The organism is Micromonospora sp. NPDC051006 (genome assembly GCF_044456245.1).
Taxonomy (GTDB): Bacteria; Actinomycetota; Actinomycetes; order Mycobacteriales; family Micromonosporaceae; genus Micromonospora.
In genome coordinates this window covers 1-57,671 of sequence record NZ_JBITFP010000030.1, presented here as the reverse complement: position 1 = coordinate 57,671, position 57,671 = coordinate 1, and the positions used below count along the sequence as shown (strand labels likewise).

At 68.6% G+C, this 57,671-nt stretch carries 40 protein-coding genes and 2 pseudogenes (1 of these 42 running past the window's edge); 29 read left to right on the top strand and 13 right to left on the bottom strand.

The genetic code is table 11. From position 1 onward, the window contains the following. From ACIBBA_RS30410 to ACIBBA_RS30330, 17 genes are all read left to right on the top strand, one after another. Positions 1 to 2,320, top strand: the 3' portion of a protein-coding gene (locus ACIBBA_RS30410) for a tetratricopeptide repeat protein (protein ID WP_396701857.1). Its footprint begins 452 nt before the window's first position; only the last 2,320 of its 2,772 coding nucleotides appear in the window; its start codon lies off the left edge, out of view; its stop codon occupies positions 2,318 to 2,320. Then, positions 2,317 to 2,889, top strand: a complete 573-nt coding sequence (locus tag ACIBBA_RS30405; RefSeq protein WP_396701855.1) for a hypothetical protein — start codon at positions 2,317 to 2,319, stop codon at positions 2,887 to 2,889. Before ACIBBA_RS30410 ends, ACIBBA_RS30405 begins: the two co-directional genes overlap by 4 nt. A 231-nt stretch (positions 2,890 to 3,120) precedes the next feature. Next, positions 3,121 to 4,119, top strand: a complete 999-nt coding sequence (locus tag ACIBBA_RS30400; RefSeq protein WP_396701853.1) for an ATP-binding protein — start codon at positions 3,121 to 3,123, stop codon at positions 4,117 to 4,119. Between the two features lie 72 nt (positions 4,120 to 4,191). Further along, complete coding sequence (locus ACIBBA_RS30395) at positions 4,192 to 5,355, top strand: tetratricopeptide repeat protein (protein ID WP_396701851.1); 1,164 nt, start codon at positions 4,192 to 4,194, stop codon at positions 5,353 to 5,355. 131 nt (positions 5,356 to 5,486) lie between these two features. Continuing rightward, positions 5,487 to 6,515, top strand: coding sequence for an HIRAN domain-containing protein (locus ACIBBA_RS30390; protein WP_396701849.1), 1,029 nt, complete (start codon positions 5,487 to 5,489; stop codon positions 6,513 to 6,515). A 351-nt stretch (positions 6,516 to 6,866) separates the two neighbouring features. Continuing rightward, positions 6,867 to 7,655 (top strand): hypothetical protein, encoded by a 789-nt coding sequence (locus ACIBBA_RS30385; protein WP_396701847.1) that lies wholly within the window; start codon positions 6,867 to 6,869, stop codon positions 7,653 to 7,655. A 39-nt stretch (positions 7,656 to 7,694) separates the two neighbouring features. Further along, positions 7,695 to 8,801 carry a hypothetical protein gene (locus ACIBBA_RS30380; RefSeq protein WP_396701845.1) on the top strand — a complete coding sequence of 369 codons (1,107 nt, stop codon included), beginning with the start codon at positions 7,695 to 7,697 and terminating at the stop codon, positions 8,799 to 8,801. Continuing rightward, complete coding sequence (locus tag ACIBBA_RS30375; protein WP_396701843.1) at positions 8,798 to 10,282, top strand: hypothetical protein; 1,485 nt, start codon at positions 8,798 to 8,800, stop codon at positions 10,280 to 10,282. Before ACIBBA_RS30380 ends, ACIBBA_RS30375 begins: the two co-directional genes overlap by 4 nt. Beyond that, positions 10,273 to 11,589 (top strand): AAA domain-containing protein, encoded by a 1,317-nt coding sequence (locus tag ACIBBA_RS30370; RefSeq protein ID WP_396701841.1) that lies wholly within the window; start codon positions 10,273 to 10,275, stop codon positions 11,587 to 11,589. The genes ACIBBA_RS30375 and ACIBBA_RS30370 overlap by 10 nt, the downstream gene beginning before the upstream one ends. Before the next feature lie 22 nt (positions 11,590 to 11,611). Next, entirely contained in the window at positions 11,612 to 12,766 is a 1,155-nt protein-coding gene (locus ACIBBA_RS30365) for an exonuclease SbcCD subunit D (protein ID WP_396701839.1), read from the top strand. Positions 12,767 to 12,785: 19 nt separating this feature from the next. Then, the gene (locus ACIBBA_RS30360; RefSeq protein ID WP_396701837.1) at positions 12,786 to 16,085 is read left to right on the top strand and encodes an AAA family ATPase; all 3,300 of its coding nucleotides are present in this window, start codon (positions 12,786 to 12,788) and stop codon (positions 16,083 to 16,085) included. Between the two features lie 223 nt (positions 16,086 to 16,308). Next, positions 16,309 to 17,880 carry a DUF2397 family protein gene (locus ACIBBA_RS30355; RefSeq protein ID WP_396701836.1) on the top strand — a complete coding sequence of 524 codons (1,572 nt, stop codon included), beginning with the start codon at positions 16,309 to 16,311 and terminating at the stop codon, positions 17,878 to 17,880. Next, positions 17,877 to 19,151: a DUF2398 family protein gene (locus tag ACIBBA_RS30350; RefSeq protein ID WP_396701834.1), complete on the top strand. Its 1,275-nt coding sequence runs from the start codon at positions 17,877 to 17,879 to the stop codon at positions 19,149 to 19,151. The genes ACIBBA_RS30355 and ACIBBA_RS30350 overlap by 4 nt, the downstream gene beginning before the upstream one ends. A 39-nt stretch (positions 19,152 to 19,190) precedes the next feature. Beyond that, positions 19,191 to 23,438, top strand: coding sequence for an SbcC/MukB-like Walker B domain-containing protein (locus ACIBBA_RS30345; protein ID WP_396701832.1), 4,248 nt, complete (start codon positions 19,191 to 19,193; stop codon positions 23,436 to 23,438). Positions 23,439 to 23,530: 92 nt separating this feature from the next. Then, on the top strand, positions 23,531 to 24,793 hold the full coding sequence (locus tag ACIBBA_RS30340) for a DUF2399 domain-containing protein (protein WP_396701830.1): 1,263 nt from the start codon (positions 23,531 to 23,533) through the stop codon (positions 24,791 to 24,793). 488 nt (positions 24,794 to 25,281) lie between these two features. Next, positions 25,282 to 26,382: an IS630 family transposase gene (locus tag ACIBBA_RS30335; protein WP_396701828.1), complete on the top strand. Its 1,101-nt coding sequence runs from the start codon at positions 25,282 to 25,284 to the stop codon at positions 26,380 to 26,382. Beyond that, positions 26,379 to 26,567, top strand: a complete 189-nt coding sequence (locus tag ACIBBA_RS30330; RefSeq protein WP_201749618.1) for a hypothetical protein — start codon at positions 26,379 to 26,381, stop codon at positions 26,565 to 26,567. The genes ACIBBA_RS30335 and ACIBBA_RS30330 overlap by 4 nt, the downstream gene beginning before the upstream one ends. A gap of 508 nt (positions 26,568 to 27,075) precedes the next feature. On the opposite strand, the gene ACIBBA_RS30325 is transcribed toward ACIBBA_RS30330, so the two are convergent. After that, the gene (locus ACIBBA_RS30325; RefSeq protein WP_396701825.1) at positions 27,076 to 28,377 is read right to left on the bottom strand and encodes a J domain-containing protein; all 1,302 of its coding nucleotides are present in this window, start codon (positions 28,375 to 28,377) and stop codon (positions 27,076 to 27,078) included. A 351-nt stretch (positions 28,378 to 28,728) separates the two neighbouring features. Here ACIBBA_RS30325 and ACIBBA_RS30320 point away from each other — a divergent pair, with 351 nt between their 5' ends. The 3 genes from ACIBBA_RS30320 to ACIBBA_RS30310 all read left to right on the top strand — a co-directional run bounded on the left by ACIBBA_RS30320 (position 28,729) and on the right by ACIBBA_RS30310 (position 32,008). After that, positions 28,729 to 28,998 (top strand): hypothetical protein, encoded by a 270-nt coding sequence (locus tag ACIBBA_RS30320; protein ID WP_396701823.1) that lies wholly within the window; start codon positions 28,729 to 28,731, stop codon positions 28,996 to 28,998. A gap of 242 nt (positions 28,999 to 29,240) precedes the next feature. Next, positions 29,241 to 29,678, top strand: coding sequence for a hypothetical protein (locus ACIBBA_RS30315; RefSeq protein WP_396701821.1), 438 nt, complete (start codon positions 29,241 to 29,243; stop codon positions 29,676 to 29,678). Beyond that, positions 29,648 to 32,008 (top strand): lipase family alpha/beta hydrolase, encoded by a 2,361-nt coding sequence (locus ACIBBA_RS30310; protein ID WP_396701820.1) that lies wholly within the window; start codon positions 29,648 to 29,650, stop codon positions 32,006 to 32,008. Before ACIBBA_RS30315 ends, ACIBBA_RS30310 begins: the two co-directional genes overlap by 31 nt. 667 nt (positions 32,009 to 32,675) lie before the next feature. Here the strand turns inward: ACIBBA_RS30310 and ACIBBA_RS30305 are convergent. After that, complete coding sequence (locus tag ACIBBA_RS30305; RefSeq protein WP_396701818.1) at positions 32,676 to 33,173, bottom strand: hypothetical protein; 498 nt, start codon at positions 33,171 to 33,173, stop codon at positions 32,676 to 32,678. A 2,334-nt stretch (positions 33,174 to 35,507) separates the two neighbouring features. Here ACIBBA_RS30305 and ACIBBA_RS30300 point away from each other — a divergent pair. From ACIBBA_RS30300 to ACIBBA_RS30280, 5 genes are all read left to right on the top strand, one after another. Next, positions 35,508 to 35,975, top strand: a complete 468-nt coding sequence (locus ACIBBA_RS30300) for a hypothetical protein (RefSeq protein ID WP_396701816.1) — start codon at positions 35,508 to 35,510, stop codon at positions 35,973 to 35,975. After that, positions 35,968 to 36,876 carry an alpha/beta fold hydrolase gene (locus ACIBBA_RS30295; protein WP_396701814.1) on the top strand — a complete coding sequence of 303 codons (909 nt, stop codon included), beginning with the start codon at positions 35,968 to 35,970 and terminating at the stop codon, positions 36,874 to 36,876. The genes ACIBBA_RS30300 and ACIBBA_RS30295 overlap by 8 nt, the downstream gene beginning before the upstream one ends. A gap of 762 nt (positions 36,877 to 37,638) precedes the next feature. Beyond that, positions 37,639 to 38,460 carry an NAD(P)H-binding protein gene (locus ACIBBA_RS30290; protein WP_396701812.1) on the top strand — a complete coding sequence of 274 codons (822 nt, stop codon included), beginning with the start codon at positions 37,639 to 37,641 and terminating at the stop codon, positions 38,458 to 38,460. A gap of 541 nt (positions 38,461 to 39,001) precedes the next feature. Further along, a complete protein-coding gene (locus tag ACIBBA_RS30285; RefSeq protein ID WP_396701810.1) occupies positions 39,002 to 39,763 on the top strand; it encodes a cyclase family protein in 762 nt (253 codons plus the stop codon). A gap of 13 nt (positions 39,764 to 39,776) precedes the next feature. Continuing rightward, positions 39,777 to 41,435 (top strand): thiamine pyrophosphate-binding protein, encoded by a 1,659-nt coding sequence (locus ACIBBA_RS30280; protein WP_396701808.1) that lies wholly within the window; start codon positions 39,777 to 39,779, stop codon positions 41,433 to 41,435. Between the two features lie 748 nt (positions 41,436 to 42,183). Here ACIBBA_RS30280 and ACIBBA_RS30275 read toward each other — a convergent pair. From ACIBBA_RS30275 to ACIBBA_RS30250, 6 genes are all read right to left on the bottom strand, one after another. Then, a complete protein-coding gene (locus ACIBBA_RS30275) occupies positions 42,184 to 43,032 on the bottom strand; it encodes an alpha/beta fold hydrolase (RefSeq protein WP_396701806.1) in 849 nt (282 codons plus the stop codon). Positions 43,033 to 43,079: 47 nt separating this feature from the next. Then, entirely contained in the window at positions 43,080 to 43,760 is a 681-nt protein-coding gene (locus ACIBBA_RS30270; RefSeq protein WP_396701804.1) for an alpha/beta fold hydrolase, read from the bottom strand. A gap of 100 nt (positions 43,761 to 43,860) precedes the next feature. Beyond that, positions 43,861 to 46,122 (bottom strand): helix-turn-helix domain-containing protein, encoded by a 2,262-nt coding sequence (locus tag ACIBBA_RS30265; RefSeq protein WP_396701802.1) that lies wholly within the window; start codon positions 46,120 to 46,122, stop codon positions 43,861 to 43,863. Between the two features lie 17 nt (positions 46,123 to 46,139). Next, positions 46,140 to 46,829, bottom strand: a complete 690-nt coding sequence (locus tag ACIBBA_RS30260) for an alpha/beta fold hydrolase (protein WP_396701800.1) — start codon at positions 46,827 to 46,829, stop codon at positions 46,140 to 46,142. A gap of 87 nt (positions 46,830 to 46,916) precedes the next feature. Further along, complete coding sequence (locus tag ACIBBA_RS30255; RefSeq protein ID WP_396701798.1) at positions 46,917 to 49,700, bottom strand: ATP-binding protein; 2,784 nt, start codon at positions 49,698 to 49,700, stop codon at positions 46,917 to 46,919. Next, the gene (locus ACIBBA_RS30250) at positions 49,697 to 51,016 is read right to left on the bottom strand and encodes an AMP-binding protein (RefSeq protein WP_396701796.1); all 1,320 of its coding nucleotides are present in this window, start codon (positions 51,014 to 51,016) and stop codon (positions 49,697 to 49,699) included. Before ACIBBA_RS30250 ends, ACIBBA_RS30255 begins: the two co-directional genes overlap by 4 nt. 310 nt (positions 51,017 to 51,326) lie before the next feature. Here ACIBBA_RS30250 and ACIBBA_RS30245 point away from each other — a divergent pair, with 310 nt between their 5' ends. Then, positions 51,327 to 52,049, top strand: coding sequence for an alpha/beta fold hydrolase (locus ACIBBA_RS30245; RefSeq protein ID WP_396701794.1), 723 nt, complete (start codon positions 51,327 to 51,329; stop codon positions 52,047 to 52,049). Here the strand turns inward: ACIBBA_RS30245 and ACIBBA_RS30240 are convergent. Further along, entirely contained in the window at positions 52,046 to 52,639 is a 594-nt protein-coding gene (locus ACIBBA_RS30240; protein WP_396701792.1) for a class I SAM-dependent methyltransferase, read from the bottom strand. The two genes, ACIBBA_RS30245 and ACIBBA_RS30240, sit on opposite strands and share 4 nt — an antisense overlap. Positions 52,640 to 52,643: 4 nt before the next feature. Further along, positions 52,644 to 53,048, bottom strand: coding sequence for a nuclear transport factor 2 family protein (locus tag ACIBBA_RS30235; RefSeq protein ID WP_396701790.1), 405 nt, complete (start codon positions 53,046 to 53,048; stop codon positions 52,644 to 52,646). Positions 53,049 to 53,194: 146 nt separating this feature from the next. Here ACIBBA_RS30235 and ACIBBA_RS30230 point away from each other — a divergent pair, with 146 nt between their 5' ends. Together ACIBBA_RS30230 and ACIBBA_RS30225 are read left to right on the top strand one after the other, a co-directional pair. Then, positions 53,195 to 54,124 (top strand): helix-turn-helix domain-containing protein, encoded by a 930-nt coding sequence (locus ACIBBA_RS30230; RefSeq protein WP_396701788.1) that lies wholly within the window; start codon positions 53,195 to 53,197, stop codon positions 54,122 to 54,124. Between the two features lie 293 nt (positions 54,125 to 54,417). Beyond that, positions 54,418 to 54,591: pseudogene (locus ACIBBA_RS30225) on the top strand (type I restriction endonuclease subunit M); the annotation flags it as partial. A gap of 5 nt (positions 54,592 to 54,596) precedes the next feature. On the opposite strand, the gene ACIBBA_RS30220 reads toward ACIBBA_RS30225, so the two are convergent. The 3 genes from ACIBBA_RS30220 to ACIBBA_RS30210 form a co-directional block, all read right to left on the bottom strand. Next, positions 54,597 to 55,082, bottom strand: a complete 486-nt coding sequence (locus tag ACIBBA_RS30220; RefSeq protein ID WP_396701786.1) for a hypothetical protein — start codon at positions 55,080 to 55,082, stop codon at positions 54,597 to 54,599. Positions 55,083 to 55,333: 251 nt separating this feature from the next. Next, entirely contained in the window at positions 55,334 to 55,879 is a 546-nt protein-coding gene (locus ACIBBA_RS30215; protein WP_396701784.1) for a GNAT family N-acetyltransferase, read from the bottom strand. A gap of 39 nt (positions 55,880 to 55,918) precedes the next feature. Next, the gene (locus ACIBBA_RS30210) at positions 55,919 to 56,161 is read right to left on the bottom strand and encodes a hypothetical protein (RefSeq protein WP_396701782.1); all 243 of its coding nucleotides are present in this window, start codon (positions 56,159 to 56,161) and stop codon (positions 55,919 to 55,921) included. Between the two features lie 1,246 nt (positions 56,162 to 57,407). On the opposite strand from ACIBBA_RS30210, the pseudogene ACIBBA_RS30205 reads away from it, so the two are divergent. Then, positions 57,408 to 57,671, top strand: a pseudogene (locus tag ACIBBA_RS30205) (hypothetical protein); the annotation flags it as partial.

Here is a 57,671-nt window from a genome sequence, read left to right as displayed (position 1 = left end):
CACCGACGACCTCTGGCCGGCGCTAAACGTGCAGTTAGGCGAACACGGCACGCAGTGCGCCCGGCTGAGACTGGCGCCGGTCCCGACTGAGAAGGGTCGGCGGCAGGCGATGGCGGAGACCGCCCGCCGCTGCTTCGCCGAGGTATACGGCGTCGAGGACGCCGACATCGCCCTGCCACGACTGGACGGCGACGCCGCCGAACTGGCTCTCACGCTCACCCTGCACATGGCCGCCTTGGTCGCCGTGGACGCACACGTCACAGGCAAGCGGCCACCGGCGGACCTGGCCGGGCTGAGTGTCTATCTGCTCGACCGTGAGCACCGCCACTGGGCGCTGCTGCACGAGCAGGCAGCAGTCATGACCCCGGCCGCAGTGATGAACCGGGTGGTGTTCACCGCGTCGATGACCGGCGCGATGCCCCGGTCGACCGCTTCCGGCCTACTCGGCCGCCTCGACGTCGCCGACCCGGCGCTGGACGACCACGGCCGCTGCTACCCCGCAACCACCATCACCCTCGACGCCCTCGAACCGCTGTACCCGGATCGGCTGGCCGAGGACTTTCTCGCGCTCACCCTGCCTGGACATGATGCCGACTACCCGGCTCAGGATTGGGCCCTGCCCACCGCCGAAGGGCTCCTCGGCGCCGACATCGCCGCCGCCTCTCCGGCCCGGCGGCGTGCCCTCACCTTCCTGATCGCGGCGGCCGCGCGGTGGCCACATCTGCGCGAGGCGTACCTCTATCCGATCCTGCTGAGCGAACCGCAACTCGCCCTCGATGCCGGCAGCGGCGCGCTCGTCGCGCTCGCCGCTGTACCTGGCCTCTCTCCCAAGGTGATGCTCACACTGGAGGGGATGTTCCCCGAGGACAGCCATGTGGACCTCAACACGGGTATCGCCGCGATCACCGAGGTTCTCACTGTATGGCGGGACGAGGTCCACACGGATCCCGTGGTTCGCGCCGACGCACACGTGCGGTGCGGGTACCGCCTTGCCAATGGCGGCCGGCACGATGACGCGGTCGCGCACAATGAACGCGCAGTGGAGCTGTGCCGCGGCGCGGACCCAGACCGGGACGGCCGCCTCGCAGTCCTCGGAGACGCACTCGCCAACCTCGCAGTATCGCTGAGAGATGTAGGCCGCCGCGATGAGGCCTTGGCACGGGCCGAGGAGGCCATCGCGGTACGACGTGAACTGGCGCGCGACGGCGAAGCGGACTCCCTCGCCGACCTTGCCGGCGCGCTCGGCAACCTGGCGGTGAACCTGGGCCGGGTAAACCGGCGCGACGAGGCGGTGACCGCGGCCCGCGAGGCGGTCACGATCCAGACGCGGCTCGCCAAGGTCGACCCGGCTCATCTGCCGCAGCTGGCCATCGTGGAGCTGAACCTGTCCCGGGCGCTCGCCGACGTTAACCGGTGGAACGACGCGCTGGCACACGGGCTGGAAAGCAACCGGATCCGGGCCGAACTGGCCGAAGCACAACCACGGACGTACCGGCCCCAGTACGCCAAGACGCTGGCGAACGTGGCCGAGCAGCTCACCAACCTCCATCGCCACGGGGAGGCCCTGCCGTACATAGAGGAGTCGGTCGCCATCCGGCGCGAGCTCGCGGACGCCGACGAGATGTATCTCCCGGAGCTGTCAGCCGCCCTCGACACCTTCAGCCGGTGCCTGTCCGGTCTCGGCCGGGCCGGCGCCGCCGTCGCCGTGGCCCAAGAGGCGTTGGTGATCGACCAACGGCTCGCCGCTACCCGGCCCGCCGCCTTCCTCCCAGACGTCGCCCGCGCCCAGAGTGAGCTGTGCAACCGGCTGGCCGAAGCAGGCCGTAACGCCGAGGCGCTGGACGCCGCCCGTGAGGCTGTGGCGATCCGGCGCCGGCTCGCCGAGGCGAACCCCCCGGCGTTCCTGCCGGACCTGGCCGCCTCGCTGCACGAGTTCGCCCGTCGGCTGTCCGCCGACGGCGAGACCGACGAGGCGGTCCGTATCCTTCGCGAGGTCATCGCCCTGCGACGTGCGCTGCTGAAGCAGATGGCACCCGGTGACGCCCGATTCCACGAGCCGGAGCTAGCGCTCTCGTTGAACAACCTTGCCACCTGTCTGGCCGATCTAGTCTGGCGGGAGAACCCGCTCGGACGACCCCGGATCCGGCCGTCCCGGCGCAAGCAGGAGCTCACGCTACTCACCGAGGCGGTGGCCGCCATCGAAGAGTCCGATACCCTCCTCTCCCGGCATGTGGGGAGCTGGCCGGAACTGGAATCTGCGCTGGCATCGGTGTCCGAGTTCCGACGTGCCCTGCACGCCAAAATCGGCTGGTATGCATGACCGGCAGCCGGCAGATCATCACGGCCAGCGGTGGATTCGCGTACGGCGTCATCGACGGTGACCTGTACACGGTGGGCCCGCCTCGGAATCGCTACCTGCTCGCGCCGTGGCGCCCGCCGGCATTCCATCCGCTTGCACCCAGTCTGCCGCCCGTCGATTACGGCGACCTGACCACCTGGCGGAATCGTCCCGCGAATCTGGCCCTGCGCTGGTTGTACGGCGGCAGGGAGGCGCGCTCGGCGATGCGGAATGCGTTCGCAGCGTCCTGCCACGTGGATCGGTGGCAGGTGGTGGAGGTGTCCCGGATCGGCCCGGGCGACCCGACACCGGCGGTCGAGCCGATCCCCGACGATGCCGTTCCCGCTGGCATCCTGCTCCTCGTCCACGAGGCCGGCAGCTGGCCGCTAAGGGAACTCACATGGCTGCTCAGTAACGCGATGTTCCATCAACCGCACCGTCCGGCCCGCGTCCTGTTCGAAGCTGACACCCTCGATGCCTGGCCCGCGCTGCGCGCGTCGCTGGCGCACCTCCAGGCCCGCGACTCGGCGCAGCGCGCACCGTCTCGGTGATCCGACTTCTCACGCAACCCTCCGCGAAAGGCAGCCCCCTTGGTTCGAGCTCCCCGGCAGAATGTCACGGTAACCAGCGGATTCGGATACGGAGTAGATGGCGCCGACCTGCATGCCTTCGAGGACGGCAGTCCGGTGTACCGGTTGCAGCGGTGGCGGCCCGCGCTCGACCCGGATCCGGGGTGGCTCCGCGAACTACCGAGTCGGATGCTAAACGCGCAATTCTAGGTCGTGGATTTCACTGGCCGCGCTGACGAGCTTGCGTCCCTGCACGCATGGCGCCACGGCGGGCCACGGCTCGGCGTCCGCTGGTTGTACGGCCCCGGCGGGCAGGGCAAGAGCCGCCTGGCCGGCCGGCTCGCCCGGGACGCCGAGGCTGACGGCTGGCAGGTGATCACCGCCGCGTACGGTGCAGGGTCGGTCATCGCCTCCGGCGCAGAAGATTTGCGTCTCGACCGGACCGCCGGCCTGCTACTGATCGTTGACTACGCCGACCGCTGGCCACTGTCACACCTGGCCCTGCTGCTCGACAACAGTCTGCTGTTCCATGTCGCGGTCAGCACCCGCGTACTGCTGCTGGGCCGCAGCGCCGACCCCTGGCCTGCCATACGCCAGAGCCTCAAGGCACACCAAGCCGGCGGATCGGTGCAGCCGCTGTTGCCGATCCCGCACGGGAGCCCGGACCGGGCGGAGATGTTCGACGCGGCGCGACGCGGTTTCGCGCGACGTTATGGACTCTCCGCGTCGGACCAGCTGCCAGTGCCCGCCGCGATCGACCGGGTTGAGTTCGGGCTGCCCCTGACGTTGCACATGTTCGCCCTTGTCAGCGTGGACGCCGCCGTGTCCGGCCGGCGGGTGCCGGAGACGATGTCGGACCTGACCGTCTACCTGCTCGACCGGGAGAGCCGGCACTGGGCGGTTCTCTACGAGGAACAACCAACCGGCAGCGCGGGTCGCGCGTACCGGACGGAGCCGGAAACGATGCGCCGCGTCGTATTCACGGCGGCGCTCACCGGGTCGGTCCCGCAGACGGTCGGTGCGAGCGTACTGAGCGGATTTGCCGCGTCCGGCGATGTTCCTCAGCTGCTGCAGGCCCACCGTTGGTGCTACCCGCCGGTGGCCGCCGACGGCGACATGGTACTGACGCCGCTGTATCCGGATCGGCTCGCCGAAGACTTCATAGCGCTGACTACTCCAGGACACGACATCGTGTACCCGGCGTACACCTGAGCGGCGCAGGAAACAGCGGATCTTCTCACTCTGGGCGACGAGGCGGTACGGCCAGCGCACGCCGCCCGCACCATGATCTTTCTGTCCAGTTCCGCGCAACGATGGCCGCATCTGGGAACGACCGGTCTCTTCCCGCTGCTGCGCGCAGAACCGGGTCTCATCCAGGTCGGCGGGTCCGCAGCGCTGATCGCCTTGGCGAACGCTCCCAGCGCCGACGCGTCGCTCCTCGCGGCGATCATGGGCGCGCTGCCGGCCAGACCGGACCCTGACCTGGATCCGGGGATCGCGGTGCTGGCCGTCCGGCACACCGAGCAGCGCCTCGTCGCCGACGAAGCCCCCTCGAACCAGGCGGCACTGCACGCGGCACTCGCCTGGCGGCTGTCGAACGCTGGCCGTTACGAGGAACCCCTCACCCGATGGGAACGCACTGTCGAGATCCTGCGGGTGCTGGCCGGTGACGATCCCGCCTTCCGCCCGCGACTGGCCCACGCCATCGCCGGCCAGGCCTCCGCACTGACCGACCTGGGCCGGCACGTCGCCGCGCTGGAAATCAGCGAGGAGGCCGTCGCGCTACGCCGCGAACTGGTCCGAGCAGATTGCGGACCACATCTCCAGCACCTCGGGGAGTCGCTCAACAACCACAGCAACGTCCTCTCCGATCTGCACCGCCACGAGGAGGCGATGGCCGCGGCGCGGGAAGCGGTCGAGATCTACGAGGAACTCGCAACCCTCTCACCGGCCGCTCTGACCGCACTGGCCGTGACCCTCTCCACCGCGGGTAACCGCTACAGCGACCTCGGCCGACACGCCGAGGCGCTGGCTCACCATGAGCGGTCGCTGTCCATCCGGTGTGACCAGCTGGGGAAACACGCCGCCGGAGACCACGACACCGCGCTGTCGCTGGCCAACCTCGCAGTCGCGCTTCGCCCAGATGGTCAGCGAACATGGTGGAGTCGAGGCCGCACGGCGACTGCTGCAGGGACCGGGCACCTCCGAAGGTTTCCTCACGCTCTACCAGCACAAGAAGCTCGGCATGAGCGTCGAAGCGTGGGTGCTTCGGCCGGAGTACGAGCCGCTATTCACCGAGCACGAGCGGAGCATCGCCCGCCGGCGGCTCATCGACCACCACTTCGACGTCGAGCGCTACCTCCGATCGCTGACCGCATCCTGACACGCCTCGACCAAGCCCTCTCGGATTCGCTGGCACGCCAGCTGATACGTCGGCGTCGAAGCTGAAAGCGAGCACATTGGTGACGACTCGGGTGGCACCGACCGGTCCTCCGAAGCCTTTGCTGCTGTATGGATGGCTGGGCATCCTGTCCTTTCGGGGTAGCCATGTCAGAAGTGGTTGCGGCTAGGTTCTGTGCATGTCGATCCCATTTGACTTGTGGGGACAGCGGGGGTGGGCCAGCGTCGAGGTTGCTGGCGAGTCCCACTACGCCGCCCAGATCCGGGAGCTGTTCGGGAAAGACTTCAAGCCGTCGGGCAGCGAGATTGTCGTGACGGCTCAGTTGGTGCCCGAGCCGCAGAACCGGCACGACCGCAACGCCATCGGCGTCTGGGTGGGAAACAGGCAGCTCGGTCATCTTCCGCGGGAGGAAGCAGCCCGGTACATGCCCGTACTGGCCGGCCTCACGGCACAGGGGTGGCTGCCCCAGGTGTCCGCCCGGGTCTGGGGCACGGAGTGGTCCGACTACGACGATCGCAGTGCCAGTTTCCGCGGATCAGTCACGCTCGACTTGGCGGAGCCGCACATGCTCGTGCCGGTGAACCTGCCGCCGCACGGGCAGCATCGGCTGCTCCCGACAGGAGCGGCAATCCAGGTGACGGGCGAGGAGAATCACCTCGATGTGCTCGCGCCGCTGAGTGGTTCCGCAGGGGAGCGCTGGGCCTATGTCAGCCTCCATGAGCTGGTCGAGCAGACCGCACGAACCTCTCGAACGGTGGTGGAGGTCCGTGTGGACGGCAGCCGGGTCGGGCAGCTCACGCCGAAGATGAGCGGCGAGTTGCTTCCCGCGATCCACCACCTATCGGAACAGGGCGTGACCACCGCGGCCAGGGCCATCGTCAAGGGAAACCGGATCAAGACTGAGGTCGTCCTCTACGTCGCCAGGGCCCACGAACTTCCCGACACCTGGCTCGGCCCGGCCGCTCATCCCGCATTGCCCTTGCAAGCACAAGCGGTCACTGAGGCTTCTAGCGCGCAGGCACCCTCGCCGTCCGGGGCGCAGGTCCATGGTCCCATCCCACCGGCGCCCACAGGCATCAGATTCGCCGTGCCGGTGAACTGGCCCCAACCACCGGCCGGTTGGACCCCTCCGCCCGGGTGGAGACCGGATCCGGGTTGGCCCGTCGCGCCTGAAGGCTGGCAGTGGTGGGTTCCTGTCTGGGAATGAGACGCCTTTTAACGGCCAGATCTCTTGCCTCGGCACAACACACCTACTCGATCGACTCGAGGCGGGTGAGGCTGCAGCCGGTCGGAGGCTGCTGCGGCAAGGCAGGTGGGCGTCCTCGCCGGCGAGCACGGCTCGCAGCTGATCGTCGCCAGCGTGGGTGCCGAGGATGACCTCGACGAGCCGATTGGCTGCATTCGTGCCGGCCAGCCGGTCGAATACGAAGTCCAAGAGTGCCTTATCCCTGGTCATCTGCCTCTCCGGGCCCGCCGAAGGTGGTGGGTGTCCCCGCAAGCACCGACGCCGGGAAACTGGGCTTTGCTGGAATATGCTGGAGTGCAGTAGGCTGTTCCCGTGACCTCCTCTGCCGAAGCCCTCGAACGCCGCATCGACGAGCTGCGCGCCGCCATCCGCAAGGCGGTGACCGTCGGAGAACGCGAACGCGCCAAGGTACTGCGCGGTGAGCTGCGCAAGGCCGAGCGGCAGTGGGAGGAGGCGCTCGACGAGCTCGCCGAACAACCCGTCGCGCCGGTCCGCCGGCATGCCGGCCCGCTGCTGCCGCTGCGTGAGCAGGTCCACCAGGCGCTGACCCTGCTAGGTGCGCCCGCCGCACCGAAGCTGATCATCGCCGTGCACGAGGCGTTCCACGTCGGCGAGATGATCCCGGCCCGGCTCACCAGCCTGCGCCGCGACGAGGAACGATCCTTCCGCTCGGCGCCGCATTCCCGGCCGTACTATCTCTGCGCTGCCCTGACCGCCGACCTGCTCGCGCCGGCCCGCGGCCTGCTGGCCGTCTCCACCTGGCCGATGGCCGCCCGCGTGATCGGGTCGCTGAGCCCGCGCGTAGATTTCCTCACCTCGGCTATCCGTCTGGCCGAACACCTGGACCGGATCCCCGATCCCGGTCCGCAAGCCCGGCGGCTGCTGTGGCGGTTCGCCGCCAACATCCCTGGCGCCGCCGCCAGCGGCGACGCGATGACTGCCGCGACCGTCGCCGAGGCGGCCGAGGCCGAGCTCGAGATCCACCGGGACGCCGACCGGTCGCACCGCGAAGCGGCCGCGAAGCGGGCCCGCAAACAGCTCGACGACGTCGAGCAGCTCTTCGGCAGCCGGCTGCGGAGTATCTCCGCGGCCGGCTCCTGACTCCCTGGTAGCACTTCGTCTTCCGCGAAGGACGATTCGATGGACAACGACACCCAGGACCGGCTGCGCCGTATCCGCGGCACCGGCACCGCGAAACGCCACAATGCCCGCACGGTCGCCGCGCTGACCGGCAACCCCGGATGCGCACGCCGCGCCGTGCTCGACGCCGCCGGCGTCGACAAGGACGCCGTTGCGCGCCACGTCGGATTCCCGGCGAAGTTCGGCCAGTCCCAGTTCGCGATCACCCGCGGCAACGCCTTCGAGGCTCAAGTTAAGGCGAACGGATACGCCGAACTACTCCGCCTGCTGCGCGAGACCTTGGACCTCGAGATCCGGGAAGTCGGAAGCACCGACCTGGAGGACGTCGGTGGCAACACCGGGCAGGAGGTCCGGCACGCACGGTCGCGACAGAAGCTCACCAGCGCCGCGGCCGACCCGAATGCTGCCGCCACCTTTTACGACCACCCACTCCTACTCCTCGATGTCGGCGGGAACGACGTCTACCTCGAGCCTGACCTGGTCGCCTTCCACCACGACGGTGTTTTTCACGTGGTCGAGATCAAGTCCTTCTCCGTAATTGACGATCAGGCCGATGCACGGAAGGTCGCGGCCGCGGCCACGCAGTCCGCCGTCTACGTGCTCGCCCTTCGGCGGCTGCTCGGCGACGACAAGGTCGCCGACGAGGTCGTGTTGGTTTGCCCGAAGGACTTCTCGAACCAGCCGGTGGCCACCAAGGTCGACGTCCGAAAGCAGCTCATCGTGCTGAACCATCAGCTGTCCCGGCTCACGCGCATCGAGAGCCTGGTCGCGGCGTTGCCGCCGACCCTGACGCTCGACCTTGCGCTGAACGACGACGGCAAACCGAGCCGGCCTGCCGCCGACGTGATAGCCGCACTCGGCGAGATCGATGCGCGGTACGCACCCGACTGCCTCGCCAAATGCGAGATGGCCTTCTTCTGCCGGCGCGAGGCTACTGGCTGCACCGCGGCTCTGGGACTTAGCGTGCGCGAGGAACTCGGCGGTGTGGAGACCGTCGCCGAGGCGCTCGGCCTGGCCGACGGCACCCTGGTGGCGAGCGACGACCGGGCCGAGGCGGCGGCGATGCTCCGCACGACCGCCAAGATCTTCGGCTCGGTGGCGGCATGAGCGCCATCTCCTCGTACGCCAAAGCGCTGGCCGTGGCCGCTGGCAGGGCCGTTCCGATCGCGACACGTCGCCATGTCCACCTGTCGGACCGGCCGTTGGTGTTAGTCCCGCTGGCGCTGGCGGGCGAGGCAAATGCGCCGCTGGCCGCGATGATCGGCACTGAGCAGCAGGATCCGGCCCTGTTGCTGGTGTCCCAGCCGAGGAACCGCGACCTCCGCTTCGACTTCGCTGCTTCGTTGGCGGACGTCGTGTTGGCCTATGTGCGCTCCTGCACTGCGCGGTTCGAGGTGGTCGGCTCAAATAAGGTGTTCCTCGACGCTCCCCAATTGCTGGTTCCGAACGTGGCCGGCCTCGGTTTCGTCAAGCTGCTCGGCCGATCCACCCGCTTCCGGCGCACCAACGGGCCGTTCCCGGTAGCGCACGGGGTGCCGCTACTCGGCCGGTGGCTGACCTACCTGGGCGAGCGATCCGAGCACCCGGGCTCCTCGGCCATGCTCGCGATGGCTCAGGCCCTGAACCTGCATTGGGCCAGCGGGCAGAGCGCTGTGGAGGACGCGAACCTGGCCGCACTGCTCGGCTGGATCGACCCGCCCGAGGGAGTCTCCGGGCCTGAGGCCGCGCTTACGGCCGAGGATCCGCTCGTCTGGCCACCAGCCGGCCCGTCAACCGACCCCGCCTTCGACAACGAGGTGCTGGCGCCTGCCATCCGGGCGTATGAGAGCGCTGCGCCCGACAGTCCGAAACGGCTGCGTGCGGTGGAAACCCTCGAGCGTGAGCTCCGTGGCCAGTTGGAGCCAACCTGGCGGTTGATGTGGCGCGCGATTGAGGTTCTTCGGAAGCTGCCGGCCGCAGAAACGGTCGAGATCCGCTGGACGGCGGATCGCCGGGATTTCAGCCGCTACCACGACTACCTCACCACCGATGGCCGTCCGCAGGCCCGTCGGGACGGTGCGGTGGCCGCGGCTCGTCGACTCCAGTCCCTCGAGCGGGAGCAGACGACCTACGACGCCAGCCGGGCCCTGGACGATCCGCTCGTCATGGCGAGCTACCGGGTCAACGGCGAGGCGTTCCAGGGGACCGTCGTTTCGGTCGACCGTGATCGACGCATCCGGAGTGAGAAGGGTCGCCGGGTCACCCGGCCGCTGATCGTGGTCAGCACCGGCGATCCTGTACATCTGCCGGTCGGCAAGGCGTTGCGGGCGCCGGAGCGCATGAAACAAAACGCCCGGATCACCGAAATCGCGCGATCGACCGACGGTGTGCTGGTCAGCCTCGAGCTCGACGGAGGCATGGGCCGGGCGGCGGCTCCCGCGCCGGGCAGCGTGCCCGAGGTCGGCGACGAGATCACCTACACCAGCGTCTACCCGGACGCGATCCGCACGCCCGACCTGCCGCCGACCGACCAAACACCGTGGACCCACGGCGGACCGCCCCGACCGTATGTACCGACCGATGACGACGCCCAGGAGGCATGGGAATGACCATCGACCCAGCAGCCGAAGCCGAACGCGTCATCACCGCGATCCTCGCCGACTTCCGATCCGGCCGGCACCGCGGCGTGGTCGTCGATTCCCCACCCGGGGCGGGAAAGTCCACCCTCGTGGTCCGGACCGCGATAGCGTTCGCCTCGGGCGGCGAGCGGCTGATGATTGTCGCCCAAACCAATGAGCAGGTCGACGACCTGACCACCAACCTCTCCGCCGCCCTGCCGACCGGCCTCATGGTCGGACGGCTGGCGAGTTCCACGTACGTGCGGCCAGCCCGCCTCGCGGCCCTGACCAACGTGCTGGTCGACAAAGATCTCGGCAACCTGCTGAGCTGTGAGATCGTCATCGCGACGGCCGCCCGCTGGGCCTACGTCAAGGACCGCTCCTGGCCGTGGGCGATTGTCGACGAGGCCTACCAGATGCGTTCGGACTCCCTGCTCGCCATTGCCCCGCGGTTCGAGCGGGCCCTGTTCGTCGGCGACCCGGGCCAGCTGGATCCATTCTCCGTGGTTGAGAACGACCGTTGGCGCGGGCTCAGCTGGGACCCGATGCAGAGCGCGGTGGCCGGGCTGCTGCGCAGTAACCCCGACCTGCCGCTTCATCGGCTTCCCGTCTCGTGGCGGCTGCCCGCGAGCGCCGAGAAGGTGGTGGCCACCGCCTTCTACCCCTACACCGGGTTCCGGACCGGCCCCCAACCGGGAGACCGTGAACTCACCTTCGACACCCGCGCCTTCGGGCGCTCTCCCCTGGACGCCCTGCTGGCCGAGACGGCGACCACCGGCTGGGGCTTCTACGAACTGCCCGCGCGACACACCCCCCGGACAGACGCCGAAGCGGTTTCCACGGTCGCCGACGTAGCTCGGAGATTTCTCGAACGCGGAGCGACCGCGCGGTCGGGAAACGACTCTCGGCCGGTCACCTCGCAGCGAATCGCAGTCGGCACCGCGCACCGCGATCAAGCGGCGGCCCTTCGCGAAGCGCTGTCCGACATGCCGGACGTCACGGTCGACACGGCGAATCGCTTGCAGGGCCGAGAATACGACCTGACCGTGGTGCTGCATCCCCTGTCGGGGCGACGCGACGCCACGGCGTTCCATCTCGAGGCCGGACGCCTGTGCGTACTCACCTCCCGCCATCGACAGGCGTGCGTCATCGTCGGGCGGGCAGGCATCCGGGAGCTGCTCGACGCGCACCCATCCAGCGAGCCAGTTCACCTACACGAGCCGGTCAAATTCCCGGACGGATGGGCGGCCAACCAGACCGTCATGAATCACCTGTACGCGCACCGCGTCGCGGCCTGACACCTCTTGAAAGGAGCCGGACATGAGGTTCCTGCATACCTCCGACTGGCACATCGGCAAGACCCTGAAGGGCCACAGCCGCCTCGCCGAGCAGAGCGCGGTTCTGGAGGAGATCGTCGGCATTGCCCGGCAGCACGAGGTGGACGCCGTCCTTATCGCGGGCGACATCTACGACTCGGCGGCACCGTCGGCGGAGGCTCAGCAACTTCTCGTCCGAACCTTGCTCGAGATCCGTAACTCCGGGATGCCGGTGATCGCCATCGCCGGCAACCATGACCACGCTCCGACCTTCGACGCGTATCGACCGCTGATGAACGAGGTCGGCATCCACCTCGTCGGCACCCCCGGGGCCGGCTCGGACGGAGCGATTGAGATAACCGCCCGCTCAACCGGCGAGTCCGCGGTGATCGCGACGTTGCCCTTCGTCTCCCAGCGCACCGTCATCCGCGCAGCCGAGCTCATCGCTAACACGCCCGTGATGAACTCCATCAGCTACGCCCAGCGCGTCGAAGACATGCTGACGGTCTTAGCCCGCGCCTTCCGGCCGGATGCCGTCAACATCCTGATGGCACACCTCACCGTGACCGGAGGCAAGTTCGGCGGCGGCGAGCGCGACTCCCAGTCGATCTTCGAATATCACGTGCCGGCTAGCGCGTTCCCGGTTGAGGCGCAGTACGTGGCGCTTGGGCATCTGCACCGCAGGCAGGCGATCGGCGCGCCGTGTCCGGTGCACTACAGCGGCTCGCCGATCTCGATCGACTTCGGAGAGCAAGACAATGAGAGTGTCGTGTGCCTCATAGAGGCGACACCGTCGACACCGGCAAAGGTCACCGACATACCGATCAAGAGCGGTCGCCGGTTGATGACGCTCCGGGGCACACTCGCCGAGATTGAGAGCCGGGCGCGTGGCGCCGGCGATGCGTTCCTCCGCGTCCAGCTCAAGGAGCCGGCGCGTGCAGGTCTGCTCGAGGAGGTTCGCGACCTCCTCCCAAACGCCCTCGACATTCGCATCGATCCGGCCTTCGCTGCCCCAAACGCCACCACCCGGCCGGCGAGCAGCGGCATCGAGCGCACCCCGGCGGAATTGTTCGCCGAATACTGCGCCACCAAGAACATGGACGACCCACGGCTGGCGGCACTCTTCGCGCGCCTGCACGACGCAATCTCCGAGTCATGAGGGGCAAGCTATGCGGCCAGTGCTGCTGGAGATGACCGGCTTCGGATCGTTCCGTGAGTCGGCGACGGTCGATTTTAGCGATGCGGACTTCTTTGCCCTCATCGGCCCAACGGGCGCCGGCAAATCAACGGTCATCGACGCGATGACCTTCGCGCTGTATGGATCGGTGCCGCGCTGGGACGACCGGCGAACCGTCTCGCTGGCGCTGTCACCCGCAGTGAATAGGGGAGTCGTGCGCCTAGTCTTCGACGTGGGTGCCAGCCGGTACGTCGCCGCGCGCGAACTGCGGCGAACCCGGGTGGGCGTCGGCATCCACAGCGGCCGACTCGAGCGGTTGATCGATCCCACCCGGCTCGGGTCCACCGATGACGAGACCGAGTTGATCGCGGCCGACGGCAAGGTGAACGCCGCCGTCGAAGAACTCCTCGGGCTGTCGTTCGACCACTTCTGCTCCTGCGTCGTCCTGCCCCAAGGCGACTTCGCCGAGTTTCTCCACGCCAAGCCAGCCGATCGCCAGAAGATCCTCACGCGCCTGCTCGGAATCGGCATGTACGAAACCATCGGACAGCGCGCCAACGCCGAAGCGGCCGAGGCCAAGCAGCGAGTCGCTTTCCTCGATGAGCAGATCGGCCGCCTCGCCACCGTCACCTCGGAGGCCTTGGGCGAGGCGAACCAACGAGTCCAGCACCTCACCGCACTGAAAGACCAGGTCGTCACGATCCTGTCCCAACTGGCGACTGCTACAGCAGCGGTCGACGAAGCGCGGCGAAACACCGATCGGATTCGCGAGGAGACGCAACTACTCGGCGGCGTCGCACTCCCGTCCGACCTTGAGATGCGCGCCGAGCGGCTGGCCGAAGCGACAGGCGCCGCAGATCGGGCCACCGAGGCCTTCGCCGTGGCCGAGAAGGCTGACGACATCGCGAGGGCGACCTTCGAGACGGCGGCCGGGGAACGGGGTTTCCTGGAGCACGCGAAGCGCAACCACGCCGAGCGCTCACAACTCGAGCAACAGCTACCCGACGCGGAGAACGATCACGCGGAGGCGGCTAAGAATCTCGCCGCGGTCACCGCTGAACGCGACCTGGCGATGGAGACGGCGGCCGCTGCCCAAGCGGCGTCAGAGAGCGCGAAGGCGGAGGCAAAGGCCGCGCGGGAACGCGTCGAGACGGTCCGGTCCCGGTACGAGAAGCTCAGCAGGCTGTCCGTCCCGACCGGAATAGACGAAATCCAGGAACGAGAGGTCTCCGTCAAGAGTGCGCTGGCGGCCGCCGGTCGACGCCTCGCCGAGGCGGAGGAGGCGGAGTCTGACGCGCGGCGCGATATTGAGGCGGCCCCCGCCCGTAGCGCGCTGGACCAAGCCAAACACCACCACGCCGAGTTGACCAAGCTCGCGGCCGCGGAACCGGACCTGATCACCCGGGCCGACCGCGCGCGAGCGGAGGTCACCGCGAGGCAGGCGGCACTCGACGAAGCGATCCGGGCCATTGACCAGGCTCGGCTGGCCCGCAATGAAGCCGGGCGCGCCGAAGCCGCGTCGGTACTTCGGCCGCACCTTGTAGCGGGCGAGCCGTGCCCGGTCTGCGAGCATCCGGTGGAGGAGCTGCCGGCACCCCTCGAACATGAGACCGTCGCGGCGACCGAGAAGGCCCTGGCTACCGCCGAAGGGCACCGCGACACCGCAGCTCGGCAGCACGCTGCGGCCCTGGCGCAGGAGCAGAAAGCCAGCGACGCGCTTGCTGCCGCGCGGGAAAAGACAGCCGAGCTCAGGCGAGCGCTGACCGGCGAATGGGCGGACGAGAGCGCCGTTGACGGCGAGCTGAGTCGTCTGGACGGCCTGAACGCCAGACTCAAGAATGCCGGCGTAACGCTCCGCGAGGCTCGGGCTGCTCACGAAACGGCTGGCCATGCGGCGGCGGCGCTTGCGAAGACGTACGCGGAGGCGCGGACAGCGCTGACGGCCGCTCGGGATCCACTTGTCTCGCTCGGCGCGCCGTCCGTGGACGGCCTCGACCTAGCGGACGCCTGGCACACCTTGGCGAGCTGGTCCGGTCAGATGGCCGAAGCCGACGCCAAACTCCTGCAACAAGCCGAAGCCGAGGCGCGCAAAGCCGACGCCGAGTCGTCGTCGATGGCGGCGCGTCTGAAGCAAGCGCACGGGGAGGTCGAACGCCTGGATGCGGCCAGGGTGGCCGCGGAGCGTTCGGATCGAGAAACCGAACTGGCGCTTCGCACGAAGAATGACCGCCTGAGGACTCTGGTGGAAGCCCTGGCCGCGGCGCCGAGCAGTGCCGAGGTCGCGGCCGAGCTGGCTCGGATCGACCAGCTAGCGGCGGAAGCCAAGGTCGTACAAGGGGCACTGAAGAAGGCCCGTGCCGGCCGCGACTCGGCTATTCACGCGCTCGCCTCCTTGAAAGCTCAGGAGCAGACGGCCTGGAAGGAACTTCGAGCGGCACGGGATTTGCTCGTTCCGCTCGGGGCCCCGCCGGTCCGAGAGGAGGACCTGCGGACCGCCTGGGCCGAGCTCGTCGGCTGGGCCGAGCAGGAAGTCGGCAGGCGAGAGGTGACGCTCCCGACCGCCCAGGCTGCTCTTGCGGCTGTGGAGCACCACCGTGGCGAGAAGGAACTGGCGCTTGGTCAGGCCCTCGGGCAGGCCGCAATCGCCATCTCTCCTGTCTCCGCAGCGGACACGGTCTCCGCCGCCGTCGCTGCCGAGCTTGAACGAGCGCGCGCCCACGTCCAGAGCATCGAGGCGCAATTGTCGCAGCTGGCCGACCTACGCTCCAGCCGGGCGAAGTCGCACGAGGAGCATGCCGTCGCCAGCACGCTGGGCGGCCTACTGCGGTCGAGCGAGTTTCCCCGCTGGCTCGTGGCATCGGCTCTTGACGTCCTGGTCCAGGACGCCTCGGCGAGCCTCGCCGAACTGTCCGGTGGCCAGTTCAACCTCGCGCATGAGAACGGCGAGTTCGTGGTGATCGACCACAACAACGCCGACCTGCCTCGGCCAGTGAAAACCCTCTCCGGTGGCGAGACGTTCCAGGCGAGCTTGGCGCTGGCGCTCGCACTCTCGGCGCAGATCACCACATTGGCCGCGGCCGGATCGGCCCGGCTGGACTCGATCTTCCTAGACGAGGGGTTCGGAACACTCGACGAGGTGACCCTCGAGACAGTTGCCAGCACGCTGGAGAACCTCGCCAGCCAGGGCAATCGCATGGTCGGAGTAGTCACCCACGTGAGCGTCCTGGCCGACCGTGTCCCCGTGAAGTTCCGAGTAAGCCGCGATCAGTTCGGGTCAGCCATCATGAAGGACAACCTCTGAATCAATCTTCGACCTTTTGATAATCGGTAGCCGCGGCGGTGTGAGCCGCATGCGTGTCGGAAGGCATATGCAGGGCGGGGGCTTGTCGGCCGGCCACCTGTGTCGTATCCCCGCTCTACTGTTGTTCGACGATTGGTTTTGATGTGGGGGCCGATCATCGGTGGTCGGCGTGGACGGCACCCGCTGTGCTAAGTCGGTCGGTTGCGGTGCTAGGGGAGGGAACGTGCAGGACGCATTGCCAGAGGAGTCTTCGTTCAACGATGAGGATCGACGGTTTGACGTCGGTGTGACTGACTCGCGGCGGGCGATGGCGTACTTGGTGGCGCCTGGATCGGATGAATACATCCGGATCATGACCGTGTTGGAGTCGTCGGTCACGGATCTCACCCCGGCGGAGATTTCTGTGGCGGTGTTGGCCAGCGGGCCGCCGATGTCGGAGAAGCAGGTTCAGGTTCGGCTCGACAAGTTGAAGAGTTGGACGGCAGCGACGGGGCGGAGCGATCCATCCCGGATTCGGCGGCACTCCGACATCTTGTCGAGGAACTGGCGGTGGACGGCAACGCCGGCCGGGCGGCAGGTCCACCGCTTCTACACGACGGTCCTGGCAAGCACTCCGACGATGCGGGAGATCCCGCTGTCGAGTCTGGGACGCATCGTCGAGTCGTTGGAGTCGCTTGGTCCGGCGCTGGTGTTGGAGCCTCGCGACGATCGGCCGATCGCCGAGTTGGTGGGGCGGGTGTTCACCAGCCATGATGATCTCGATGCGGCGTTGGTGGGCGCCGAGGACGCTCTGGCCGGTCTAGCCGATCGCTTCGACTTGGACCGGGACGCGACTGCCGAGCTCAAGGGCCTGCTGGTCGACTACGCGACGCAGGTCGCTGGGGAGCTGGAACAGGGCGCGGCTCTGGCATACAAGGTTCTGAGTAAGCTGCGACCCTTCTTCGGCGAGCTGGCGATGGTGTCGGTGTCGGGTTCGCAGGCGCGCGCCTTGATCGAGCGAGGGGCGTTGGCGGCGTCGAAGGGTGGCCAGGTAGGCGACTGGGAGGGCCTGGCCTCCTGGTGCGACCCGCAGACGGGCCGATCGAGCAGGTTCGCGTTGCGGCTCGTTCGTGCCCTGCCGGGCATGCACGCCAACCTTCGGCGTCTGCACAGCTCCGCCGGGTACGCGACGGGCCGCAGCCGGGCGCTGATGCTGGCCCGCGCCTGCGCCGACCCGAAGCATGGTACGGCGATCTTTCTCGCCGCGGTCGGCGACCACAAGTGGCGCAAGTTCTCCGGCGAAGCCGACGACGAGGACCTGCCCGGCAATCCGCCGTGGCGGGCCGGCCCGACGGTGGCGGTACCGGATCTCCTGCGGACGACCGGCAAGACCGGTGCCCGTGGACGCCCACCGGCGGCCCGCGATGACAGCGAAGCACGTGCCGCGCTCCAGGCCAAACGCGCACAACGCCTGCAAGAGCATCGGGAGGCACTGCGCGAGGTCCTGGCAACGCCGCATGGCCAGATGCTGTCGCCGCGCGCCGCGAGGGCGGCGCTGAACGCGTTGATGGCGGCGGTGCGCACAGGTGTGCAGGCGGGGCGGCGGGACCGGCGCTCCGCCACGCACGAAGGCCTGTCATGCACGCTGTTCCATACCGGCGCGGGAACCGGCGCTGTCATCGCCCCGACCTGGCGTGTGCTGCTGCCCGGCCGTGTTCCGGTGTTCCATCGGCCCGGCCAACGGCCGGCCGCGCCGGTTGAGACCCGACCCGACCCGGCAGCTCGGCCCACCGTCGCGATGAAGGGTGCCGCATGAGCAGCATGGGACCAGACAGCGGCACCGGCAGTTCGGCCAAACAGCGGCGCCAGCACCCGGAAGTCGGCTTCGAGATCGCGGCGGTCCTGCGACGGTTGATGGTCCAGCCGTGGCTCATCACCGGCCGTGATGATGAGGCCATCGGCGCGGTCCGCCGCAACGAGGAGAAGGTGCGCGACTCGATCGGCAAGCTGGGATGGGTCTTGATCGTGGAGCGGGACTTCGTCCGGCTGCGAAAGTCCCCACCACAGCGCCGGCGCGCCTGGGCCGCGACCGGTCCCAAACCGCTGAGCTGCTCCTGGTTTTTCCTACTCGTCGCGGCGGCCGAGGCCATGCCGCCGAAGGTTGGCATCGGTCACCTGGTCAGCGCTGCCCGAGCCGCGGCCGCTGAGGCCGGCCTGCAGGCGCCGAACGACCAGGCTGAGCGGTACGCCATCATCGGCGCGCTGAAGATGCTGCACGAACGCGGCGTCGTCGAGCGTCTCGACGGCGACCTTGACGAATATCTGACCAACAACGATGCCCCGGTTCTTCTCGCCGTGCACCACCACCGGCTGGCGCACGTGATCGCGAACTTCGGCAGCGGCGATCCGTCGGTCGACCCGCAGACGTGGCTGGAGCAGGTCGAACGCGAAGCGGACCCGGCCCGCCGGATGCGCCGCAAGCTGATCGACGACACCGTCGTGCACACCAGCGACCTGGACTCGGCCGAAGCCGATTGGCTGTCACGGCGGGTCCGCTCCGACGATGGGCTGCCGCTGGCCACGACGTTCGGGTTGCACCTGGAGCGCAGGGCTGAGGGAGGGGCGTTCGTCGTGCCCGACAGCGCCTTCCGCTCCAGAAAAGAACTCGGGGACCGACCGTTCCCTGCCGGCGGGACGGTGGCGCACGCGGCGCTGCTGCTGTGCGACGTGGCATCCGCCGACGGGATTCTCGACCCTGGCCGCCCGGGCTGGCGCGGCCTTCCCGCGGAGGACGTCCTGGACCGGCTGGCGGGATTCGCCGCCGTCTTCGGCGACGGTAGGGGCTGGGCCGCCGAGGACGTTGCCGACCTACCAGGGCTCGCCGCCAAGGTCCAAGGTTTGCTCGACGGCATTGCCCTCCTCCGGGTTGGCGACGACGGCACCTGGTGGTTCTCCCCGGCCACGGGCCGGTGGGAGCCGCCACCGCCGAGCCCCACCAAGACCGTTCCCGTGCCGCGCCCCGGCCCGGCCGAGAACGCCGGCGACCTGTTCGACCACGCCGCCCCGATCGACCTGTTCAATCACTGACCTGCGCCCTTCGCGCCTCCCTGGAAGGAGCCCCTCCCTGTGGGCACGGACGCCACAGTCTCGATCTTCGGCGCGGACGACCTCGTCGCGCCCTCGGGCAACCCCGACCGGTTCGCGCAACGCTGGCGGCTGATCGCCGCTGGTGTTTCTCAGGTGTGGCGCTACGGCAATCTGATCTTCGATGCCATCACCGGCCGCCTGCTGCTACGCGGGCCCAACGGCACGGGCAAGACGACCCTGCTGGAAGGCCTGTGGCCGTACCTGCTGGACCTCAACGCCCAGCGACTGTCCGCGGGCAAGGCACGCCCGACATCGCTGACCTCGCTGATGCGCGAAGGCGCGACGGGAAAACGCCGCTGCGGGTTCCTCTGGCTGACCTTCGCCGCCCCTGGCGAGGAAGGCATCTGGTCCTACGGGGTCAAGCTGCTGTACACCGAGGGCGGCTCGCCGCAGGTCAAGGTGACCCCCTTCATGGCCGCCGGCATGCCGCTGCAGGACTTCCCGCTCTACGGGCCCAACCGCGAGCAACTCGCTGCGGACGAGTTCGAGCAGCACATCACGAGCCTCGGCGGCCAGATCTTCGACGATGAGGATGACTACGTTACGCACCTGGCGAGTCGGGTATGGCGTACCGGCGAGCAGGAACTGGCTGACCTTGCCACGCGGTTGCGCGCGGTACGCAACCCCACCCTGTTGGGCGCGGTGTCCCCACGTGAAGCAGCCGACGCGCTGCGCGACTCCTTGCCAGGTGTATCCGATGACGTCGTCGCCGCGACGGCCGATGCTCTTGCCGAGTCGGAGACCACCCGGACCGTCTTCCGCAACGACAGCAGGGCCGCTGAGGCGATTACCCAGTTCGCCCAGGCGTGGGCCGGCCACGTCGTCGAGGTTGTCGGCGACGCTCACCAGCAACTCCACGACGCGGTAACCACCGTCGGGCAGGTGAAGGCCAACCTGCGACGCCTCGGAGAAGATCTGGAGAAGGCCGAGCGCTATGAGAAGGAGGCGGAAAAGCAGCTCGAGGGCCTCAAGTCCGAGCACCGAAGGCTGACCGCGCTGGTCGCCGAACTGGGGAGTAGCGCCGCATTTAAGAACGCCGGCCGCCTCGCCGACCTCAAGAACACATGGACGGCCCGGCAGGACCACGCCGGCGCGCAGACGGATCTGTTAGAAGTGGCTGCCCGGTCCGCAGTCAGCCGCGCGGAGCAACTGCACCACGCCGTCGCGCAACTGCAACAGGATCTCGATGACCTTCGTACCCAAGCTGCGGTTGTCGACGCCCACGCCGTCGACAACCACGAGATGATCACCAGTACAACCAAGCCCCGTGCGGTGTATCAGGTCGGCGACCGCTGTGCAGATGCCGGCCCTCAGCACACGATCACCGTCAACGACAGCGCAGTCGACGACACGGTCGCGCGGTGGAAGGCGCTTGCCCAGCAGCACCGCACGCGCGCCCACGACGCACGCCTCGCACAGACCGACCACCAGGAGGCCAAGGACGCGCAAGACGCCGCCGACACTGCCATGCAGGAAAGCCGGGAACTGCGCGGACAGGCGGAGAAGGCCGCTACCGACGCCGGCAAGGCTCAGCGCCGTGCCGCAGAAGCCGCCCAAGCATTGCTTCGAGAGGCGGACGATTGGGTCCAGCGTTCTCCACAACTGGCCGCCGGTGACCTGGCCGCACTGACCGCGGACCTCCCCGACTCGCAAGGTCAGGAGATGCTCGGAGACGACATCGAGCCGTGGGAAGCCCCTGACCTCGTCGAACTCCGCGCTGCCGAACCGGGCCAGATCATCGCCGAGATGGATCGCTGGGCGTCACAGGCAAACGCCGTCGCAAACGTCGCCGCACAGGCCCACCACTTCGTCGGCGAGACGCTACGCACGCGGGCTCGGAAGTTCGCCGACCATGCCAACAGGCAGCGCGAAGACGCGGCCGAACTGCGAGCGGGGAAGCTACTGCCGGTCCCACGGCCTGCCTGGTGCGAGCCCGGCGACGATGATCAGACCCTCGCCATGGCCGTCGACTGGCACCCTTCCGTCCCCGAAGGCACACCGCGCGCGTTGATTGAGGCCGCACTGTCGGCCAGTGGATTGCTCGGGGCCACCATCACCGCGTCAGCCGCGCAAACCGAGGCATGGACGGTCGCGGCCACTGGCAACATGGTCACCCAGAACCTGACCTCGGTGCTGAGCGTCGATCCGTCCCATCCACAGGCCGATATCGTGATCGCCGTCCTCAACCGGATCGGTATTGCCGACAGCGCCGAGCATGGCGACACCGACACCCTGTTCATCGGACGGGACGGAACATTCCGCATCGGCCCGCTACACGGCCGCCCCGCCCTAGTCGGCGCCGACCTTCCGCACGCGTCGCACGTCGGTGCCCGCCAGCGTCGCCAGGCAGCGTTGGAACACGCCGACGAACTGGACCGCTCAGCCGACGACCTCGACCAGCAAGCTCGTGACTGCAGGCAGCTCGCAGACGTACATGCCGCGAACATGCGTGCCATCCGAACCGCTGCCGGCCGCTTCCCTCCCCGCAAGACCGCCCACGCCCGCGAGACCGAACGGGCCGCCGCCGTCGCCGCAGCCTCCGAAGCCAACAAGGCCGCCTCGGCCGCTGAAGACACAGCGGCCGAGAAGTCCGAATCCGCAGCCATCCTGCAGCAGGAATGGCAACAGCGCACCGCAACCCGAGGCCTTCCAGTCACCATCACCGAACTCCAAGAGATCGCCGACAACGGAGATCACCACGCCCGACGGCTCATGGAGCTACTCACTGCACTTGACGGCCGGCTGCGCCCCCGCCTTCGCCGCCTCGCTGCCGAGGCTGCTAGGGACACCACCGAATCGGCAAATCTGCCCACCCTCTATCTCAACGCCAAAGAGGCGGCCAACAACGCCGATACCGCTGGTGCCGAGTACGAGGCTCTGAGAGTCGCCGTCGGGGCCGATGCCGAAACCGCGGTGACCGACCACGCCACCGCTAAAGGCGACCTCGCAGAGAACTCCGCCGCCCAAGAAGTGCTGCAAGAGCGTCTGCGCGAGGCCAGCCGCCGGAGCGCCGAAACCCGCGCCCGCATCGATGAGGCACAAACGACGCTGGCCGAGGCCGGCCCGCGAGTCGACCAACTGCGCGACCAACTGATGACCCTGCTCGACGTTCCCGGGGCTTGGCAGGCCCTGTTCGCCCGGACTACTGCGGCGCGGGATATCCTCGACAAGGCGTTTGCTGACACGGCCACCGTCGAACGCATCCCGGAATCGACGCCCGCCAGCGACAGCATCGAGGACCTGCTGGAAACCGTGGCTACTGCGGTCGGTGCCGTCCCGCCGACCACCCGTCGTGTGCTGCGGGAACGCTACGACCAGTGCCGCACGGCACTCGCCGGCATCTGGACCCTCGACCCTGGTGAGACCGTCAAAGGCTTGGACACCTTCGTCCTCACCCACGACAACATCGCCTACACCACGCCGGCTGCAGCGACGCGCGCCGAGCAGCTCCGACAACGTGCCCGGCAAGCCCTCGATGCGGCCGAGGAATCCGCCCTCGACCAGTTCGTCATTGGCCGACTGCCATCTGCGATCGGCACCGCCTGGCAGAGCATGCACGACTGGGTCGCCGACGTGAACAGTAAGATGAAACGAGCGTCCTCCTCCTCCGGCGTCGGCGTGCGCGTGAGCATGGCCCTGTCCAAGGAACTGCCCGCCGCCGCGTACACAGTCCACAACCTGTGTTGCCTGTCCAGCCCCACCGACCACACCCCTGAACAACGCGTCGACGTCGGCGTCGCCCTCCAGGCACTTATCTCCGCCGCCGACGGCGCCACCATGACCGAACGCGTCACCGACGCCATCGACATCCGCACCTGGGTGACCCTCACCTATGAGATCACTCGACCCGGCGCGGAACCGCAACGTTGGACCAGCAAGACGGGCCTGTCCGGAGGCGAACGACGCCTCGTCGTCCTTGCCCCAATGCTTGCCGCCGTCGCCGCTACCTATGACCGGTTCGACAACGCCGGCCTGCGCTTGGTCGCACTGGATGAGGTCCCCGCCGAAGTCGACGAACGAGGTCGAGAGGGCCTAGCCCGCTACATCGCCGAGCTTGACCTCGACCTCATCTGCACCAGCTACCTGTGGGACGGCGCGCCCGGCGCCTGGGACGGCATCGACGCCTGGGACCTCGAAGCCGCCGCCGATGGCACCGTCATCGGCTTCCCCATGCTGATCCGCGGCCTCGACGACATCCCCGGCGACCAGGCGGAGACACCTGCATGACCGCAACGCCCAACCCCCCGCAACCCACCGCCGGGCTCAGCCACAACCCAGGGCCTTGGTGCGCACCGCCGTGCCAGCAAACTGACCTCACCATGCTGCTCGATCCAAGCCTGACCTGGCTTTGGGAACACCTCGCTGCTGTCGCCGACCGGCGCGGCGACCGATACCTCACCAACGGCGCCACCCAGATCACCATGCCGGCTGAGCCCAGCCACCGTGCCGCTGCGGTGGGTCTGCTGAGGGCGGGCACGCCACGTCCCGGTCAGAAGATCCGCGTCAACCTCGCCTCGCTCACCCAACGCCTACGCGCCCGCCACAACGAACTCACCCCCGGGCTAGTAGCTGCCCACGCTGTCCAGCGCGTACTGGCAGCCGATGCCGACGCAAAAGCCAAACGCAGGGCTGCTCTCGATCAACTCCACCAGACCGCGGTCACCGCGTTCGCCGCCATACCCGCCACCGCTGCCCACCGGCCCGACATCGATCAGTTGTGGCCCCTGCTGAGGCGTCGGGGAACTGTCGGGCGGCTGGAGAGAACCGAGAGCCGCGACGTCATTCTCCGGCAGGCCGCAGCCGTCATCGCCCGCCTACCGCACCCCGATCAACGCGTCGATCGTCGGCGTCTCGCCGAAGCGGCCACCGGCTCCCCGCACGCCCTCGACGCCGGTACCCTGCCCGGCCTCGTCCTGGCCACCCTCATCAGCGCCGGCACCCTCGACCCCGGCCTCAAGAGGCGAGCGGCATGGGCGGCCCTCGGCGTCAACTGCGACGACCTCACCGGCGGCCTCACCACACTCGGCATCTACCCGGCCGGCTGGCACCTACCGCCCACCGAAACCCCAACCCTCACCCCGCGTGTGCTCGCACGTTGCAACTGGCCCAGTCCACCCAGCCCGGGCAGCTGGGTCTTCATCACCGAAAACCCGTCCGTCGTGACCGCCGCTGCGGACGTCGCCGACCAACAACCGGAGCGCCAGCCACCGCTGCGGCTCATGTGCACCGTCGGCACCCCATCCGCCCTCGAGATCAACGCACTAGCCCGGCTCGCCACCGCCGGCTGGAACATCGCCGTCCGCGCCGACTTCGACGAAGCCGGTTTGAACCACACGAACGCCCTCCTGGCCGGCATACCAGGGGCAACACCATGGCGAATGACCGTAAGCGACTACCACGCCAGCCTGTCCGACGACACGGACGCCGCCCTCGACATCCGACGGCTCCCGACCACCCCTTGGAACCCCGACCTCCACACAGCGATGCAGAAGAGAAGAGCGGCCGCGTATGAGGAAAGCCTCATCGAAGACCTCATCCAGGATCTTCTCGTTGGGCGCCCCTACACGACGACTAGCTTCTAACGAGTAGTGGGTTGATCGACGGACGGCCGTCGAAGGCCACCGACAGTAGGGTTGGCCGGTGCGGCTCAGAAACACCCGCCGCTTCCGGCACACCAAGCTGACCCGACTGGCCGAACTCGGGCTGCCCATCCACGTCCTATAGCCGCTATGCCGGCCATGCCACCCCGACCATGTCCATGCACTACATCTCGCAGCGGCAGGAGCACGCCGAGCAGACGTTCCTGGCGCCGCCAAGCTCAAGGCCGACGGCACCCGGGTGCAGTTCTCCCGCGAGGACCACGACAGCCTGCACCTGTTCGAACGCGCCGACCGTTTCCTGCCCACGGCTGGTGCCTGCGGCCACCGATGCAGACCTGCGACAAGGGCAACGCCTGAACCAAGACCGCGGGTCAGATCCTGGCCAGGCCAACCGTCGAAAAAGTCAGACACGCGACACTAGTGCCGCGTGTCTGAAGTGATTTGACAGAGCGGGTGCGGGACAATGAGGCATGTCTGTTGCTGCCCCGTTGGTGCTGCGTGCTGGCGATGGTGCCCGGTTGCGGGAGTGGACGCGGTCCTCAACGACGTCGGCTGGGCATGTGCAGCGGGCGCGGATGGTGTTGCTAGCGGCGGAAGGGCTGCCGAACGCCGAGATCGGCCGGCGGGTGGGTGTGACCCGGCAGACGGTGATCGCCTGGCGGGCCCGGTATGAGGCGGGCGGGATCGACGCCCTCGCGGACCTGCCTCGCTCGGGGCGACCGCCGGTAATCGACGAGGCGGCGATCGTGGTGTCCACGCTGAACCCGCCACCGCCTGAGCTGGCGGTGCCGCACTGGTCGGCGCGGCTGCTCGCCAATCACTTGAGCAGGGCGGGGATGCCGGTCAGTTTCGCGGAGGTGGCCCGGATCTGGCGGGCCTGGGACCTGCAACCGCACCGGGTGGAGACGTTCAAGTTCTCCACCGATCCGCAGTTGGAGGCGAAGATCCGTGATGTGGTCGGCTTGTATCTCGACCCGCCCGCGAACGCCGTCGTGGTCTGCGTTGACGAGAAGTCGCAGATCCAGGCCCTGGACCGGACCGCGCCACTACTGCCGATGCGGTTCGACCAGGCCGAACGCCGCACCCACGACTACCGCCGGCACGGCACCACCACCCTGTTCGCGGCCTTGGAGGTCGCGACCGGGAAGATCACCGCGGATGCCTGCTACGAGCGGCACCGCAACTCCGAGTTCCTGGCCTTCCTCAAGCAGGTCGCCAAGGCCCATCCGCGGGTGAGACTGCACGTCGTGGCCGACAACTACGCGACCCACAACCATCCGAACGTCAAGGCGTGGCTGGCGAAGAACCCCAGGATCAGCATGCATTTCACCCCGACCAGCGCGTCGTGGATGAACATGGTCGAGATCTTCTTCGGGATCATCACCCGCCAGGCCATCCGCCGCGGCACCTTCACCAGCGTCCCCGACCTGGTTGGCGCCATCCGCGCGTTCATCGACGGCTACAACCAGCGTTGCCAGCCCTTTCGCTGGACCAAGACCGCCGACCAGATCCTTGCCAGAGCCGACCGGCGCCCCCCAACCCACGACACGACCGCTGCGAGCACGGCATGAGTCGACGACGGTACGTGGCGCGCGGAGTGCCTGGCGGGTACCGAGTCTGGGACAACAAGGCCCGCCGGTGGTGGGGTGACCTCTACCAACTCTGCCCCGACGACCTCCTCACCGAACTCAACGGCGAAGCCAACCCGGACAAGATCACTGCCCTACTCAAACGGTATCGGGCACTGAAGCGATAGCGTCAAATCACTTTAGACACGCGGCACTAGGTCTTCGTCACCGACGCCATTTACCAGACCACGCTGCAACCAGCTCACTGAGACCGAGCAGCCGATCGCGCGCAGCACCGCTGCTTCCCAGCAGCGCCACGGCCAGCCCATGCCCGATGACAACGTCTGGTTGCCCCAACGCCGCGCCGAGCACGCCGCGCTGGTGCCGTGTGGCGGCGGTGATCGAGCCGGTCGGCGCGCCGCCAACGTTGGCGGACGTGGTGGCCCTGGTGCCACAGGACTCGGCGCCAGTCGAGGCGACGGCGGCACCGCCGCGGGACCCCGCCACGATGGGTCTGGTCGGCGGGAGGGGTTGGAGCTTCGGATTCCCGAACGCCTGCACCCGTACGGCAGCGCCGCGCACGCACGTCCGAGCCAGCAGACGGCAGCCTTCCCCGAATTCAAATTACAGTGCGCCGGCGGCGCCGTGATGAGGATTGGCGAGGCCCGGACCGAGTAGGACTCTCCGGGCACCTCCTCACGCCGGCGTCGAGGAATCGGTTGCACTTCCGACGTTGACCGAGCGTGCCGCATTCTGCCGCGCCTGTGGCGGCTCGACTAACCGAGACACCATCGCCTCCGCGATCCGGCCGGTGAACTCGCCGCTGCGGAAGAGCGGAATGCGGCGATCTCGGGCTGTGCGGCATGCTCGCGTCTCCGAATCCGCGCGTCGTACGATGACGGCGTCCACGTCGGTGTCGAACTCCTCCGTGACGACCACCCCGGCGGCTTCGCAGATGGCGTCGAAGATCTGCTGCGACGCCGCTGAGCGTCGGTGTCGAACGGAGTCGTAAACCCGATAGGGGCCGCTCACGTTGAGTGGTTCGAGGACTGACACCCCGGATGCCTCGTCTAACAGGCACAACGTTGCGGCCACCTGTGCCCACTCATGCGTGAGGCCATGCCGTCGCATGTGCAGCGCCAGCAGATGCGACCGATTGATCTTGAATCTGCACGCAACCTCTTGTCCATCGGCGCCCCAGGGATGGTTGAAGGCGCCGAAGTCCGTGCCGATCGGCAGTGGCAGGTGGGCGTCATCAGGGGCGCCGATCACCACCGGCACGCACACAAGCTTGAACGGGCTTGCCGAATCACGCACCAGCTGACCAAGGCCACCGCAGGAAAGGCTGCTCGGCAGACAGCCGACGTGGCCAGCCTTCGTCATCACCCCGATGATGTCGTCGCTGGCCTCGTCCGGGAGTCCCGGATACAACACTCCTACGTACCAGGGGATGCCTTCATCATCGATGCCGTCAGGTGGGGCGCTCGACAACTTCCGTATTCTGCCCTCGTTGTGCCACGCGCCCGACAATCGGGTCCGCGAGCTTCGCTCCGCCATCCACCACGGCAGCGTGAACCCACCGTTGGTTAGCTGCCCGCCCTTTATCCCCTTGGCCAGGCTTTGCCAATCCACCGACGGTGGCTGCTGCGCGTCATAGAACGCGTCGGTGTCGACCCAGCGTGCGCCGTCATCGTGACTGTCGTACCAGCTGTTCGCCGGAGCACCCCAGCCGCCCGGAGCGTCTGTGGCAGCCGGGCTGTCGTAGCGGTCGTACTGTCGCCGCCTGGTCTCGTTGCCGAGGACGTGGTACGCGGCGTTGATCTCCTGAGTTCGCCGGTGCGCCTCCGGCGTCGAGTTGAGGTCGGGGTGATGAATACGAGCGAGTCGGCGGTATGCCCGCTTGATCTCGTCCTTTGTGGCACCTCGCGGCACCTCTAGCATCGCGTAGTAGTCCTCGCCCATCAGTCGATTCTGCGCATCCGACGAGACGACGCGCATCCCCTGAATGCTCGTTCGCCGTCACGAGCGGCGCTCAAAACCTCGACCGAACGCCCGCACCCGTTCGGCGATCGGCTGCGTCGTGGCCGATCGATAGCCGCCCGGCTTGGGCACGGCTCCGTCGTCTGATGAACGCACTACTAATCCAGCCGATCCGCGACCTTGCCCAACGTCTGCCGGATCACGGTGGCGGCGGCGGCACCAAGCCCGAGCCACACGAGCCCACTACGCCCGACGGCTCAACCTCGAACTCCAGCCATGATTACGGAAGGTAGCTGCCGTACTAGACTGGCGCCACCCAGCAGCGGAGGGGCCAGTTGCATGACAACGGAGTTCGCCCCAGGAGTCACGGTGCGACTCGTTGCGCGGCCGGATGTGATGGGCGTGATCACCGGTTCCCGGGAGATCGGCGGCGTGCTTCGGTACGACGTGTTTCACGACAATCGGATGCATGGCGATTTCGGCTCCCAGATGGAGGTGGTGCTTCCGGACTCGAAGGAACAGATGATCTCCGCGGCAGCTCTGCAGACGGGTCTGACGTCTGAGCTGATCTGGGATAGGAACACTGGCTACTCGCTGATTCATTGGCTCCATTTGCGCTCTGATCCGCTCCCGGGCTGATCTCTGAGGAGGTCCGGGGTTCGGGGCGAAGCCCCGAGGTTCAAGGACTTGGTCGGCCCCAACGTGGCCGGCCGGCCCGGCCGATGCCGGCCGAAGGTCGCCAGCTAGTGGTCGGACGAATGCTGCTGGACGGTTCGCGGACATGAGCCGACCGGTAGCCCGACTGCGTCCTCAAGGCTCTCGTGCGTGATCGCTCCGCCGATTTACGCTACAGCTTGGGTGCGGACAGGGAGGTCACCCGGGTGAAGAAAAGCCTGCTTCTGGTGGCCGTCGTTCTCCTGGTGGCGGGCGGTGTCGGCGCCTTCGTCTGGAATCGTGGTGACGGAGCCGAGAAATCGGCACAAGCGACCGGCGAGGTCGTGGTGCGAACGACGGCCGACCCAGGTGAGGCGGAACGTCTTACGGCCGTCACCAGAGTGGTCGAAGGCCTCCCCGCCCAGTTTGCCGCCGCCGACACCAGTGCGCTTGCCGCCGGGAGCCGCGACCAGTTTGGGGACGTGCGGAAGGCGCTACCTGTCGGCACGACCCTTGCGGTCGACGCCGCGAGCTGGCGCCGTACGGGATCAGTTGCCTCTGTGCTCGTGACCGCGACCCGATCCGGCGGAGAATCGACCCGGTTCCGGCTGGTCGTCATTCGTGAGGAGGGCGCGTGGCGAGTCCTGTCCACCACGGCCGCGTGAAGGGTTTGAGGAGCGCACTCGCCACGATTCTGCTTGTCGTCGCAGGTGCGCTGGCCGCGACGCCGGCCTACGGCGCCGCGACACCACCGGCGAACTGCGGCGCGCACACCGAGCTTGCCCCGATCGAGGAGGCCGCCCAGCGCAAGCCGCACGCGGACGGCAACTACACGCCAATTCTGCTCGTGCACGGCTGGAACGGCGGTAACCCGGGCATGTGGTCGGAGCCCATCAATCTCTCTACCCTCAACATCGCGCCGCGGGTGACGAGCAGTCTGCTCGGCAACCTTCAGAAGCTGGCGGGGGCTGCGGTCTACACCGTCGACTACAGCGACGTCGCCAAGAAGTTCTTCCTTGAAGACGGGAGCGGGGCGCCCCGGGTCATTGAGGCGATGAACTGCCTGGCGGAAAACGCGGCGTTCCGCGGGCACAAGACCGTGGTGGTCGCGCATTCGATGGGCGGGCTGATCACGAGGTGGTCGCTGTCCGAGGCGGCTCCGGGTGGAGTCGAGCGGCGTGGGCACGTCGGGCTGGTGGTCACGCTCGGCACCCCGTACGAAGGTTCGCTGGTCTCCGGTCTTGTCACCTCGCTCGCCGACGAGGTTGCGAAGGTAGACAAGCCGACCGCCGCCTTGGCGGCCACGGTTCACCAGCTTCTCGCGCTCTGTCATGACGTGGGGAACTTCCCAGGGTGCACCGATTTTGTCGATTTCCTTTCGGCGATGCATTCGTTCGCGCCCGGCAGCCCAGAGATGAGATCGCTGGCAGTGTGGCCGGAAGGCACCGAGGTCAACACGCTGGCCAGCCGCACGATTGTCGAGACCGGGCTCTTCTTCGCCAAGGGGCCGGAGATGGACCTGGGTGACGTCATCGTGCCGACCAGTTCGGCGACCTCCGGCGACCATGCCGAACGGGTCGCCGAGTGCCGGGTCACCTCGTCGCTTAAGCAGTCGGCCTGGGACAACCTGTTGGGAGCGCTCAATCGCAAGGCCGACATCGACGTGCGGCAGTACTGGCTGCTGTCGCTGCTCGGCACGTGCTACCACTCGAACGCGGCACGCGTAATCCAGCACACCAACGAGGTCCTCGGCTTGGTCGCTGAGTACCTGGCCCGCGGCGAGCCGCTCTACGCGTACGCCGGCGATAAAGAGCTGGCCGTCGTGCGCGGCTCCGGTGTCTCGCTCCGCACGTCCGGCCCGATCACCAGCGAGGTCCGCTGGACCGCCGACGGGCGGTACGCGTTCGCAGCCGGCAGCGACGGCTACCTCTACGTGCTCGGCACCGAGGCGAGCAAGGTGCGCTGCCGATGCACCGACGTCGTGCCAGTCACCGGATCGACCGTGGCCTGGGCGGACTCCGGCGGCAAGGTCACGTTGCAGGACCTCGCGAGCGGCTCGTCGCGGACGCTCGAAACGACCCTCCCCAGTGGGAAAAAGACGGCCGTGGCCGGAGCGGACGGTGGGTTCGCGGTGCTCACCCGCAGCGGCGGCGGAGGCACCTTGAGCTGGGTGACGGAAAGCGGCCAGACCAGGGCCATCGAGAAGTTCCCGGAGCTGACCGAGCCCATGGCGATCGCGGCTGGCGACGGCAAGCTCGTCTACCAGGTCATCGCATCCCAGGGCGACTGCGCCCACCCCGGCCCGATCCGAACCGCGGACATCGCTGGTGGCGCGCCGACGACGACGAACGCCGCGACTCTCGCCACCGACAACGCCGAGGTCTTCCTAAACGACGCGTGGCAGGGACGGGACGGGCGCTGGTACGCGACGATGACCAGCTACCTTTGCGACCCGTACGGCGGAATCCCGATGATGCCGTCCAGCCTGTGGCGACTTGACGACGGCAGGTGGGTCAGCGTCGACGGCGGGCCGGTGGGCGCGGTCCGGCAGCTCAGCAAGTCGTTCAAGGCGGTCGTGGTCCCGGACGGCGGCAAGCTTTATAGCGAGATCAACGGTAAGGGCACGAAGATCGCCTCGAATGTCCGCAGCATCGCCGCGCCGCCCGGCAACGACCCGATCGCCTCGCCGACTGGCAAGCCTCGCGGCGCCGCCACCGGACCGTGCCTGACTAGGGACGCCTTCGCGAAGCGGGTTGACACCCTGGGCCCCGGGATCTTTGAGGGCAGCGACGTGAATCTGAAGGTCACCGGTGCAGTCGTCTGTCAGGCCGGATTCGCGTACGCGCCGGTCCAGGGCACCACGGGGATCGACTGGGTTGTGCTGCACTACCAGGAGCGGCAGTGGTCATGGTCTCTGGATCCCTACTGGCACCCCGACCGCGCCGAGGTCTGCGAGTCGGTGCCGGGCCGGATTGGGGCCGCGATCGGCTGCTGAGGGCGGGACCTCCGGCCCGTTGCACGGATGCGTGTCCTGGCCGAGCACACCAACCTGGCCAAGCACCGCACGTCGGCAGTGGCAGCCACGCTTCTGGGGGACGTCGACTCGGCCGCACCGATGCGCCCAACGATGCATTCCGATGGGATTACGGTAACGGTATGCGCTCGCATCAATAGGCCACGGCTGTCCGCTGGAAACGGTCCATCTCTGTGCGCGCCTACACTCGCCGCTGTCCAAGTCCTGACCCGGCCCGGACGGCCTCATGGCGTTGGCGGTGGTCCCGGTCACTTCGAGCCCGGTGCGAGGCGTTGCCGCTTCCGGTCCTGAGCGGCCCTCGCAGGCAGCGGCACGGTAACCGTGCGGCGGCATGGTTTGAGCTGACGTCGGGGGAGTGCCGATGCTGATCACAGCAGGTGGAAACCCACACGTGACGTCTGCTGGTGCTGCCCACGGGGAACTGGTCGCGTGCTGCATGGAGAGCGTAAGGCAGCCAGATCGGCGGGGAAGCACCCAAAGGCGGTCAGCTGTGCGCCGTTCGCTACGACCAACCCGACGGCCTTTTCGCCCGCGGGTTGCGGCGTAGGTGCGCTGAGCAGTACAGCAAGTGAATGCGGCAATCTCGGCAAGGTGATCTCCGCTCCCACGCGGGCTCCATTGGACGGGCCTAGTCCCGACGCCATGAGAACACTGCGATAAAGACTGCTGCCACGCCGATCGCAACCAACGCCATCGTGAGAAGCGCCCTGCCCTTCTCTAGCGGGCCGTCGCTGTTAACAATCCCCACAATCTCTTGGATTGCAGTGCCAAGCAGGGCGCCGCCAAATATATTTAGGACTGCTTTCCACGTGGGAGCGTCTGCGCGGCGGAGTCTGCTCGTCGCCCGCCGCACGTGATCCGCGGAAACCGAATCAAGGCGATCTCGTTTGGCGAGAGATATTGATTGCTCGCCCAGTTCGCGGAAATACAGATTTTGACCCTCAACCAGAGCTGCCGCTGCGGGCTCGGAGAATCCATCCATCTCGAACTTTTTGAGCTTCAGCTCCAAGTCCTTGGTGACTCGGCTAAGCTGTGCTTTGTCGATAATTTGGCTCAGCTTGCTCCTATCAAGCCTGGCGTACTCTCGCTGCTGAGCCAAACGCCGTGAGCTGTTGCCCGCCGCCATCGACTGTCACACCGATCCGTGAGTCTTGGCATTGCGGGGGCCAGGGGCAACCATCGGTAAGTCGCCTAGCAGGCGGAATTGTGTCTCCAGTATGTAGGGTGTGATCCGGGACACCGCGAGCTTTGGCCCCGGATCAGTGGGTCGCGACCGGAGGGCGCCAATGTGCAGAGCGCCAGGCGACAAGAAAACTGTGAGGGCCAAGGCGAAGGAGACAAGGCACGCGCAGAAGAGGGCAAACTTCCAGTATGCGGGGCCTCCGCCAAGGAGGAAACCGGCGGCAAATATCATCGATAACGAAGTTGCAAGCAGGCTTGCGGCTGTGCCTATTCGTGCTCCCATTGGCCCCACCATCTCCGTGACATGGTTTTGAAGCAAGGCTATTGGTGGTCTGCCTCCTGCGCAACAGTGCCCATCTCTGGATGGTTGGAGCTTCTGTCACCCTGGGCGGTCGTGGAACGGTGGTTACGTGGTGACCATGTGGGCACGGCTCGGTCAGTCGAACGAGGTACTACAGCGCGGCTCTGGCCACGCCGGAGCGATTGGCGCTATCCCGACAATATCGTCCGGGTAGAGCAGGGCGGACAAAATGCCCGGCCAAGGGTTCAGATCTCCTCGGCCCACGAGCCACGCCTCGATGGCGAAAGAGCAGCTGTGAGGGGAGGACCGAAGCAGAACAGCAGCGAAGTGCAGCGACCGACCGGACCGAGCGGAACCGTGATGACCACCGTCAAACCGTCGACCAGCGGTGCGATCCGTCTGGGACCTTGTTGCCAATCTCTGGGGTCAAGGGCTCCAAGAGGATCAAATTCAGGCCACGGCCCTGCCGGCGACAGAAGGGCCACCCAGCCCTCGCTCCGCGATGACCGGGAACCAGTCACACCCGAGCCGCCCATAATGACACTTATGGTCGTTTCGATAGCCATTGATCGGTCTTGTGTACGGCTACTCGCTGTACAGCACTGCGAGCCGGTGAGCGGGGGAGCGGGGGAGGCTGCCGCGGTTGGGTCGTAGCGGCGAGTGGGGGATCGGCATGGCCGAGGAGGTCCTGCACATCGCGCAGTGGGGCGCCGTCATCCAGGGCGCCGATGGCGGCCGCATGACGCAGGCTGTGTGGGGGTCCTGGCCGGCGGAGGGTAGCCGGCTTCCCGCGCGAGTCGGCGGACCAGGTACCAGACGCTCGTCTGGCTAAGTCGGTTGAGGTGCTGAGTGGTGAACACCGGCCCGTTGACGCCTCGGGTCACGAGTTCCTCGTCGGATGTGGCCTCCAAAGGGTAGGACTCCGCGCGGTGTCGTCCAAGACGCGCCACGAACAGCGCTGGCCCGGACAGATGCCGGATTCTCCTGACTCCTGACTCCTGACTCCTGAGTGCGGCTTGCTCAGCGGCGTGCTTCCTGAGCAGCAGGCGCTCCGCGATGAACCGGCGCTGCCGGGGCAAGTGCACGTCAAGGAGCCGGCCGAGGGCCGCGGGCGCGGGGAGTTTGCGGTCGCGCCCGCCCATGCTGCGGATAAGCACGGTGCGATGGCCGGCGTTGTGGCGCAGGTCGGCCACGTCTAGGCCCGTTGCCTTGGAGACGCGCAGGCCGAGGCTGGCGAGCAGCGTGACCAGGAGTCGGTTGCGCTTGGCGTGGGGTCGTAACGGGATTCGACGCCAAGGCGGATGACCTCGGTGACGGCGGCGCGGAGCAGGCGCGGACCTCGGCGACGGTGAGATCGATGTGGAGTGGTCGTGGTTGACCGGGGCGCGGTCGATGGTGACGGCGGGGTTGCGGGTGGCGGTGTCGACCAGGTAGCGGTACCAGCTGCAAATGCTGGTTGGCTTCCGGTTGAGGGTGGCGGTGCTACATGTGGGCTGCGCGCCGGCGGGCCTTGTTGATACTGGCTATCACCCTGGTTGTCGGGCTGACGGTTGCTGTGGTTGCTGGCCTGACGGTCGTCCGGCGTCCAGGGCACCGGCAAAGTCGTGCTCGGCTTGAGGTGGTTGGTGTAGACGCGCCCCTCTTGGTGGTAGCAGGTCGGGAAGACCGGTTCAGCAGGTCATCGGGGTTCCTACGCCTTGTTGATCTGTCCGAAGTGAGGCATGCCCGCGCTGAACGGTTCCGCCAGTTCCCGCGTGTCCCGAGCCGATCTAGGCGGGGAACTCGTCCGCCGATCGGATCAGCGGGCCCACGCCGCCGCGCAGTGCCACCGCCGCGATTTGCGGCGGTCCCACGTAGCGGTAACGCCATCGTTGCCCGGGCATCGGCCGACCGTACCGCCAACTGTGCTCGCGCCATCGTGCTTGACACTCGGCGTCAAGTACTTGACGATGGGTGTCAAGTAGCGGAGGGGGCAGCATGTCGCCAACCCACGAGAAACTGACCGAGCAGCTCATACGGTTGATCGACATCCGTCTGCTCGATCCTCTCGAAATCTTGGTCGACAGCAACGACGCCATCGGCCCGCTGCGCGCTGTCATCCGGGAGCGGGCCCGATCCTGGGCCACCACGATCGTCAGCGGCGACGACCGCGCCGCCGCCAGCGTGGTCATGCGCGCGATTTCCACCCTCTACCCGGGGGACGGACCGTTCGACCCACCCCTCGACTGGTGGCGCAGCCCTTTCGGCCAGGCCGTCGCGCGACGGGTCGGCCACCCGACCGCCGAATCCGTGTCGTACGCGGTGGCCGGCGCCATGCTCGGCATCACCCGCCAGGGCGTCCACGACCTGGTCTCCCGCGACAAGCTCGCCCGCCACCCCGAAGGCGGCGTGCGCACCGCCTCCGTACGCGACCGACTGCTCAAGGAAGGAACCCGACGTGTCTGAGACCATCATCGACTCCGGGCCCGTGCCCATCGCGATCCGCGACTTCGGCGGACCCGGACACCCGCTGCTACTCCTCCACGGCGCCGGCGGCAACCTCGCCCAGATGACCACCCTCGCCGAGCACCTGCACCCGACCCACCGTGTGATCACCGTCGACCTGCGCGGTCACGGCCGGTCCGGAGACGGCCCGTGGCGCTGGGACGACGCACTGGCCGACCTGGCCGCCGTCGCCGACCACCTCGGCCTCACCGCCCCAGCTGTGGTCGGCGTCTCCCTCGGCGGCATGCTCGCCACCCTCTGGGCGCAGCGTCACCCGGAGTGCCCCGGTGCCGTCAGCCTGGACGGCAATCCGCCGTTAAACCGTCCTGACCAGCTCGCCGGGCTGGATCCGGAGCAGGCCGAGACCGAGCTGACCAAGCTGCGGGCCGCCTTCGACGGGATGGCCGCGATGCTGGCCGAACCACTAACCGCCGAACAGTTGGCCGCCATGCTGGCGGGGCAGCGGGCCATGGCCCAGCGCTACGGCGCCGCACCCGACGATTGGGTGGCAGCCTTCGGGCGCAACCTCGTGCCCGGCGACGACGGCCGCAGCCGGCTGCGGCCCGGCCCGGACCTCATCCGGCAGCTCCGCGACGCCATGGACTCTCTCGACCTGATGCCCGCCTACCGCGACGTCCACTGCTCACTGCTGCTCGTTCTCGCCACCGAGGACCTGCCCGAACAACAGCCGTTCCACAGCCTGTACGAGGCGTACCGCAAGGTCACCGCCGAACGGCTTGCCACTGTGGACAACTCGTCCTTGCGGGTGTGGCATCTCGCTGGCGCCAGCCACGCGATGGTCGCCGAACGCCCACAGGAGCTCGCTACCCTCATCACCGACTTCCTCAGCCCTCACGACTGAGGGCGACCCGCAGCAGCCCACCTCCTGGCGAAGGTCGGACCTGCCTGCAGTCATGAGGGCCATGGGGAGAGACCGAGGTGCGGCGCACCGGGCGAGACGGCGTGGCGGATGAAAGCCGGGCGGGTCGTCGCCTGCATCGCGGGGATCGTCCGCGACGGCGTACTGGCCAATCCGGGGGCGTGACTGTTCACCGTCAGCAAGCGCCGGGCTGGCGATGCGCTCCGCCGCCGCCAATCGCCACCACGCCCGCGACAGCACCCGCCCACTGGCACTACTCGGCATCACCTGACGACTTTGCCGCGGCCCTGGTCCGGCGTCTGGCTCGCTCGGACCCAAAAGGCGGCACGGCCACCATGCTGACCTGACAGCTGCTCTTCGGCTGGATCGACCGGGCAGGCCCGTAAACGGGATCAGGAGAGCCTGCACAAGCTGCCGATGATCGAGTCGAACCCCTGGAGGCCAGCAAACGCCCTCTAGTCCGGTCTCAGTTGTTCGACGTACGTCTAAAATCTCCAGCTGGCGCACGAACCGAACAGGGCCCGCTGTTCGCGCTGTGACCCTGCGCGGGTGCCGCCGAGCGAGGACGGCGTGGAGTTGTTGCTTCCGCAGGGGTAGCAGTGGCTGTCGTCGGCGCGCAACTTCCTGTCCGCCGCCCCGTGACCTGGAATGCCTCGAATTTCGGTGGCGCGATCCGGCGGGCAGGCGTCTCCTGACATCTGCTAGATCAACCGGCGACGGCTCGCCTACTGTGAGGAAAACCGCATGGTCACCGTGTCCGCGGCGTCCGGAGCACTCGGCCGGCTCGTCATCGGCCAGCTCCTGACCCGGCTGCCTGCCGGGCGGATCGCTGTCGCTGTACGCGACCCCGCCCGGGGCGCCGGGCTCGCCGCGCTTGGCGTTGACGTACGGCACGGCGACTACGACGACCCGGCGAGCCTCAGGTTGGCGTTCCGCGACGCGGAGCGGCTGCTGCTGATTTCCTCGCCCGAGCTGGCTCCGGATCGCCGGATTAGGCAGCATCTGGCCGCGATCGAGGCAGCCGCCGCCAATGGCGTACGTGCCATCGCCTACACCAGTTTCCTGGGTGCCGACCGCGGCGGTGAGGGAATGAATGCAGCCCATCACGTCACCGAGCAGGCGATCATCGACAGTGGGCTCGAATACACGATGCTGCGGAACCCGTTCTACAGCGACGCCTTCATCAACCTCGGGCTCCGAAGCGCGGTCGAGTCCGGCAAGCTCACAAGCGGCACCGGGGGACGTGGCCTCAACACCGCTCTCCGCGCGGACCTCGCCGCGGCCGCCGCGAATGTGCTCACCGACGACGCGCACTTGGGTCATGGTTACGACCTGACGGGGCCCCTGTGGACATATCCGGAGCTTGCCGAGGTGCTCAGCGAGACTACCGGAAAGAAGGTCGACCACCACGAGGCCACCGATGAGACGCCGGGGCCGATGGGCTTCCTGATGGGCCTGGCCTGGTCCGGGGCACTGGAGCGGCAGACCGACGACCTACGCCGGTTGCCCGGTCGCCCACCGGCGAGCCTTCGACACGCCGTGGCGAACGCGCTCAGCCTGGACTGACCGGTCTGCTGCTGACGACGACGACCGGCGAGGCGTACAGGCAACCGTGACGTCGACATCGGCCCTCAGCGGTTCGCTGCCCGCCAACGGGGATCACGAGGCTGATTCCCCGTCGGCCCAAAGCTCAAGCCACGCCCGTCGGTGCTGCGCCCATGCGGCGGCGGTGCGGCTGGCCAGGCGAATGGTGCAGCCTCACAACGGGTCACGGCGGGCCTATAGGTCCCAGGCTGGTGGGCGCACGGACATGCCGCAATCCGCTCGCCTCTCAGGCGCGCCCGCGCGCTGACCGCCGGGACCGCGGTCGCCGCGCTGCGCGGATTCCGCCCCCGCGCTGCGTTGGCCCGCACTCTGCGGCAGATCGCCGTGGACCTGCTCCGCGAAGTCCGCCGCCTCGACCGGCGCATCACCGAGGCAACAGCGACTCTGTCCGCCGCCGAACACAGCCTCAGGCACCCGGTCGACGAGCCGTGGGGCGGGCAGTGCCGCTGACACGCCTCATTCGAGGGTCCATCGTGGAGCGAAAGCGCGGTACCGTCGCCGCATGACGGTGCTGCAGGACTTTGTCGCCGCTCTTTCCAGCGGCCGGATCCAGGTTGTCGACCTCACCGCCCCGCTCTCGGAGCAGACCCCGATCCTGGGTCTGCCCGAGCAGTTCGGCCAGACCTGGCCGTTCCGGCTCAGCGAGATCAGCCGGTACGACGACCGCGGTCCGGCCTGGTACTGGAACAACTTCTCCACCGGCGAGCACACGGGCACCCACTTCGACGCCCCGGTGCACTGGGTCACCGGTCAACAGGGCGCGGACGTGTCGCAGGTCCCGGTGAGCCAGTTGATCGCCCCGGCGGTGGTGATCGACCACTCCGCCGACGCCGTCGACGACCCTGACTTCCTGCTCGAGGTCGAGCACATCAAGGCGTGGGAGGCGGAGCACGGTGCCCTGCCCACTGGTGGCTGGCTGCTCTACCGCACCGGCTGGGACGTGTACGGCGACGACCCGGAGCGGTACGCCAACGCCGGGCGTACCCCGGGCATCTCCGTCGAGTGCGCTCGCTGGCTGGCCGAGGAGTCGCCGATCCAGGGCGTCGGGGTGGAGACGGTCGGCACCGACGCGGGCGCCGCGCATTCGTTCGACCCGCCGTTCCCGTGTCACTCGTTCCTGCTCGGCCAGGACAAGTACGGCCTGACCCAGCTACGTAACCTGGCACAGCTGCCGGCGACCGGCGCGGTGGTGATCGCCGGACCACTGCCGATCGTCTCCGGCTCTGGCAGCCCGTGCCGGGTCCTCGCGCTGGTCGAACGGTAGGACCGGGCCACCGATGCGGGTAGCCGAGGTGGTCGGACGGGTTCTGTACGGACACGGCGCACGGCATGTCTTCGGAGTGGTCGGCAGCGGCAACTTCCATGTCACGAACGCGCTTGTGGCGGCCGGCGCCCGGTTCGTGGCGGCGGCCCACGAGGGCGGCGCGGCGAGCATGGCCGACGGGTACGCCCGCACCTCCGGGGCGGTGGGCCTGCTTTCGGTGCACCAGGGTCCGGGCGTCACCAACGCGCTGACCGGCCTCACCGAAGCCGCGAAGAGCCGTACCCCGATGGTGGTCCTGGCCCCGGAGGCGACCGCGCCCCGGTCGAACTTCTTCATCGACCTGCCGGCGCTCGCCGCCTCGGTCGGGGCCGACTTCCACCGGGTACGCGCGACGCACGCGGCCGAGGACGCGAGCGCGGCGTACCGGGCCGCCGCCCGGGGCGCGACGGTAGTGCTGGGCCTCCCATTGGAGGTGCAGCGCACGGTGACCGAACCGTGGTCCGACCCGGTCCCCGCCGTCGCGCCGACCCCGGCCACCGCCCCGCAGGTCGAACCGTTGTTGGCCGCGCTCCAGTCCGCACGTCGACCGGTCTTCATCGCGGGTCGGGGCGCCCGGGCGGCCCGGGAGCCGCTGACCCGGCTCGCCGACGCGTGCGGCGCGCTGCTCGCGGTCTCGGCCGCGGCGAAGGGACTGTTCGCCGGGAACCCGTGGAACATCGACGTGGCCGGCGGCTTCGCCACCCCGCTCGCCGCCGAGCTGATCGGCGCGGCGGACCTGGTCGTCGCGTGGGGCAGCACGCTCAACATGTGGACCACCCGGCACGGCGAACTGATCCCGCCCTCCGCCGTGGTCGTCCAGGTAGACCACGACCCGGCCGCGTTCGGGGTGAACCGCCCGGTCGACCTGACGGTGGCCGGCGAGGTGGCGGCGGTCGCCGAGGCAGTGCTCGGTCGGCTGGGCGCCGGCTCCACGGGGCCCGTGGACGCCGGGACCGGCGGCTGGCGTACGCCGGAGCTGGCACAACGGATTCGCGACCACGGCCGGTGGCGGACGGTCCCGTATCGGGACGAGGGTGGGTCGGCGCGGGCCGGCGCCCCGGCGACGATCGACCCGAGGACGCTCTCGGCCGTCCTGGACGATCTGCTGCCGCCCGACCGGACGGTGGTGGTCGACTCCGGCAACTTTATGGGTTACCCGTCGATGTGGCTTGACGTGCCGGACGTGGCCGGATTCTGTTTCACCCAGGCGTTCCAGTCGATCGGGCTCGGCCTGGCCAGTGCGCTCGGCGCGGCGGTCGCGCGGCCGGACCGGCTCACCGTCGCCGCGGTCGGCGACGGTGGCTTCGTCATGTCCGCGACCGAACTGGTCACCGCCGTCCGGCTGGCGCTACCCCTCCTCGTGGTGATCTACGACGACGCGGCGTACGGCGCCGAGGTGCACCACTTCGGCCCGGACGGGTACCCGTTGGAGACGGTCACCTTCCCCGAGACCGACCTGGCCGCGATCGCCCGTGGTTACGGCTGCGACGGGTTGACCGTCCGGACCGTCGACGATCTCGGGCCGGTGCGCCTCTGGCTCGCTGGTCCCCGTACTCGGCCGCTGGTGGTCAACGCCAAGGTCAGCGCCACGCGCGGCTCATGGTGGCTGGCGGAGGCGTTTCGTGGCCACTGAGGCACTGCCGTGCGTACGGCGACTGCCTCAAGACAATGACGTGCAGCGGGTTCGCTGCCTTGGCCAAGCTGAGCTTGCGCCAGTTGTCGATGCCCAGCGCCGCCCTTACGTCGTCTGCACTGGTGTAGTCCATGATGGACGCTTCACTCCACCGAAAGATTCTTCGCGGCGCAGAGTCTAGCCCGGCCAGGCTCAGTCTCACTGGTGAGCGGCTCAGCCAACCCGACGATCTTGAAACGTCAGGCCTGAGAAGCACCTCCGCCTGGATCGGTGATCTTGTCAGCGTCGTGGCGTTTGCCCAGCTAAATGACTTACGTAGCTGCACCGCCTCGGCCGGAAATGACGGGATGCGACACGTGAGCCGGATGTCGGCGGCGAGCTTGTCCGTCTCGTACGCGTCGACACTGCCGGGCCGGGACGGGAGGTTGTGACCACAGGTCTGGTGCGACGATACGGAACCCTGCCGCCGCGAGCGGCTGGACTTGTAGCCGTCAGCAGTACCAGAAAGCGGGAAAGGCGTGCAGCAGGACGTTCAGTGGCCCGTCGCCGGCTTCGACGTAGTACTCGCCGACCTCGGCGTAGGCCTCCGCCTCCCTAGAGACGTGCCAACCGTGAGCGTAAATGCGTACCCTGCCTCGACTGGCGTTCCGCCGAGTTACTCGAAGGACGCTCCGTAGTTTCTCTGTTTAGGTCCCCCGGTGCACCGGCTCACGATGGTGAGCCGGTGCACCGGCGACGGCCTGCGACGTCAGGACGTCGCTATGGCGGCATCCTGGATGAGGTCCGCGACGCTCCTCGGATGACTGATCATGACGACGTGGGACGCGGTTGGCATTTCGACGACCCTGCGGGCGTTCGCGCGGCGGTACATGAAGCGTTCGCACGCAGGTGGGATCGCCTTGTCCCGGCCGGCGACCAGGCCCCACGACGGGATGGTCCGCCACGCGGCGGCCTGGGTCGGGTAGATGAAGGAGTCTGCATCGAACGGGCGCTGCGTGGCCTGCAGGAGTCGGAACGTCGCCGTGGGGATGTCGGCGGCGAAGGCCGCTTGGCCGTCCTTGCTCAGGTACAGGTCCGTTCCGGTGGTGCCGTCGGGCTTCGTGTAGGGGACCGGGACGCTGACGGGCAGGACCTCGCTGCCGGGGAACTTGTTGATCAGTTCCCCCTGCGTCTCGCCCACATCGGGCACGAACGCCGCGATGTACACCAGGGCCTTGACGTTGCTCTTGCCAGCAGCAGCGTTGGTGATGACGGTTCCACCCATAGAGTGGGCCACCAGCACGACCGGCCCGCTAATGGAGTCCAGCAGACTCCCGATGTAGGGGGCGTCGGTGGGGATGCCCCGCAATGGGTTCGACGCCGCGATCGTGGTGTAGCCCTCGCGCTGCAGCTTCGGGATGACTCCGTTCCAGCACGACGAGTCGGCGTAGCCACCGTGCACCAACACGATGGTCGGCTTGATCTTCGGCCCCGGCCCCGCCTGGGCCGTCGCCGCGTTCGCCGCCTGCGCCCCGAGCGGAGTGGCCGTCAGCGCTGCCGACCCGGCCAGAGCCGCGCCGGTCGCCAACACCTGACGGCGTGAGACATTCCGTGCCATGGTGATCTCCTCATTTCACTGAACTGTGCTGACCTGCTTGGCGGTGCTTAGCGGCCGGCCGCGGCCTGGCGGATGAGGTCCGCGACCGCGCCCGGCTGGGAGGCGTAGACGGCGTGGCTGCCGATCGCCTCGGCGGTGACCGCGCCGGCGCGGGTGGCCATGGCCCGCTGGGCCGCCGGCGGGATCATGCGGTCGGCGGTGGCGACCAGGTACCAGCTGGGCTTGTGGCGCCAGGCCGGCTCGGTGACCGTGCCGGCAAGCGCGCCGACGCCCCACGGCACCTGCGCGTCGGCCAGGAACGCGGCCTCGTCCTTGGGCAGGTCTGCGGCGAACGAGGCGTGGAACTTGTCCCGGTCGAGGAACAGGAACCCGTCGCGGGGCGGCAGGATCGGCGGGACGGGTGCGCCGGGCGGCGGGTCGGCGATCAGGGTGTTGACGGACTCGCCCTTGTCCGGGGCGAACGCCGCGATGTAGACCAGCGCCGCCACGGCGTCGTGCGTGCCGGACTCGCTGATGACCGCTCCGCCGTAGGAGTGGCCGACCAGCACGGCGGGACCGTCGAGGCCGTCGAGGATGAAGCGTGTCGCGGCGACGTCGCCTTCCAGCGACAGCGTCGGGTTCTGGACGATCTTGACGGTGAACCCGTCGGCGGTCAGCAGCCGGTGTAGGCCCAGCCAGCCCGATCCGTCGACGAACCCACCGTGCACCAGCACGACGTTGCGAATCATGGAGTGCTCCTCAGGTCCGGCGGCGGGCGAGTGGCCCGCCGCTTCGCACTCCATGCAAGTGCCGCCGGCCGCGCCGGCCCAGGCGGAACAGGATGCGGAACTAGTTCCCGCCGCCCGTGGCGATGGCTTCGGCCTTGGCCCGGCAGTACACGGCGCGATCGTGCTGGCCGACCGTCTCGTACAGGTCGCTCGCTCGCGACAGGCTCTCCCGCGCCTCGGCCGCGTGGTCGTCGTCGTAGAGCTCCTCGCCGAGGATCCGCAGCCATGCCGCCTGGCCCATGACGACCTGCAGGCGTTCGAAGAGGTCCACCGCGCGCAGCATTATCGGTATCGCCTCGTCCCGGCGGCCGAGGCGGCCCAGGGCCTGGGCGGTGTGGCCGAGGATGTGTGGGAGGGTCGCTTCGACCGCGAACCTCGTCAGGCCGGAGCCCGGATCCTCGGCGACGGCCAGCGCCCCCTGGTAGGCGGCCAGGGCCTCCGCGGCGTTGCCAAGGTCGAAGGCGATGACGCCGCTGCCGAGCAACGTCTGTAGGCGAGCATCGACGTCGCCGACGCGTTCGAAGAGATCCGCGGCCTGCCTGATGGCGCTCAGCGCCGCCTCGAGGTCGCGTAGCGGCGGGCCTCGGCGGGCGGCGGCGGTGTGCAGCAGGGCGAACGCCTCCTGCCGGAGGTCGCCGGCCTGCCGGGCTAGCGTCCGCGCCCGCTGCGCACAGTCCAGCGCGGCCGGCCACTCCGCCCGCCACGGCAGCGTGTGGACGTTGGCGAGGTAGTTCAAGAACTCGGCCTGAACCGCGGCGTCGCCGAGCTGAACCGCCGAGTCCAGCGCGAGCGTGAATACGTCACCCCAGAGGGGCCAGTGCACCCAGCGCTCGTAGTACGCGTACAAGGCGTTGACGGCGCGAACCACAGCCCGGTGGTCCCCAGCGACGGCGGTAGCGCCGAGCGCCTGGAACCAGTGCTCGGCTTCCGTGCGGATCCATGCCTCGGCGTCCTCGGCGCTGCCGAAGACGGCGATGTCGGCGCCGCCTGGCTGGAACTGCCGGCCCGCCGCCGTCAGCGTGTCCAGGAGCCAGGCGACCATCCGCCGTCGGGCCTCGGCCACGACCTCGACCGGGTCCTCGGCCGCAAGGCGCTGGCTCGCGTAGAGGCGGACCAGGTCGTGGAAGCGGTACCGGCCGCCCTCCGCCGTCTCCATCAGCCCCAGGTCGACCAGATCATCGAGTTGATCCTCGGCCGCGGGCACCGCGACCTCGCCGATGACCGATGCCAGCACCGCGCTGAAGTCCGCGCCCGGCACCAGCGACGCCCGGCGGAACAAGGATCGCACCGGGTCGGCCAGTTGCTCGTACGACACCTCGAAGGCCGCCGCCACCTTCAGATCGCCGGCACTGAGTTGATCAAGGCGCCGCTCCGCGGCCGACAACCGCGTCACCAGATCGGCGGCGCTCCAGCCCGGCCGCGAAATCAGCCGATTCCCCGCGATGCGTACCGCCAGCGGAAGCCCGCCCAGCAGATCGACCAGCTCCCGCAGGTCGTTCTCGTGACGTGCGTCGAACCGCTCTGCCAAGATCCGGCCCAGCAGGTCCTGAGCGTCGGCCACCGGCATCGGATCCAGATGCAGCCGTTGTACGCCCTCTAGGCCGGCCAGCAGCCGACGGCTCGTCACGATCAGCTGGCTTGGTCCGTCACCGGGCAGCAGCGGGCGTACCTGGGACTCCGACGCCGCGTCGTCCACGATCACGAGCACGCGCCGTTGCCGCAGCAGCTGCCGGTAGCGCCCGGCGCGCTCGGCCGGATCCTGCGGCAGCTGCTGGTCGCGTACCCCCATCGCCCGCAGCACCCGCCGGAGGATCTCGGTGTTGGCGACCGGCCGCCGGCTCATCCCCAGGGCGTCGACGAAGTACACGCCGTCGGGGAACCGGTCGCGCAGCCGGTGTGCGGCGCGGACCACGAGGGTCGTCTTGCCCACGCCCGCGCCGCCGGAGATCAGCGCCGCGCCCAGCCGGTCGGCCTCATCGTTCAGCGCGTCGAACACGCCGGAGATCCACGCCAGCTCAGCGGTCCGGCCGGTGTAGTCCCCGATGGACCCTGGCAGCTCGCATAGCCCCGGAGCGGCCGTCAGGTACCCCGAGCGGGTGCGCCCGGTCTTTGCGAGCGCGACGAGCTCGTCCCGGCGTGCCCCGTCGAGCTTGAGCGCGTCGGCGATCAGCTCGACCGTCCGCCGCTGCGGCCCCAGCGCCCGTCCGCGCTCCATATCGCTGAGTGCGCGGACGCTGACGCCGGAGGACTCCGACAGCTCCTCCAGCGTCAACCCGCACTCGTGGCGTGCGGCGCGCAGCAGCGCCGCGAACGTCGTGGTCATCGCGAGTCGGCAGCCGCTCAGTCGGTGCCGGCGGCGGCCTGCTTGATCAGATCGACGACGGCTTGGGGCTGCGACAGGTAGATGGAATGGCTTGCGGGTGCCTCGGTGACGGTCGCTCCGGCCCGCTCGGCCATCGCCCGCTGTGCCGGCGGCGGGATCATGCGGTCGTCGGTGGCGACTAGATACCAGCTGGGCTTGCCACGCCAGGCGGGCTCGCTGACGGCGCCGGCGAGGGCGTTGACGCCCCATGGCACCTGTGAGTCGGCCATGAAGCGGGCCTGGTCGAGCGGCAGGTCGCCAGCGAACGACGCGGGGAACTTGTCGCGGTCGAGGAGCAGGAAGCCCTCCTGGGGCGGCAGGATCGGCGGCACGGGTGCGCCGGGCGGCGGGTCGGCGATCAGGGTGTTGACGGACTCGCCCTTGTCCGGAGCGAACGCGGCGATGTAGACGAGGGCGGAGACACTCGGGTGGGTGCCGGCTTCGCTGACGACGACCCCGCCGTACGAGTGGCCGACGAGGACGGTCGGGCCGTCCTGCTGGTCGAGGACGCGCCGGGCGACCGTGGCATCGTCCTCGAGGGACAGCGTCGGGTTCTGCACGACGGCGACGTTGTAGCCGTCCTCGCGGAGCAGCTGGTAGACGGCTTGCCAGCCGGAGCCGTCGACGAATCCGCCGTGTACGAGCACGACGTTGCGCGCGGAAGCCATGATGCTCTCCAGAGTGGTGATGGGTGGTTGCCTTCTGGAGCGACGCTAGGCACCGGCGGCATTCGCCGGCTTCTGTCAGATGACCGGTCATTCCTCCGGTGCGGGCAAGCCAGCCAGCGCGTCACGCAACGCGGCCCGGGCGGTGATGCCGAGTTTCGGGAAGATCTGGTGCAGGTGGTAGCCCACCGTTCGCGAGGACAGGAACAGCCGTTCGCCGATCTGCTTGTTCGTGAGGCCCGCGGCGGCCAGTGATGCGATCTGGTGCTGTTGTGGCGTGAGTGAGGTGCCCGGGCGTACGTCGGCGCGGTCGCGATGCACGCCGGTGGCCCGCAGCTCGTTGTCCGACCGTTGCACCCACGGCTCGGCGCGCAGCTGGTGGAAGGTGTCGAGCGCGGCGCTGAGATGTTCGCGAGCCAGCGCGGGCGCGTTGGTGCGGCGCAGGCGTTCGCCGTATGCGAGCCGTACGCGCGCGAGGTCGAACGGCCAGCGGTCGGCCTCCGGGGTGGACAGGGCCGTCTCGAACAGATGACGGTGGTGGTCGTCGGGCGCGGCCATCGCTCTGGCGCCGGCGACGCTCAACTCCAGCCTCGCGGACAGCTCACCGATGCGGGCCCGGTCGGCGGCCGCGACGTGCGCGGTCGCCTCGGCACGGCGGTTCGACCGCGCGGCGGCCTCGACCGTTTCCATCACCAGCCAGAGCGCGGCCGGTGCGTGTGGGGCGAACTGTCCGGCCGGGCTGACCGCGGTCGCGTGCCGAAACGCGCTGTCGAACCCCCCGCGGGCCAGGGACGTCAAGGTCTTGACGTGGGATACGTACGCGCTGACGGCACCGACGCGACGTGGGGCCGCCCATCGGGTCATCTCGTCGGTAAGCCGCGCGCTGGCCAGCTCGTCGCCACGGGCACCGGCGACCAGTGCCTGCAGGAACAGGGCCGGCCAGCGCATGAGCTGGTAGTCGTGTGCCGCGCAGAGCGCGAGGCCCTCGTCGGTGAGGGTCTGGACCTGGTCCCAACGGCCGGTGAAGTACGCGTCGTTGCCGAGCAGGAACAGGGCCTCGATCGCGGAGGTCACGGCGCCGCCTTCGCGGCCGTGGCGGACCGCCCGCCATAGCGGTTCGCGGCAGTCGCCGATGCGGTCGAGGTAGCTTCCGGCGATCGCCGTCCGCACGATGCGCGCCGGGCTGGACTCGCCGTGGAGGTGGGCGGTCGCGGTGTCGAGCCGATCGAGTACGACGTGGGACAGGTTGGCGGGGTCGCTCAACGTGTGTCGCAGGATGGCCAACAACTGCGGCGGACGTGGCCGCAGCCGGTCGATCGCGGTGTGCAGGAACGGCCACAGCTCGGGCCGGCCGCCGAAGAAGCACACCATCAAGAGCGTGTAGAGGGCCTCGACAAGGGTCTTGTTGCCGGCGTCTGCAGGTTCGGGGAGCGCGTCGATGGCACCGGTCAAAAGTCGGTACGCGCTGTCGATGTCGCCGCTTTCGTTGAGTAGGAAGTAGGCGCCCGCGACCGCGCCGGCGAGCGCGCCACCGTGCCGGGGGTCGGCGTCCCGTGCGGCGTCCAGCAGCTTGGGTACCTCGCGCAGGTCGCCGGTGACGATCGCACCGAGGTAGGCCGCCTCCGCGAGCCTGGCGCTGCGGGCGGTGCCGGCCGGGCTCAGGTCGGCGGCGCGGAGCAGCTCGGTGATCGCGCCCACGGAGTCGCCCCGGAAGAGGTTGGTGTGTGCGACCTGCTGCAACAGTGCCGCGATGTGCTCGTCCGGGCCGGTCGCGGCCTCGGCCAGGTGCCACGCGTGGCGGGCCGGCTCGTTCTCGCGCCGGACGGCCAGGACTCGGTGGGCCCGGTGGCGCTCGTCGCTGGTGGAGGACTCCACGATTGCCGAGCGGATGAGTGGGTGTCGGAAGTGCAGGCGGGCGGCGGCCCGGTCGAGGAACACCAGGTGCGTGCGCTCGGCCGGAGCGAGCTCGTCGACCTCGTCCGCGGCGAGTACGCGCAGGCCCCCGGTGCCGTCGAGGACCGCGAGGAGAAGCACTCGGCGGGTGGGCTCCGGCAGATCGTGGACCCGTCCGGCGAACAAGGTCTGCAACCGGCGGGTCAGCGGCAGCGTCTCCGGCAGCGGGCGGGGCGTGGGTCCAGACCCGAGCTGCAGCGCGACGGGCAGCTCGAGCAACGCGAGCGGGTTGCCCTGCGCCTCGACCAGGAGGCGTTGGCGGACCCTCGGGGTCAACGCGGGGAAGCGTTCGGTGAGCAAGGTCGTCGCTGCCGCGTCGGACAGCGGCTCTACGTCGAGCATGCGTAGGCCGGACTGGTCGAAGAAGCCGATGTCGCCGGTGCGGAGCGAGCCGAGCAGGCCGATGCGATGACCAGAGACCCGGCGGGCGATGAAGCTGAGGACCATGGAGCTGGCCTGGTCCATCCACGGGAGGTCGTCGATCACCAGTAGGACCGCGGTGGCTTCGGCCGCCGCCACCAGGAGTTGCCGTGCCGCGCTGGCGATCAGCAACCGGTCCGCCGGTCCACCGCCGGCCAGGCCGAGCGCGCTGCGCAGTGCCGTTCGCTGCGGCTGCGCCAGATGCGGAAGGTGGTCGAGGAAGGGCTCGACAGCCTGCTGCACGCCGGAGAAGCTGACGTCGGCCTCGAACTGGCTGCCCGCCACCCGTACGACCCGGGTGCCCGCACGGGTCGCGTACGCGGTCACCCATTCGAGCAGGACGGTCTTGCCGACGCCCGGGTCCCCGGCCAGCACGAGAGCCTCGCCGTCCGCGGCGGCGCGATCGGCGAACGACCGCAACATCTCGATCTCGTCATCCCGGCCGATTAGTGGCAGGTCGGCGTCACGCCGCCAGCCTCCGACGCCTGGCGGACGGCTCATGACACGCCTGACAGCCGCTCGCTGCGGAGCTGGCGCTTGAGTACCTTGCCCGCTGCCGAGATCGGCAGGGCGTCGACGAACTCCACCGACCGTGGGACCTTGTAACCAGCCAGCTCGCGGCGGCAGAAGGGTCGCAGGTCGTCGGCTGTCACACTCGCACCCGGTGCCAGGACGACGACTGCGTGGACCCGTTCGCCCCATTTCTGGTCGGGGAGCCCTATCACGGCGCAACCCACCACCGCCGGATGCCCGGCCAGGACCCCGTCGACCTCGGCTGGGTAGACGTTCTCGTCGCCGGTGATGATGACGTCCTTGATCCGGTCGACCACGTAGACGTAGCCTTTCCCGTCCATGAAGCCGGCGTCGCCGGTGTGCATCCAGCCGTCGCGCAGCGCGTGCGTCGTCTCGTCCGGGCGCTGCCAGTAGCCGAGCATGACATGGTCGCCGCCCACCACGATCTCGCCCACCTCGCCACGCCGTAGCTCCGCACCGTCCGCGTCCACGATGCGGACTGCACTGTGTGGTGCGGCCCGGCCGGCCGAACGGACCAACTCGGGCACGTCGTGGTCGGCCGGCAGCAGGAGGGTCGCCACGGGTGCGAGCTCGGTCATCCCGTACGCCTGGACGAGACGCGCAGCGGGAAGAGCTTTCCGCGCCCGGGCCAGCACGGCCGGGGCGATCGACGAGCCCCTGTACACCAGTTGGTTCAGGTTCGTCACGTCGAAGCGGTCCGTGTCAGGGCAGTCGACGAGCAGTTGGATCATCGTCGGCACCAGCAACATGTCGGTGATCCGGTGTTCCTCGATCGCCGCCAGCACGCCGGCCGGCGTGAACTGCGGCAACATGACGTGCGTGCCGCCCGTGACCAGCATCGCGACCCACATCGCGAGGTCGGCCAGATGGAACAACGGGGCCACGTGCAGCAGCGACCCGCCAGGAGTGACGAACTCACCGGTCGCGAGGCTTCCCAGCGCGGAGGTCAGCACGTTGTCGTGCGTGAGCATCGCACCCTTCGACGGCCCCGTCGTCCCGCCGGTGTAGAAGATCCCGAACAACGCGTCGCCGCCGCGCCGGCTGTCCTCGATGCGGGCGGCGTCGGCGATCAGGTCCTCGTGGTCGACCGTCTCCTGTGGATTCGCGGCGTCGCCCATGGCTACCACTGCGGACAGGTTCGGCGCCTGGCGGCGAAGGTCCGCCAGCATCGACGCGTACGAGTCGTCGACGACAAGGACCGTTGCCCCGCAGTCGCGGAGCACGGCGCCGACCTCGGCGGCGGTCCACCGGCTGTTGACCGGAACCACGACGGCGTCGCCCACGGCACCGCCAGCAGGCACTCGTGATAGCGATCCGAGTTGCGGCCCAGAAGCGGCACCCGGTCGTCCCGTCCGACCCCGAGCGCACGCAGACCACCGGCAAGACGGGCCACCCGGTCCACAGACTCACGGACAGCGCGCACCCGCCCGCCCGACACCGTCAGCCGACGGTCACCGTCCTGTTGGAGTGCCCTGTGCACGGCGTGAGTGAGGTGCATCCGACCTCCCTTCGGAAAAAGCCTAGACGCGGCTGGCGACGGCGTAATCTAACGAAGTCGGTGTGTGATCGTCCCACGAGAAGGCGGTGACGGCTGTGGCTAGCGAGACCCCGACGATCGTCCTGGTCCACGGTGCGTGGGCCGACGCGACCGGCTTCGACCCGCAGATCCGCGCCCTGCGTGAGCGGGGCCTCACGACGATCGCGTTCGCCAACCCACTTCGCGACCTTGCTGGCGACGCGCGGTATCTGGCCGAGTTCCTGAGCACGTTGACGGGCCCGATCGTGCTCGTCGGCCACTCCTACGGCGGGAATGTCATCTCGATGGCCGCGGTCGGCAACGACCAGGTCAAAGCGCTCGTCTATTTCGACGGCTGGATGTGCGACGAGGGCGAGAGCCAACAGCAACTCCTCGAGCGATTCGAAGGCAGCCTCGTGGGGCCCTCGGTCAGGCCGGTGCCGTTCACCGCGCCGGACGGGAGCCAGGGCGCCGACCTCTACCTCGACCGAGACGCGTTCCGCGAAGCGTTCGCTGCGGACGTCGACCCGGAAACGGCCGCGGTGATGGCCGCCGCCCAGCGTCCATATGCGGCCGCCGCGTTCGCCGGAGTGCCGGCTGGACCGCCGGCGTGGAAGACGGTGCCGTGCTGGTACCTGCTCGGCACCGAGGACAAGGCGGTCCCGCCGCAGCTGCAACGCTTCATGGCCGAGCGGGCGAACGCGACGATCGTGGAGGTGCCCGCCTCACACGTCTCCTTCGTCTCGCAGCCCGAGGCAGCGATACAACTCATCCTGCGAGCTGTCGAGGCGACCAGCTAGACCCCGGCGTCGCCGTCCGTCTTCGGACGGCGGCAGTAGTACACCAACGCGGGTGGCAGGTTTGCCCAGACCGTTTGGCTGACGACTACCTCGTCGAATCGCGACCGCATTGACCGCAACAGTCGCCGCGCCGGGGGAGCCCAGCGCGCGTGCACGTACGCGAACGTGGTGAACACACCGTCCGGCGGCAGTGCGGCCACCACCGCCGCCAGGGCGTCGCGCTGCCGACCGTCGCCGAATGCCGCCCAGGGGAGACCGCTGACCACGACGTCGGCGTACTCGAGCCCGCGGCGCGCCAGCACCTCGGAGAGTGCGATGGCATCCGCGTGCACCACGTCCACCGCCGGATAACGGGCCGCGAGACGCTGGGCGAACCGGGCGTTGAGCTCGACGGCGATGTGTCGGCCACGCCCGTCGAGGCGCTGCTGGACGACTGCGGTGAAGGCCCCGGTCCCCGGACCGAGTTCCACCACGACAGGGGAACCGGTCCGGGGCACCGTTGCCGTCGCGACCCGGGCCAGTGCCGGGCCGCTCGGGGCGACCGCGCCGACCGTCATCGGGTCACGCGCGAACTCCAGGAGAAACGGCACGGCTTCAGACGACCTTGGGCTTGTCGACCAAGGTGCCGGCGTCGTGGTAGAACAGCCGATTCTCTACGATCTTGCCGTCCTTGACGGTGAACTGCTCGATGAAGTGGGTCAGCTCTCCGGTCGTGACGTCGGGGATGCCGACGCACGCCGCGACGCGGTCGCCGTCGGCGATGGTGTAGTGCACCGTGATTGCGGAAAGGTCGAGGTAGTTCGGCAGCACTTGGGCGAGGCCGAAGAACTCGTTCTTGCCGTGGTAGGCCTTTCCGAAGGGCAGAAACCGCGGCTCGATGACAGTGACGTCGTCGGACAGGTAAGAGACGACCCGATCGACGTCGCCGTTGTTCGCCGCTTCGAACATGGCTTCGACGACCGCGCGGTTCTGCTCGGTCAGCGATGTAGGTGTGGACATGGTCCTTCTCCTTTGAGGGTTGGTTCTCGGCCTCGATCTCGCCGGCACCCAGCCAACATCGGTTGATCACATCCGGACAGCCACTGCGAAGAGGGGTACTCACAGGGACCCCTTGCGGCATGTGGGCCTGGCATACTCTCGATCTCATGCACGAGAAGGAAGCCGCGCGGGCGGCGGTCCGTGAGTTCCTGACCACCCGCCGCGCTCGGGTAACCCCGGCCGACGCCGGCCTTCCTCCCCAGGGCGCGCGCCGTCGGGTGAAAGGCCTGCGCAGGGAGGAGGTCGCGTTGCTTGCGGGGGTCAGCCCCGAGTACTACGTGCGGCTCGAACGAGGCCGGGCGACCGGGCCCTCCGCCGGAGTGGTCGATGCCGTCGCTGGCGTCCTGCGACTGGACGACGACGAACGCGCTCACCTCGACCGGCTGCTCGCCGCGCTGGCCCCGGCCGCCCGCAGGCGGAGCCGTGGCCATGCAAAGGATCTCGTCACCCCCGGAATCCGGGTGCTCCTCGACTCGCTGGACCACCTACCCGCGATGGTCTTCAACGGCAGGTTCGACATCCTCGCGGTCAACACGCTGGGGCGCGCACTACTCGCACCGATGTGCGACCAGCCCGGGCAGCCGAACAGCGCCCGTTTCCTGTTCCTCGACGAGCCCAGGGCGCGAAACCTCTTCCCCGAGTGGGAGCGGATCACGGCGGACGTCGTGGCGATGCTGCGGATCGAGGCCGGCCGCCACCCCGACGACCCCGACCTGACCGAACTGATCGGGCAACTCGCGACCCGCAGCACAGAGTTCCGGACGCGCTGGGCGACCAACGATGTGCGAGTCCAGCGGGCCGGGACGAAGGCGTTCCGCCATCCACTCATCGGCCAGGTCACACTGCCCTACGAGACGCTTCGCATCGACGCCGTCTCCGGCCAGGTGCTGACCGTCTATACCCCCCGACCCGGCACCCCCGAAGCCGACGCGATGCGCCTCCTGGCGAGCTGGAACGCCGACAACCAACGGAACGACAACCGGCCAGCGGTTATCCACGGCCCGATCGCGTCTTCCTCCGCATGGGCGGATTCTTGATCAGGAGTTACACCGTTCGTTTACAGACCCGGAATCGGCCCTGACGGGTTCGCCTATGGCCGGCGGTTGCTCCTACACTGCGGTCCCCGCCGCTCTGGGCCACGAGACCGATGTCGCCTGCGGTAGCTTCCCGTCCGTGCGGGCTTTAACGATCCGTCCCCAGGGCCGTTGGCGGTGGCCATCTCGTCCGAGTTGTTCGACGGTCCGCCGGGCTTGTTCGCGTCGGTCGAGGGTTGCTCGACCGCGTTTTCTGCGGCTGGGTGCGGCAGGCCCGGCCGGGTGAGTTGGGGGCCGTCCTCCAAGACACCACCCGACATGCCGGAAACGCCGACATCCTCCGCGAGCAGCTCGACGGCCGGACCGGCGTAACAGCTGAGTACGAGGAGCAGATCGATACGGCGGCCCGCGAGGCCTACCGGGCGAAGATCGAGCAAGCTGCCCGGGCAGCGGCTGGCGGCTCGTCTTAAGTGAGTCATGTCCCGACTGATCCTCCGCATAGCGCTTCCGCGGCGATGGTGCTACGCCAGTGCGCTTTTGTTGGTCTGCCGATAGCCTGGGGGAGGTTGCGGCGGACTGTTCGTTCCGACTTTCCGATTTCTGTTTCGATCTCGCTGAGACTCATCCGCGGGTTGACGTCGAGCCAGTAGGTGACGGCGGCTGCGGTTCCGCCTTGGACCTCTGGACCTGTACCGTTCGGAAACCCGGTTCTGGCCTCCGGGGTGCGGTTTTGTGCGGCTGGGCTGGCCGGCCGTCGGGCATGTTCCTGTCTTTCGGGTACCTGATCTTTTGTCTGCGGCTGGTGGGCCAAGGCCTGCGCGGCGACCGGTCCAAGGACATCGAGATTCTCGTGCTGCGTCATCAGGTCGAGGTCCCGCGCCGGCAGGTGGCACGCCCGAGCGGTGCTGTCAGCCCTTTCACGGCTGCTTCCTCGTTCCCGGTGGTCGACCTTCTTCGTCACCCCGGCCACGTTGCTGCGCTGGCACCTTGAACTGGCCGCCCGGAAGTGGACCTACCCGCAACGACGACCGGGCGTCCACCGATACGGGCGGAGATCCGCGCCCTGGTGCTGCGCCTGGCCCGGGAGAACCCGACCTGGGGCCACCGCCGAGTGCGGGGCGAACATCGTGCCGCTTGGCCTCCGTGCTGAGCGTTCCCTTTTCTGGCCGGCCCTTCGTGTCGGCGGCGTCGGTCCTGGCTGCGAAGATCTGTTTACAACTCCATCGCGTAGACCCGGACCTGGCGGCCGGTGTCCGGCTGCACGGTCTCGCGCTCCAGCGACATGCCCAGCTTGACCATCACCCGCGCGGACGCCTCGTTGCCGACGATGTGGATGCTGACCAGCCGCCGCAGGCCGAGCTCGGCACGAGTGTGGGCGACAACGGCCTGGGCCGCCTCGGTGGCAAGGCCGCGGCCCCAGTACGCGCGGCCGAGCCGCCAGCCGATCTCCACGGCCGGCATGATCTCGGGCAGGAAGGTCGGCACCGCCAGTCCGGTGAAACCGGCCAGCTCGCCGGTCTCTTTGATCTCCACCGCGTACAGGCCGAAGCCGTGCTCGTCCCAGTGCCGCTGATAGTTAACCAGACGCTCCGCGGTCGCGGCCCGGTCCAGGGTGCGGCCGTCGTGGATGTAGCGCATCACCTCGGGCTGCGCGTTGACCGCGGCGAACCCGTCCAGATCATCGCTTTGCCAGCGGCGCAACAGCAGCCGCGGAGTCTCCAGGGACGTGGCATCACGGGAGCTTGTCAGGTCAGGCACGTCCCCTTCGTAGCATTTCGGCGCCCACGGGGCGATGGATTATCCGGCCGAGAACTGCCGGTCAGCCGGCCAGGAAGGTGCCGATTCGGTCGGGCCAGGTCGGACGTCGGCAGCGGTTGCCGAGACGTGCAGGTGCGCGTCTGGCGGGACCCTGGCCAGCAGTTCGGCGGTGGAGACCGGGTGGCAGGGATCGGTCTCCCGGGCCAGGATCAGCGTGGGGTGGGTGGTCGTGCGCAGGGCTTCATCGCGGGGCAGGTCGGTGGCGGCGGCGCCGCGCACCACGGCTGGGAGCAGGGGCTCGGCGACGTCCGCGTAGGTCGCTAAACCCGTACGAGCACTGACCCCTTTACGCAACCAAGTGGGCGCCGTTGTGAGACAGGGCGTTTGCTCAGCGCGGGGTGAACCGATGGAGGTGCCGCTTCGGCACCATCAGGCTGCGGCACCGGGGGCGAGCCGCCAAGCGTCATCGCGCCAACATGACCACGATTATGGCGAGGCACCCGATCAGCAAGGTGATTCCGCCGAACATGGCGAGCGGCCACCACGGGCCGGCAGCTTGCCGTTGCTGCGGAAGGGGCTGAGTCGGCAAGTTCCAGCCCGGGGGTGCAGCCGTGCCGTCATGGCGGCCCGGCCGGCGTGGCGGTGGGGTGCGGGGGATCAGCTTAGCCATGATCGGGTCGCCTCCGGCGGGCGTCATGGTGCGCTGTTCGGGTTTGAACCGGCGGAACCGCGGGGGTCGGGCGGTCCCGGCCTGTTCACGAGGCCGCGCACCCGACCTTTCACCATTGATAGGCGCTGCCCGTCGGTCGTGCGTTACAGCGCGAGGCAGGGAAGGTGGCCTGTTCCGCTCTTCACTGAGATGGCCGTTCGCCGCAACTCTGTCGCCGGCCTGCGCTGCTGACGTCGTAGCGCCAGTTAACAAGTAGCCGATGACACCGGCACAAACACCTTCGCCTGGCAGTTGGACATCGCGCAAGCTGGCACCTACCAGGTGTTTACCCGGTACCCGGCTGTGGCCGGCGCCGCCACCGACGCCAGGTACACCGCCGACACGGCGGTGGCGACACGGTGCGCACGGCGAACCAACGCACCAACGCCGGCACCTGGGTCAGCCTCGGCTCCTACACCTTCGCGGAACGCAACACCCACAAGGTGGCCCTGAGCGAGCAGGCCGGCAGAGCAGCCGTTGAGGCGCGTCACTGCGGGCGCGGATACTGCGTGGGAGTGGGACTGGCGTCGGGGCGGCATTCGGGCGCAGGAGCGCGACTCCGGCGTCCTGCTGGCATCCGGCGGGACTGTGGACCGCAGCGATAATTGAGGAGCTGCCAGGCTAACCGGGGTAAGGCGACAATCCGCGATCGAGACCCCGGAACGAGGCCTGGGCGACCCGCCCTACCCGCAGCCACCGCATCGTGGCTGGCGACGGGAATCTTCGTGACACCATCTCGGCCTCTTCCCAAAGACATATCTCGATAGACATGATCCTTGGAGATGGTCGCTGTCCACGCGGTTGCCAAGGAGGCCTGCCATGCGCATGATCCGACGACTCACCCGATCCTCGACCCGACGCCGTGCTGCCGTGACGGTCGCCGCGGCTATCACTGGCGCTTCCCTGGCGTTCGTCACCACCGGACCCGCCTCGGCTACGCCGCCGGGGATCCCGTCGAAGGCGACCGCGCAGTCGCAGCTCAACGCGTTGACCGTCGCGGCGCAGGGCTCGACGAGTGGCTACTCGCGGGACCTGTTCCCGCACTGGATCACCGTCAGCGGCAGCTGCAACACCCGCGAGCAG

What these genes read in the sequence shown, in the direction of transcription:
- ACIBBA_RS30350 (WP_396701834.1), top strand. Translation starts at nt 17,877, where the DNA reads ATGAGCAGCATGGGACCAGACAGCGGCACCGGCAGTTCGGCCAAACAG.
- ACIBBA_RS30340 (WP_396701830.1), top strand. Translation starts at nt 23,531, where the DNA reads ATGCTGCTCGATCCAAGCCTGACCTGGCTTTGGGAACACCTCGCTGCT.
- ACIBBA_RS30255 (WP_396701798.1), bottom strand. Translation starts at nt 49,700, where the DNA reads ATGAGCCGTCCGCCAGGCGTCGGAGGCTGGCGGCGTGACGCCGACCTG.
- ACIBBA_RS30405 (WP_396701855.1), top strand. Translation starts at nt 2,317, where the DNA reads ATGACCGGCAGCCGGCAGATCATCACGGCCAGCGGTGGATTCGCGTAC.
- ACIBBA_RS30325 (WP_396701825.1), bottom strand. Translation starts at nt 28,377, where the DNA reads ATGCGCGTCGTCTCGTCGGATGCGCAGAATCGACTGATGGGCGAGGAC.
- ACIBBA_RS30330 (WP_201749618.1), top strand. Translation starts at nt 26,379, where the DNA reads ATGAGTCGACGACGGTACGTGGCGCGCGGAGTGCCTGGCGGGTACCGA.
- ACIBBA_RS30285 (WP_396701810.1), top strand. Translation starts at nt 39,002, where the DNA reads ATGACGGTGCTGCAGGACTTTGTCGCCGCTCTTTCCAGCGGCCGGATC.
- ACIBBA_RS30260 (WP_396701800.1), bottom strand. Translation starts at nt 46,829, where the DNA reads ATGGCTTCCGCGCGCAACGTCGTGCTCGTACACGGCGGATTCGTCGAC.
- ACIBBA_RS30300 (WP_396701816.1), top strand. Translation starts at nt 35,508, where the DNA reads ATGTCGCCAACCCACGAGAAACTGACCGAGCAGCTCATACGGTTGATC.
- ACIBBA_RS30365 (WP_396701839.1), top strand. Translation starts at nt 11,612, where the DNA reads ATGAGGTTCCTGCATACCTCCGACTGGCACATCGGCAAGACCCTGAAG.
- ACIBBA_RS30390 (WP_396701849.1), top strand. Translation starts at nt 5,487, where the DNA reads ATGTCGATCCCATTTGACTTGTGGGGACAGCGGGGGTGGGCCAGCGTC.
- ACIBBA_RS30280 (WP_396701808.1), top strand. Translation starts at nt 39,777, where the DNA reads ATGCGGGTAGCCGAGGTGGTCGGACGGGTTCTGTACGGACACGGCGCA.
- ACIBBA_RS30290 (WP_396701812.1), top strand. Translation starts at nt 37,639, where the DNA reads ATGGTCACCGTGTCCGCGGCGTCCGGAGCACTCGGCCGGCTCGTCATC.
- ACIBBA_RS30265 (WP_396701802.1), bottom strand. Translation starts at nt 46,122, where the DNA reads ATGACCACGACGTTCGCGGCGCTGCTGCGCGCCGCACGCCACGAGTGC.
- ACIBBA_RS30380 (WP_396701845.1), top strand. Translation starts at nt 7,695, where the DNA reads ATGGACAACGACACCCAGGACCGGCTGCGCCGTATCCGCGGCACCGGC.
- ACIBBA_RS30375 (WP_396701843.1), top strand. Translation starts at nt 8,798, where the DNA reads ATGAGCGCCATCTCCTCGTACGCCAAAGCGCTGGCCGTGGCCGCTGGC.
- ACIBBA_RS30335 (WP_396701828.1), top strand. Translation starts at nt 25,282, where the DNA reads ATGTCTGTTGCTGCCCCGTTGGTGCTGCGTGCTGGCGATGGTGCCCGG.
- ACIBBA_RS30395 (WP_396701851.1), top strand. Translation starts at nt 4,192, where the DNA reads ATGATCTTTCTGTCCAGTTCCGCGCAACGATGGCCGCATCTGGGAACG.
- ACIBBA_RS30230 (WP_396701788.1), top strand. Translation starts at nt 53,195, where the DNA reads ATGCACGAGAAGGAAGCCGCGCGGGCGGCGGTCCGTGAGTTCCTGACC.
- ACIBBA_RS30305 (WP_396701818.1), bottom strand. Translation starts at nt 33,173, where the DNA reads ATGGCGGCGGGCAACAGCTCACGGCGTTTGGCTCAGCAGCGAGAGTAC.
- ACIBBA_RS30370 (WP_396701841.1), top strand. Translation starts at nt 10,273, where the DNA reads ATGGGAATGACCATCGACCCAGCAGCCGAAGCCGAACGCGTCATCACC.
- ACIBBA_RS30270 (WP_396701804.1), bottom strand. Translation starts at nt 43,760, where the DNA reads ATGATTCGCAACGTCGTGCTGGTGCACGGTGGGTTCGTCGACGGATCG.
- ACIBBA_RS30235 (WP_396701790.1), bottom strand. Translation starts at nt 53,048, where the DNA reads ATGTCCACACCTACATCGCTGACCGAGCAGAACCGCGCGGTCGTCGAA.
- ACIBBA_RS30275 (WP_396701806.1), bottom strand. Translation starts at nt 43,032, where the DNA reads ATGGCACGGAATGTCTCACGCCGTCAGGTGTTGGCGACCGGCGCGGCT.